General features: G+C 66.9%; 53 protein-coding genes (2 of these 53 only partly in view). 26 read left to right on the top strand and 27 right to left on the bottom strand.

The window, feature by feature from the left end; genetic code table 11:
• From fliP to WI26_RS00260, 7 genes are all read right to left on the bottom strand, one after another.
• A protein-coding gene (fliP, locus tag WI26_RS00230; RefSeq protein ID WP_059465943.1) for a flagellar type III secretion system pore protein FliP crosses the window boundary here: on the bottom strand, positions 1-602 show its 5' portion. It extends 160 nt beyond the left edge of the window; 602 of the gene's 762 nt are visible here — the first part of the coding sequence; it begins with the start codon at positions 600-602; the stop codon falls past the left edge of the window.
• Positions 603-638: 36 nt separating this feature from the next.
• Complete coding sequence (gene fliO, locus WI26_RS00235) at positions 639-1,211, bottom strand: flagellar biosynthetic protein FliO (protein ID WP_069224948.1); 573 nt, start codon at positions 1,209-1,211, stop codon at positions 639-641.
• Positions 1,208-1,699 (bottom strand): flagellar motor switch protein FliN, encoded by a 492-nt coding sequence (gene fliN, locus WI26_RS00240; protein ID WP_059465945.1) that lies wholly within the window; start codon positions 1,697-1,699, stop codon positions 1,208-1,210. Before fliN ends, fliO begins: the two co-directional genes overlap by 4 nt.
• Positions 1,692-2,690, bottom strand: coding sequence for a flagellar motor switch protein FliM (fliM, locus tag WI26_RS00245; RefSeq protein ID WP_059465946.1), 999 nt, complete (start codon positions 2,688-2,690; stop codon positions 1,692-1,694). Before fliM ends, fliN begins: the two co-directional genes overlap by 8 nt.
• Before the next feature lie 22 nt (positions 2,691-2,712).
• Positions 2,713-3,249 (bottom strand): flagellar basal body-associated protein FliL, encoded by a 537-nt coding sequence (gene fliL / locus WI26_RS00250; RefSeq protein WP_059539338.1) that lies wholly within the window; start codon positions 3,247-3,249, stop codon positions 2,713-2,715.
• 217 nt (positions 3,250-3,466) lie between these two features.
• The gene (locus tag WI26_RS00255; RefSeq protein WP_059508286.1) at positions 3,467-4,189 is read right to left on the bottom strand and encodes an LrgB family protein; all 723 of its coding nucleotides are present in this window, start codon (positions 4,187-4,189) and stop codon (positions 3,467-3,469) included.
• Positions 4,190-4,202: 13 nt separating this feature from the next.
• Complete coding sequence (locus WI26_RS00260; RefSeq protein WP_069224949.1) at positions 4,203-4,679, bottom strand: CidA/LrgA family protein; 477 nt, start codon at positions 4,677-4,679, stop codon at positions 4,203-4,205.
• Between the two features lie 139 nt (positions 4,680-4,818).
• Here WI26_RS00260 and WI26_RS00265 point away from each other — a divergent pair, with 139 nt between their 5' ends.
• Positions 4,819-5,745 carry a LysR family transcriptional regulator gene (locus WI26_RS00265; RefSeq protein ID WP_069224950.1) on the top strand — a complete coding sequence of 309 codons (927 nt, stop codon included), beginning with the start codon at positions 4,819-4,821 and terminating at the stop codon, positions 5,743-5,745.
• A gap of 66 nt (positions 5,746-5,811) precedes the next feature.
• On the opposite strand, the gene WI26_RS00270 is transcribed toward WI26_RS00265, so the two are convergent.
• Positions 5,812-7,374, bottom strand: coding sequence for a DHA2 family efflux MFS transporter permease subunit (locus WI26_RS00270; RefSeq protein ID WP_059465950.1), 1,563 nt, complete (start codon positions 7,372-7,374; stop codon positions 5,812-5,814).
• A 174-nt stretch (positions 7,375-7,548) separates the two neighbouring features.
• Positions 7,549-8,037 carry a MarR family winged helix-turn-helix transcriptional regulator gene (locus WI26_RS00275; RefSeq protein WP_069224951.1) on the bottom strand — a complete coding sequence of 163 codons (489 nt, stop codon included), beginning with the start codon at positions 8,035-8,037 and terminating at the stop codon, positions 7,549-7,551.
• A 176-nt stretch (positions 8,038-8,213) separates the two neighbouring features.
• Here WI26_RS00275 and WI26_RS00280 point away from each other — a divergent pair, with 176 nt between their 5' ends.
• Together WI26_RS00280 and WI26_RS00285 are read left to right on the top strand one after the other, a co-directional pair.
• A complete protein-coding gene (locus WI26_RS00280; protein ID WP_081334271.1) occupies positions 8,214-8,498 on the top strand; it encodes a multidrug ABC transporter ATPase in 285 nt (94 codons plus the stop codon).
• A gap of 275 nt (positions 8,499-8,773) precedes the next feature.
• Complete coding sequence (locus tag WI26_RS00285) at positions 8,774-10,330, top strand: efflux transporter outer membrane subunit (protein ID WP_069224953.1); 1,557 nt, start codon at positions 8,774-8,776, stop codon at positions 10,328-10,330.
• Between the two features lie 29 nt (positions 10,331-10,359).
• Here WI26_RS00285 and WI26_RS00290 read toward each other — a convergent pair whose 3' ends face one another.
• From WI26_RS00290 to gspG, 8 genes are all read right to left on the bottom strand, one after another.
• Positions 10,360-11,148 carry a type II secretion system protein N gene (locus WI26_RS00290; protein ID WP_059465954.1) on the bottom strand — a complete coding sequence of 263 codons (789 nt, stop codon included), beginning with the start codon at positions 11,146-11,148 and terminating at the stop codon, positions 10,360-10,362.
• Positions 11,149-11,179: 31 nt separating this feature from the next.
• Positions 11,180-11,686, bottom strand: a complete 507-nt coding sequence (gspM, locus tag WI26_RS00295; RefSeq protein WP_059465991.1) for a type II secretion system protein GspM — start codon at positions 11,684-11,686, stop codon at positions 11,180-11,182.
• On the bottom strand, positions 11,683-13,056 hold the full coding sequence (gspL, locus tag WI26_RS00300) for a type II secretion system protein GspL (RefSeq protein ID WP_069224954.1): 1,374 nt from the start codon (positions 13,054-13,056) through the stop codon (positions 11,683-11,685). Before gspL ends, gspM begins: the two co-directional genes overlap by 4 nt.
• A 24-nt stretch (positions 13,057-13,080) precedes the next feature.
• A complete protein-coding gene (gspK, locus tag WI26_RS00305; protein ID WP_069226320.1) occupies positions 13,081-14,205 on the bottom strand; it encodes a type II secretion system minor pseudopilin GspK in 1,125 nt (374 codons plus the stop codon).
• A gap of 2 nt (positions 14,206-14,207) precedes the next feature.
• Complete coding sequence (locus WI26_RS00310) at positions 14,208-14,912, bottom strand: PulJ/GspJ family protein (RefSeq protein WP_069224955.1); 705 nt, start codon at positions 14,910-14,912, stop codon at positions 14,208-14,210.
• Positions 14,890-15,294, bottom strand: coding sequence for a type II secretion system minor pseudopilin GspI (gspI, locus tag WI26_RS00315; protein ID WP_059508282.1), 405 nt, complete (start codon positions 15,292-15,294; stop codon positions 14,890-14,892). The genes WI26_RS00310 and gspI overlap by 23 nt, the downstream gene beginning before the upstream one ends.
• Entirely contained in the window at positions 15,291-15,770 is a 480-nt protein-coding gene (locus WI26_RS00320) for a GspH/FimT family pseudopilin (RefSeq protein ID WP_230939405.1), read from the bottom strand. Before WI26_RS00320 ends, gspI begins: the two co-directional genes overlap by 4 nt.
• A gap of 105 nt (positions 15,771-15,875) precedes the next feature.
• On the bottom strand, positions 15,876-16,328 hold the full coding sequence (gene gspG, locus WI26_RS00325) for a type II secretion system major pseudopilin GspG (RefSeq protein WP_040142708.1): 453 nt from the start codon (positions 16,326-16,328) through the stop codon (positions 15,876-15,878).
• A 177-nt stretch (positions 16,329-16,505) separates the two neighbouring features.
• Here gspG and WI26_RS00330 point away from each other — a divergent pair, with 177 nt between their 5' ends.
• The gene (locus WI26_RS00330; protein WP_059465959.1) at positions 16,506-16,916 is read left to right on the top strand and encodes a type II secretion system protein N; all 411 of its coding nucleotides are present in this window, start codon (positions 16,506-16,508) and stop codon (positions 16,914-16,916) included.
• Positions 16,917-16,946: 30 nt separating this feature from the next.
• Here the strand turns inward: WI26_RS00330 and gspF are convergent, their stop codons facing one another.
• The 3 genes from gspF to gspD are packed head-to-tail and all read right to left on the bottom strand — an operon-like array spanning position 16,947 to position 21,992.
• On the bottom strand, positions 16,947-18,164 hold the full coding sequence (gspF, locus tag WI26_RS00335) for a type II secretion system inner membrane protein GspF (protein ID WP_059465960.1): 1,218 nt from the start codon (positions 18,162-18,164) through the stop codon (positions 16,947-16,949).
• Positions 18,165-18,168: 4 nt separating this feature from the next.
• On the bottom strand, positions 18,169-19,668 hold the full coding sequence (gspE, locus tag WI26_RS00340) for a type II secretion system ATPase GspE (RefSeq protein WP_069224956.1): 1,500 nt from the start codon (positions 19,666-19,668) through the stop codon (positions 18,169-18,171).
• A complete protein-coding gene (gene gspD / locus WI26_RS00345; protein ID WP_069224957.1) occupies positions 19,665-21,992 on the bottom strand; it encodes a type II secretion system secretin GspD in 2,328 nt (775 codons plus the stop codon). Before gspD ends, gspE begins: the two co-directional genes overlap by 4 nt.
• A 367-nt stretch (positions 21,993-22,359) precedes the next feature.
• Between gspD and WI26_RS00350 the strand changes: the two genes are divergently transcribed.
• Both WI26_RS00350 and WI26_RS00355 read left to right on the top strand, forming a co-directional pair.
• Positions 22,360-22,809: a lytic transglycosylase domain-containing protein gene (locus WI26_RS00350; RefSeq protein ID WP_059465963.1), complete on the top strand. Its 450-nt coding sequence runs from the start codon at positions 22,360-22,362 to the stop codon at positions 22,807-22,809.
• A gap of 174 nt (positions 22,810-22,983) precedes the next feature.
• Positions 22,984-24,279: a GTP-binding protein gene (locus WI26_RS00355; protein WP_069224958.1), complete on the top strand. Its 1,296-nt coding sequence runs from the start codon at positions 22,984-22,986 to the stop codon at positions 24,277-24,279.
• Positions 24,280-24,413: 134 nt separating this feature from the next.
• Here WI26_RS00355 and WI26_RS00360 read toward each other — a convergent pair whose 3' ends face one another.
• Positions 24,414-24,692: an HU family DNA-binding protein gene (locus WI26_RS00360; RefSeq protein ID WP_006401505.1), complete on the bottom strand. Its 279-nt coding sequence runs from the start codon at positions 24,690-24,692 to the stop codon at positions 24,414-24,416.
• 389 nt (positions 24,693-25,081) lie between these two features.
• Between WI26_RS00360 and mnmC the strand changes: the two genes are divergently transcribed.
• The 7 genes from mnmC (at position 25,082) to WI26_RS00395 (ending at position 33,977) form a co-directional block, all read left to right on the top strand.
• Complete coding sequence (gene mnmC / locus WI26_RS00365) at positions 25,082-27,040, top strand: bifunctional tRNA (5-methylaminomethyl-2-thiouridine)(34)-methyltransferase MnmD/FAD-dependent 5-carboxymethylaminomethyl-2-thiouridine(34) oxidoreductase MnmC (protein ID WP_069224959.1); 1,959 nt, start codon at positions 25,082-25,084, stop codon at positions 27,038-27,040.
• Positions 27,041-27,715: 675 nt separating this feature from the next.
• Positions 27,716-28,930: a cation:proton antiporter gene (locus WI26_RS00370; RefSeq protein WP_059452547.1), complete on the top strand. Its 1,215-nt coding sequence runs from the start codon at positions 27,716-27,718 to the stop codon at positions 28,928-28,930.
• 15 nt (positions 28,931-28,945) lie between these two features.
• Entirely contained in the window at positions 28,946-30,061 is a 1,116-nt protein-coding gene (locus tag WI26_RS00375; protein ID WP_006490006.1) for a YbdK family carboxylate-amine ligase, read from the top strand.
• A 505-nt stretch (positions 30,062-30,566) separates the two neighbouring features.
• On the top strand, positions 30,567-31,205 hold the full coding sequence (locus WI26_RS00380; protein ID WP_044845216.1) for a MarR family winged helix-turn-helix transcriptional regulator: 639 nt from the start codon (positions 30,567-30,569) through the stop codon (positions 31,203-31,205).
• Between the two features lie 28 nt (positions 31,206-31,233).
• Positions 31,234-31,944: a glutamine amidotransferase gene (locus WI26_RS00385; protein ID WP_059465993.1), complete on the top strand. Its 711-nt coding sequence runs from the start codon at positions 31,234-31,236 to the stop codon at positions 31,942-31,944.
• 201 nt (positions 31,945-32,145) lie between these two features.
• Positions 32,146-33,258 carry an NADH:flavin oxidoreductase/NADH oxidase gene (locus WI26_RS00390; protein WP_069224960.1) on the top strand — a complete coding sequence of 371 codons (1,113 nt, stop codon included), beginning with the start codon at positions 32,146-32,148 and terminating at the stop codon, positions 33,256-33,258.
• Positions 33,259-33,446: 188 nt separating this feature from the next.
• A complete protein-coding gene (locus WI26_RS00395) occupies positions 33,447-33,977 on the top strand; it encodes an SET domain-containing protein (RefSeq protein ID WP_059465968.1) in 531 nt (176 codons plus the stop codon).
• An 84-nt stretch (positions 33,978-34,061) separates the two neighbouring features.
• On the opposite strand, the gene WI26_RS00400 is transcribed toward WI26_RS00395, so the two are convergent.
• A complete protein-coding gene (locus WI26_RS00400) occupies positions 34,062-35,546 on the bottom strand; it encodes a sensor histidine kinase (protein WP_069224961.1) in 1,485 nt (494 codons plus the stop codon).
• A gap of 116 nt (positions 35,547-35,662) precedes the next feature.
• Entirely contained in the window at positions 35,663-36,355 is a 693-nt protein-coding gene (locus WI26_RS00405) for a response regulator transcription factor (protein WP_006401494.1), read from the bottom strand.
• A 123-nt stretch (positions 36,356-36,478) separates the two neighbouring features.
• Here WI26_RS00405 and WI26_RS00410 point away from each other — a divergent pair, with 123 nt between their 5' ends.
• Positions 36,479-36,709 (top strand): DUF3717 domain-containing protein, encoded by a 231-nt coding sequence (locus WI26_RS00410; RefSeq protein WP_006756491.1) that lies wholly within the window; start codon positions 36,479-36,481, stop codon positions 36,707-36,709.
• Between the two features lie 92 nt (positions 36,710-36,801).
• Here WI26_RS00410 and WI26_RS00415 read toward each other — a convergent pair whose 3' ends face one another.
• Positions 36,802-37,110 carry a 4a-hydroxytetrahydrobiopterin dehydratase gene (locus WI26_RS00415; RefSeq protein ID WP_059452552.1) on the bottom strand — a complete coding sequence of 103 codons (309 nt, stop codon included), beginning with the start codon at positions 37,108-37,110 and terminating at the stop codon, positions 36,802-36,804.
• 116 nt (positions 37,111-37,226) lie between these two features.
• On the bottom strand, positions 37,227-38,153 hold the full coding sequence (gene phhA, locus WI26_RS00420) for a phenylalanine 4-monooxygenase (protein WP_208604126.1): 927 nt from the start codon (positions 38,151-38,153) through the stop codon (positions 37,227-37,229).
• A 106-nt stretch (positions 38,154-38,259) separates the two neighbouring features.
• On the opposite strand from phhA, the gene WI26_RS00425 reads away from it, so the two are divergent.
• Positions 38,260-38,745: an Lrp/AsnC family transcriptional regulator gene (locus tag WI26_RS00425; protein WP_006408082.1), complete on the top strand. Its 486-nt coding sequence runs from the start codon at positions 38,260-38,262 to the stop codon at positions 38,743-38,745.
• Between the two features lie 54 nt (positions 38,746-38,799).
• On the opposite strand, the gene WI26_RS00430 is transcribed toward WI26_RS00425, so the two are convergent.
• Entirely contained in the window at positions 38,800-39,333 is a 534-nt protein-coding gene (locus tag WI26_RS00430; RefSeq protein WP_069224963.1) for a class IV adenylate cyclase, read from the bottom strand.
• 239 nt (positions 39,334-39,572) lie between these two features.
• Positions 39,573-40,472 (bottom strand): LysR family transcriptional regulator, encoded by a 900-nt coding sequence (locus tag WI26_RS00435; RefSeq protein WP_069224964.1) that lies wholly within the window; start codon positions 40,470-40,472, stop codon positions 39,573-39,575.
• 163 nt (positions 40,473-40,635) lie between these two features.
• Here WI26_RS00435 and WI26_RS00440 point away from each other — a divergent pair, with 163 nt between their 5' ends.
• The 11 genes from WI26_RS00440 to mnmG all read left to right on the top strand — a co-directional run.
• Positions 40,636-42,321, top strand: coding sequence for a GMC family oxidoreductase (locus WI26_RS00440; protein ID WP_069226321.1), 1,686 nt, complete (start codon positions 40,636-40,638; stop codon positions 42,319-42,321).
• Between the two features lie 478 nt (positions 42,322-42,799).
• Positions 42,800-43,579: an ABC transporter ATP-binding protein gene (locus WI26_RS00445; RefSeq protein ID WP_040142748.1), complete on the top strand. Its 780-nt coding sequence runs from the start codon at positions 42,800-42,802 to the stop codon at positions 43,577-43,579.
• Positions 43,576-44,331, top strand: coding sequence for an ABC transporter ATP-binding protein (locus WI26_RS00450; RefSeq protein ID WP_059465973.1), 756 nt, complete (start codon positions 43,576-43,578; stop codon positions 44,329-44,331). The genes WI26_RS00445 and WI26_RS00450 overlap by 4 nt, the downstream gene beginning before the upstream one ends.
• A 77-nt stretch (positions 44,332-44,408) precedes the next feature.
• Positions 44,409-45,608 (top strand): ABC transporter substrate-binding protein, encoded by a 1,200-nt coding sequence (locus WI26_RS00455; protein WP_059508274.1) that lies wholly within the window; start codon positions 44,409-44,411, stop codon positions 45,606-45,608.
• A 111-nt stretch (positions 45,609-45,719) separates the two neighbouring features.
• The gene (locus WI26_RS00460; protein ID WP_059465975.1) at positions 45,720-46,604 is read left to right on the top strand and encodes a branched-chain amino acid ABC transporter permease; all 885 of its coding nucleotides are present in this window, start codon (positions 45,720-45,722) and stop codon (positions 46,602-46,604) included.
• Positions 46,604-47,578, top strand: coding sequence for a branched-chain amino acid ABC transporter permease (locus tag WI26_RS00465; protein ID WP_059508303.1), 975 nt, complete (start codon positions 46,604-46,606; stop codon positions 47,576-47,578). The genes WI26_RS00460 and WI26_RS00465 overlap by 1 nt, the downstream gene beginning before the upstream one ends.
• Before the next feature lie 1,115 nt (positions 47,579-48,693).
• A complete protein-coding gene (locus WI26_RS00475) occupies positions 48,694-49,851 on the top strand; it encodes an ABC transporter substrate-binding protein (RefSeq protein ID WP_059465977.1) in 1,158 nt (385 codons plus the stop codon).
• 203 nt (positions 49,852-50,054) lie between these two features.
• Positions 50,055-51,110, top strand: a complete 1,056-nt coding sequence (locus WI26_RS00480; RefSeq protein WP_069224966.1) for a branched-chain amino acid ABC transporter permease — start codon at positions 50,055-50,057, stop codon at positions 51,108-51,110.
• A gap of 4 nt (positions 51,111-51,114) precedes the next feature.
• Positions 51,115-52,899, top strand: a complete 1,785-nt coding sequence (locus WI26_RS00485; RefSeq protein WP_081334204.1) for an ATP-binding cassette domain-containing protein — start codon at positions 51,115-51,117, stop codon at positions 52,897-52,899.
• On the top strand, positions 52,899-53,654 hold the full coding sequence (locus WI26_RS00490) for an ABC transporter ATP-binding protein (RefSeq protein ID WP_069224967.1): 756 nt from the start codon (positions 52,899-52,901) through the stop codon (positions 53,652-53,654). Before WI26_RS00485 ends, WI26_RS00490 begins: the two co-directional genes overlap by 1 nt.
• A 483-nt stretch (positions 53,655-54,137) precedes the next feature.
• A protein-coding gene (gene mnmG / locus WI26_RS00495; RefSeq protein WP_069224968.1) for a tRNA uridine-5-carboxymethylaminomethyl(34) synthesis enzyme MnmG crosses the window boundary here: on the top strand, positions 54,138-56,083 show its 5' portion. Its footprint extends 25 nt past the window's final position; the window shows 1,946 of its 1,971 coding nt (coding positions 1-1,946); it begins with the start codon at positions 54,138-54,140; its stop codon lies beyond the right edge, outside the window.

A 56,083-nucleotide genomic window follows, 5' to 3' on the forward strand; every position in this document is an offset into this window, starting at 1 on the left:
GGGATGAAGATCGTGAAGCCGATCTGGAAACCGGTCTTCAGCTCGCTCGTGACGAACGCGGGGACCAGCAACGACAGCGGCACGTCTTCCGGGCCCTGCATCGGCGCGGCCTTCGAGATCTTCGCGAACAGCGCGAGATCGGTCTCGCGGGTCTGCTTCAGCATGAAGCTCTTGAACGGCGCGACGCCGCGCTGCACGGCCTGCTCCATCGGCATCGCGCCGTCGGAGAACGGCTTGTAGCCGTCGGCATACGCGCGGTCCAGCACCGGCGACATCACGAAGAAGGTGAGGAACATCGCGAGGCCGACCAGCACCTGGTTCGGCGGCGTCGTCGCAGTGCCGAGCGCCTGGCGCAGCAGCGACAGCACGATGATGATGCGCGTGAAGCTCGTCATCATCAGCAGCATCGCCGGCAGGAACGACAGCATCGTGAGCAGCAGCATCGTCTGCACGCTCAGCGAATAGGTGGTGCCGCCGTTCGGGCCCGGGCTCGTGTTGAACGCGGGCAGGCCGGCCGCCTGCGCGCATGCGAGCGCGGGGGCGAGGCCGAGGATCAGCACGGGCGCGAAGCGCGCCGCGTGACGCAGGAATTCGTGTTTCATCGTGAGGCGAATACGGGAAGAAGGCGCGGCGCCATGTCAACGGTCCTTGCCGCGCCCGAAGCGCTTCGCGGCTTCTTCCGCGAGCGCATCGCGAAACCGCGCGCCGAACGTGCCGGGCTGGCCGCCGTCGCCCGCTGCGGCTGCGGCGGGTGCATCGGCCGAAGCCGGCGCCGTCGTCGTGATCGCCGCCGAGCCGGCCGGCAGCGTGTGCAGCAGCCGCACGTTGCCCGGCGCGACGCCGAGCACGAGCCAGGTATCGCCGATCTCGACGATCGTCGCACTTTCCTTCGCGCCGAGCCCGACGCTCGACACGACCTTCAGCGGGCCGCCGCGCCGCACGGGCTGGAATCCGAAGCGGCGCGCAAGCCACGCGCAGCCGAACACGAGGCCGATCACGACCGCGAGCCCGACGAGCGTCTGCAGCACCGCGCCGACGCCGAGCGACGGCACGGCCGAGCCGACCGCCACGCTCGATGCGATGGCGCCGGCGTTGTTCACCGCGTTCATGTCGGCGGCGACGGCCGGCGCGCAGGCGAATGACGCGGCGGCGGCCAGCGCCGCCACGCTGAGCAATAGGCGCGCGTCGCGGCCGGACTTCACACCGTTCACCGATTCAGCTTCCGGATGCGTTCGGCCGGCGTGATGATGTCGGTCAGCCGGATGCCGAACTTGTCGTTGACGACCACGACCTCGCCCTGCGCGATCAGGCAGCCGTTCACGAGCACGTCCATCGGCTCGCCGGCGAGGCCGTCGAGCTCGACGACCGAACCCTGCGCGAGCTGCAGCAGGTTGCGGATCGCGATCTTCGTGCGGCCCAGTTCCACGGTCATCTTGACCGGGATGTCGAGAATCATCTCGATGTCGTTGTGCGTCGAGCTGGCCGCGGCCTTCGACAGCGGCTGGAACACGCCGGCGCCGGTCGCGCCCGCCTGCACGGGCTGCTGGTTCTGTTCGGCGAGCGCGGCAGCCCAGTCGTCCAGGCCCGATTCCTCTTCCGCTGCGGCGGGGGCCGCCGGCACGGCCGCGGCCGATTCCGCGAGCGCTGCGTCGGCGAGCGCCTGCGGGTCGAGTTCGGGCGTCGGGTTCAGCTCACTCATATCCACCTTCCTTCATCGTGTCGCCCGCGCTGATCATCTTCTGCACGCGCAACGCATATTGACCATTGAAAATGCCGTAGCCGCATTCCATCACCGGCACGCCGTCGACCTTCGCGGTGATCGTGTCCTCTATCTCCAGCGGCAGCACGTCGCCCGCACGCAGGTTCAGGATCTTCTCGAAGGTCGACGGGATCTCGGCGAGATCCGCGCTCAGCTCGACCTCGGCCGACTGCACCTGCTGCGACAGCACGCGCACCCAGCGGCGATCGACCTCGAGCGCCTCGCCCTGGATCGGCGACGCGAGCACGTCGCGGATCGGTTCGACCATCGAGTACGGCATGCAGATGTGCAGCGTGCCGCCCGTCGGCCCGAACTCGATCGAGAACTGCGTGACGATCACGATCTCGTTCGGCGTCGCGACGTTCGCGAACTGCGTGTGCATCTCCGAGCGCACGAATTCGAACTGCAGCGGCCGCACGCTCTTCCACGCGGTCGTGTAGTGCTCGAACACCAGGTTCAGCAGCTTGCCGATGATCCGCTGCTCGGTGGCCGTGAAATCGCGGCCCTCGACGCGCGTGTGAAAGCGCCCGTCGCCGCCGAACAGGTTGTCGACGACGAAGAACACGAGGTTCGGGTCGAACACGAACAGCGACGTGCCGCGCAGCGGCTTCACGTGCACCAGGTTCAGGTTCGTCGGGATCGGCAGGTTGCGGGTGAACTCGCTGTACTTCTGCACCTTCACCTGGCTCACGGAGATTTCCGCCGTGCGCCGCATGAAATTGAAGATGCCGATCCGCAAGAGGCGCGCGAAGCGGTCGTTGATGATCTCGAGGCCGGGCATCCGGCCGCGGACGATCCGCTCCTGCGTCGCGATGTTGTAGGGGCGGACGCCCGACGTGTCGCGCTGCTCGTCGACCGAATCGGTTTCGCCCGTGACGCCCTTGAGGAGGGCGTCGACCTCCTCCTGGGACATGAACTCCTGGTGGCCCATGCGCGCTCCTTGTCCGGCCGCGTTACTGGACGACGAATTCGGTGAACAGCACGTCGTCGACCTTCGCGCGCTGGTTGCCCGGCTGAGTCGGCTGTTCGATCAGCTCTCGCAGTTCCGTGGCGAGCGAACGCTTGCCGTCCGGCGTCGCCAGATCCTCGGGATGCTTGTTCGACAGCGCGAGCAGGATCCGGCTGCGGATCTCCGGCATGCGCGCGGTCAGCTGCTCCTGCGCCTTCGGGTCGGTGAGCTTCAGCGACAGGCCGACGCGCAGGTAGTGCTGCATGCCGTCGTCCGACTGCAGGTTCACGGTCAGCGGGTCGAGCGGGAAGAACACCGGCGCGGCAAGCGGCGCGGGTTCGACCGGCGCGCTCGCATGGCCGACGCCTGCCTTGCTCAGGAACACGTACATGCCGCCCGCGGCGGCGGCGGCCGCGCCCAGCGCGATGACGGCGATGAGCGCGATGCGCTTGAACTTGCCGGGCGAAGCCGGCTTGTCGGCGGTCGGGTTTGCAGTCGTGGAGGCCATGTGAATGCGTGCGTGATGTCTCGTAGCATGCATTGTTCGGCATCCGGGCCGAGCCCGATGGGCGGAAAAGAGGGGGGAATTGCGGCTATCTCAGCCGATTGTCGGCCGGGTGTCGGCTCGATGCAGGGAAGGATCGCGACGGAATCCGGCCGCAGCGGGCGCGCCCGGCGGACATCGGGGCGCCGCGGCAAGGGCCCGGACGGCGGGAAGCCGCCGGAAGGGGCGGAGGCGGCAGCCTCCGCGTACAGTGTCAGATCGGCAACAGCGACAGCAACGGCGCGATCAGCACCATCGCGACGCCCGCGATCATCATCGTGAGGCTCGACACAACGCCTTCCTCGCTACCGATCTCGCGCGCCTTCGCGGTGCCCACGCCGTGGGCGGCCGCGCCGAACAGCGCGCCGCGCGCGAGCCGCGTTCGCATCGGCACCAGCGCGAGCACGATTTCGCCGAGCAGCATCCCGCAGATGCCCGTCGCGATCACGAAGAGGGCGGTGAGGTCCTTCGGTGCATGGATCTTGTCGGACACGGCGAGCGCGAACGGAGTCGAGACCGAGCGCGTCATCAGCGAGCGCTGCAGCTCGGGCGACAGGTGCAGCAGCTTCGCGAGCAGCAGCGAACCGCACACGCCCGCGCCGATCCCGACCGCGACGCCGACCGACAGCGACAGCCAGTGGCGGCGGATCAGATCGCGGTACTCGTAGATCGGCACCGCGAACGCGATCGTTGCCGGGCCGAGCAGCCACATCAGCCAGCGCGTGTCGCGGAAGTAGACCGAATACGGGATGCCGGTCAGCAGGACCAGCAGCACGAGCACCCCGGGCACGAACACGAGCGGCGAGAACAGCAGCGTCTTCCTGTATGCGTAGAGCCGCTTCGACGCGAAATACAGGGCGACCGTCAGCACGAAGCAGCCGACGGAGATCGCGGTATTCACGTGGTCGGCGGACAGGTTCGACAGCAGCGCAGGCATCCCGGGCTCCGGTTCAGTGGGCGGACACGGTGGCGAGGCGCGCACGGCGGCGCTCGGCGAACACGCGCTGCGCGGCGAGCCGGCGTTCGAGCTTCGCGGCGAGGTCGACGGCCACCGCCACCGCGACCATCACGAATGCGGTGCCGGCGAGCATGACCAGCGCGATGCGCCAGCCGTCCTCGCGGAACAGCCCGCCGTATTGAACCGCCGCGACGGCGGCGGGCACGAAGAACAGCAGCATGTCGGACAGCAGCCAGTTCGCGCCGTCCTTGACCCACGCCGGCGCGACGCGGCCCGAGAACAGCAGCGCGAGCAGCACCGCGAGGCCGATCACGCCGGACGGCACCGGCAGCCCGACCGCGCGCACGGTCCAGTCGACGGCCATCCACAGCACACCGAGCGCGGTGGCCTGAAGCACGATCCGGCCCGTACGCGCAACGTTGCCGGAAGCGGCGGGGCGGGCGGCGGCAGTGGCGTCTGGCTTGGTCATGGCGGGCTCCATACAGATATTGCGTCGATGGTGTGAGTATAGGGTTTCCCCTAACCATAAATAAAATGACTTGTCTCTATCCTTGTCATTCCAATTCGGAATTCGGTTGTATTCGCTGCACCAACCTGGGGAGTGATCGATGGAATTGCGCGCGTTGCGGTACTTCGTCGAGGTGGTCCGTCAGCAGAGTTTCACGGCGGCCGCCGACCGGCTGTTCGTCACGCAGCCAACCATCAGCAAGATGGTGAAGGCGCTCGAGGATGAGATCGGCTCGCCGCTGCTGCTGCGCGACGGCCGGCAGATGGTGCTGACCGACGCCGGGCGGATCGTGTTCCAGCGCGGCCAGGACGTGCTCGCCGCGCAGGCTCAATTGCAGTCGGAGCTGAAGGATCTCGGCACGCTCGGGCGCGGCGAGCTGACGATCGGCATTCCGCCGCTCGGCGGGTCGCTGTTCACGCCGATCATCGCCGCGTACAAGCAGCGTTATCCGAACATCGAGCTGAAGCTGTTCGAGCAGGGCGCACGGATGATCGAGGCCGCGCTGATGTCGGGCGAGCTCGAGCTGGGCGGGCTGCTGGAGCCGGTCGATCCCGCCACGTTCGACCGGTTGCCGATGGTGCGCGCGCCGCTGTGGCTCGTCGCGCCGCGCGAGTCGCGCTGGGAGCACCATAAGGCGGTGCCGCTCGCCGATCTCGCGCGCGAGTCGTTCGTGTTCTACGCGGAGAGCCTCGCGCTGCACGATGCGGTGCTCGACGCATGCCGGCAGGCCGGCTTCACGCCGTCGATCGTGAGCCGCAGCGGACACTGGGATTTCATGGCGGCCCTCGTGCACGCGGGCGTCGGCATCGCGCTGTTGCCGGAGCCGTACTGCCGGCGGCTCGACGCGCGGCAGTTCACGTGCCGGCCGATCGTCGAGCCGGAAATCACATGGGCGATCGCGCTCGGCTGGCTGAAGAAGGGTTACCTGTCGCACGCGGCGCGTGCGTGGCTCGACGTCGCGCGGGCGACGCTGCCGATCGCGTCAGGCGACGATCTGGCCTTCGGCGGGTTGCGGGCGCGCGAGTGAGGCGCGCGGCGCGGGCGGCGAAACGGTACGGGAAATCGGCGGGTGCCGGCGCGGCCCGCCGTGCGTTCAGTGCCCCATCGCCGGCCCCGCGCCTTTCTTCGGCTTCGTGATCCACACGAGCGCCGCGAGCGCGATGAACACGCCCGCCGACAGGTGGAAGAAGTCGTTGGTCGCCATCATGAAGCCTTGCTGCGTGACGAGCTGGTTGAGCTGCGCGTTGGCCGTCTGCCCGAGGATCCCGAGCTGCGCGAGCGCGCCCTGGTAGTCGGTCGTGTTCTGCGCGTAGATGCTCACCGATTCCGACAGCCGCGCGTGATGGTAGATCGCGTCGTTCTCCCAGAACGTCGAGCTGGCCGCGGTGCCGATCGCGCCAGACAGCGTGCGCAGGAAGTTCGACAGCCCCGACGCGCTTGCAAGCCGCTCGTCGGAGATGCTCGACAGCGTGATGGTCGTCATCGGCACGAAGAAGCACGCGACGCCGATGCCCTGCACGAGCCGGGGCAGGATCACGTGGTTGAACGGCACGTCGAGCGTAAACGTCGAGTTCCAGACCGACACGCCGGCGAACACGATGAACGCGAAGCTCGCGACCATCCGCAGGTCGAGCCGGTGCATGTTGCGCCCGATCAGCGGCGACAGCACCAGCGCAAGCAGCCCGACCGGCGCGGTCGCGAGGCCGGCCTTGCCGGCCGTGTAGCCCATCACGGTCTGCAGCCACAGCGGGAAGATCACGACCGAGCCGAAGAACGCCATGAAGCCGAACGAGATGATCATCGCGCCGAGCGCGAAGTTGCGATCCTTGAACAGGGACAGATCGACCACCGGTTCCTTCTCGGTCGCCTCCCATACGAGCATGAACGCCAGCGACACGACTGCGATCAGCGCGAGCGCGACGATGAAGGTCGAGTTGAACCAGTCGCGGTCCTTGCCGAGGTCGAGCATCATCTGCAGGCACGACACGCCGATCACGAGCAGCGCGAGGCCGACCGCGTCGATCCGCTGCTTCGTCGTCTTCGTCTCGCGGCCGCGCAGCAGGAAGTACGCGCAGGTCGCCGAAAAGATCCCGATCGGCAGGTTGATGTAGAAGATCCACGGCCACGTGTAGTTGTCGCTGATCCAGCCGCCCAGCAACGGGCCGAAGATCGGCGCGACGATCACGGTCATCGCCCATAGCCCGAGCGCGAGCCCGCGTTTCGCGGGCGGATAGCTGCGCATCAGGATCGTCTGCGACAGCGGCACCATCGGCCCCGACACGAGCCCCTGCAGCAGCCGGAACGCAATCAGCGTCTCGAAGTTCTCCGCGAGGCCGCACAGTGCCGACGCGATCGTGAACGCGAGCACCGACAGCGTGAACAGGCGTACTTCACCGACCCGTCGCGCGAGCCAGCCGGTCAGCGGCACAGCGATCGCGGACGCGACCGAATACGACGAGATCACCCACGTGCCTTCGCTCGTTGCGACGCCGAGGCTGCCCGAGATGGTCGGCACCGCGACGTTCGCGATCGACGTGTCGAGCACTTCCATGAAGGTGCCGAGCGCGAGCCCGACGGTGAGGAGCGCGAGCGCGCCGCCGGTCAGCGGCGCGGGTTCGGCGGCACGGGGCGCGGCGGATGCCGTGGTGGCGGACATCGGAATCTCCTAGACGCGGCGCGCGCAACGCGCCGGCACGGCGCACGGGCGCACGATACCGCGCGGCCCGGCTGGTTGGAACGGACGAAGGGAGAGATGGAGCACGTGTCTTGTCATCTTCTGCCCAGACAGAGAAATAAGCGAATGCTTAACCTAGACATCGGGCCTCCGCGCTCAGCAGTCCGGTACGTCGGGCTTCGGGCAGCCGGTGCCGCCGGGCCCGTTGGCGATGAACCGCTGCAGCAGTCCGGTGAGCAGCGCGAGTTCGTCGGCCGAGAAGCCGGCAAGCTGCGCGTTCAGCGCGGTCGCGATCAGCGACGGCAGCGCGCGGGCCGCTTCGGCGCCGCGTTCGGTCAGCGTCAGCTCGATCACCCGGCGGTCCTGTTCGCTGCGCGAGCGTGCGATCAGGCCCTTGCGTTCGAGACGATCGAGCATCCGGGTCATCGAGCCGCTGTCGTACGACATCTTGCGCGACAGCTCGAACGGCGTGCGCGCATAGCCGCGCGACAACAGCAGGATCACGCCGATCTGCTGCGCGGTGAGGTCGTACGGCTCGAGTGCGCGATCCATTCTGTCGACGAGCGCCTGCCGGGCCTTGGTCAGGTAGTAACCGAGGCTCGTTTCCAGCGCGATGGTGTCGGGATCGTAGAGGCCGCCGTTCATGCGAATTGCGCGCGCAGCAATAGTGCGTTTCAGGTCAGAACGCGCCCAGTATCTTGAAAAATGATTGCTTAGTCAATATTATTTCAGGCAACCAGTTACGACGTGCATGTTGCACTGCCGGAGACGATGTTCTGACCGCTTAGCCCGCGCTGCCGGGCACCCCGAGGATGTTTGCGATGCTGTTCCTGAAAAATGCCGCCGGCGCGCTGCGCCGCAACCTGACCGATACCGCTCATCATGTGTTCTCCGGCCCGCACCGCTGCTGGAAGATCGCGCTGTACGTGACGATGCTGGTGGTGCCGGGCGGATCGCTCGCGGCGCTCGGCTTCGCATGGTTCGATCATCGCCGGCAGCGCAATGCGAAGCAGACCGCCCGCCGCGCGAGCCAGCCGGCGGCATCGGAGCCGTCGACATGGCGGTCCGCCGCCGATCCCGCCCCGGTGCCCGTGCATTGCCACTGACGCCGCACCGCCCCCGTCATCCCGACTGAACGCCGCCCGCAACCCCGCGGCCCGGCGCCGTCCGCGGCGCATTCGTTGCCCGTCTCGCGCGCAAGCGATCCGTAATGACCGGTAAACCGGCCGGCCGCGCCGGTAACACATTCGTGCCGGCGCGCACCGTACCCTTAGGGCTGCGCAGCTTCCCCGCCGTCAGTTACCATTTGTCCGCCAGCGGCACGACGACCGCATCGCGCGACGCCGCTCGCCGGCCATCGCGCCCAGACAGGAATACCACGATGCCGTATGCCCCCCTCCCGCGCGCCCTTCGCCCGCTGAGCGCCGCCGTCGCCGTTGCGACGGCCGTGCTGCTCGCCGGCTGCGCCGTCGGGCCCGACTATCACCGGCCCGACACGTCGATCCCCGCCGCCTTCAAGGAAGCGCCGGCCGGCTGGAAGGTCGCGCAGCCTGCCGACCGGACCGACCGCGGCCCATGGTGGACTGTCTACAACGATCCGCAGCTCGACGCGCTGATCGGCAAGCTCAACGCATCGAACCAGACCATCGCGCAATCGGCCGCCGCGTACCGGCAGGCCCGCGCGCTCGTCGCCGAAGCGCGTGCCGCGTACTTTCCGACCGTCGGGCTGACCGCGTCGGGCTCGCGCTCGCGCACCGGGCGCACGTCCACGTCGTCGAGCGCATCGAGCTTCGGCAGCAGCGCGTCGATCGGCAACAGCTACAGCGTCGGTCTCGATGCGAGCTGGGAGCCCGACCTGTGGGGCAAGGTGAGCCGCAGCGTCAGCGCGCAGCGCGCGGGCGAGGCGGCCGCCGCGGCCGATCTAGCGAACGCGCGGCTCTCGCAGCAGGCGCTGCTCGCGCAGACGTACTTTCAGCTGCGCACGTCCGATGCGCTGCAGAAGCTGCTCGACGACACGGTGAAGTCGTACGGCGAGTCGCTGAGGCTCACGCAGAACCAGTACGCGCAGGGCGTCGCCGCGCGCGCGGACGTGATCCAGGCGCAGACGCAGCTGCAGAGCGCGCAAGCCGCGTCGATCGACAATGGCGTCGCGCGCGCGCAGTACGAGCATGCGATCGCGACGCTGATCGGCGAACCCGCATCGACATTCTCGCTGCCACCGAACCCGCTCGCGACGGAACCGCCGATCACGCCGGTCGACGTGCCGTCCGCGCTGCTCGAGCGCCGGCCCGACATCGCGGCGGCCGAGCGCCGCGCGGCGGCCGCGAACGAGCAGATCGGCGTCGCCATCGCCGCGTTCTTCCCGACGCTCACGCTGTCGGCCAGCGGCGGCTTTCAGAGCTCGGTGTGGTCGCAACTGTTCACGCTGCCCGCGCGGTTCTGGACGGTCGGCCCGCAGCTCGCGGCGACGCTGTTCGACGCCGGCCTGCGCGCCGCGCAGACCGATGCCGCACGCGCGACCTACGACCAGGACGTCGCCGCATACCGCCTCGCTGTGCTCACCGCGTTCCAGGACGTCGAGGACAACCTCGCATCGCAGCGCATCCTCGCGCAGGAAGTCGACGTGCAGCGACAGGCCGTCGACAGCGCGGAGCACGCGCTCGCGATCGTCACGAACCAGTACAAAGCCGGCACGGTCGCCTACCTGAACGTGCTGACCGCGCAGACCACTGCGTTCACCGCGCAGCAGAAGCTCGCGACCATCGGCGGGCAGCGGATGGTGTCGTCGGTGGGGCTCGTGAAGGCGCTCGGCGGCGGCTGGAATGCGTCGGACATGGCGCGCGAAACGGGCGACGTGGCGGCGCCGGCGTCGGCATCCGGTGCGGCGGCGCCGGCCGCGACCGCACCGTCGGCCCCCGCACCGCTCGCGCAGAAGTAAGTCGGGAAAAGGCGAGCGCGCCGCGCGCGTCAGCGCGTCGCGTCACCGAAGATCAGCGATACCTGGTTGTTACCGATCGGATGACCGAGCAGGTTCAGGAGCCCCGCGAGGTTCGCCTGCTGCTCGGGCGCCGCATGCGCGGTGCCGCGAAACGAACCCTGGCCGGGGCCGAAGCTGCCGTGCCCGTCGAGGAACAGCGGGCCCTGCGTCGTCGACAGGTCGAGATCGGCGCTCGAGCCCTTGGCCTGCAGCACCGCACGGTACGAGCCGAGCGGCTTCACGCGCGACACGCGCGAACTCATCGAATCGATCGTCACCGTCAGCTGCCCGAACGCGTTGTTGCCGATCACTCGCCAGTCGGTCCAGCCGAGCCGCACGTCGCCCTGCAGGTCGAGCGTGTTGAACGGCGTGCCGAGCCCGGCGAGCAGCGACGCGGGCACGGCCATCGCGCCCGCCGAGAGCACCGCGCCGCGCCACGTCGCATCGAGCGTGACGGGCTCGGGCATCGCCTCGGTCTGCCGCATGCGCATCCGCACGCGCCCGGTCAGTAGCGGCCAGAAGCCCGTGGTCCATTCGACCCGGCCCGGCAGCAGCGTCGCCGCGCTCTGGTCCGCGCCCGGCGCGAGCATCAGCGTGCCCGAACCGTGCCACAGCGATCCGTCCGGATCCACGAGATTCACGTGCCCGCCGGTCGCGCGCGCGAACTGCGGTGCGATCCAGGCGGCCGGCGCGAGCGCGACGAGCGTCAGCGCCGTCGCGAGCGTGCCGGCCACCACCCACGGCAATGCGGCGACGAGCCGCCGGACCCCTGGCCTCATCGGCCGACCGCCGCTTGTTTCATCCACTGCGTCATTTCTGCGTCGAGGGTTGCATCACGGCCGTCAGGTCGACCTGGCCGTCTTCCTTCAGCGCGGTCACGTGCGCTTCGCCGACCTGGACCTTGAACTGCCGGCGCGCGTCGTCGAGCCACTGCGTCCACACCGGGAACGGCACGTTCTTCATCTGGATCTGCACGCCGTTGCCGACGACCTGCGCCTGTGCGCCCTGCAGCCCGTGATCGGACAGCGAAGCGGCGAGCGCGTCCTTCAGGGCAAGACCGGTCGGCGCGACGCCCTGCGCGGCGGCCGTCAGCGACTTCGCCTCGGTGGCCTGCGCGGTCATCTGCGCAAGCTCGCGGCGCATCGTCGGCAGTTCGTGGCGGATCCGCGCGCGGCCTTCCTGCGCGGGCGACCACAGCACCGAATACGCGATCGCGACAGCCAGCACGGCGCCGCCCCAGCCGAGCAGCGTCCGCTCGCGCGGCGTGCGTTCGCCCCAGAACTGGGCCAGCGTCTGGTTCAGTTGTTCGGTCTTCATGAGCGGCTCCGGATCGTCCATTTGCCGGTGCTGCTGTCGACTTCGCCGGCCAGCCCGTTGCGCGCGAGACGCTGCGGGAAATCGGGGTCGACCTTGACCTCCGGCTTGAAGCCGACGTCGAGCCGCCGGTCGTGATAATCGAGCGACGCGATTCCGTTCAGCGGCAGCGCGCCCATCGAACGCGACAGCCCGCTCGCCAGCGCGAGGAAATCGTTCGGCGACAGCTCGCCCGCCGCCAGGCGCAGCTGATCGAGCTGGCGCTGCATCTGCGCGGGCGGATCGAGCACCGTCGTCGTCTTCGGGAAAGCCGACAGCAGCGTCTCGGTGATCTGCGCGGACAGCGCGTCACGCTCGCGCGACAACTTCCACCAGTGCAGGTTCATCCCGATCACCGCGACGCCGAGCGTGGCCGCGACAAGTGCGATCGGCACGCGCAGGCGTTTCACCGTCGCGCGGTCGAAGCGCCACGGCTGCGACTCGAATTCGAACTGGCACAGATCGAAGCGCTCGGCGAGCGCTCGCCGCGCGAATGCGTCGAACGACAGCGGTTGCGCGCCCGGCAGCAGCGGGGCATCTGCGTGCCCGACAGATGCGAGGCGCGGTTCCGCGCCCGGTTCACCGAGCTCGTAGAGTTCGATTTCGGCGCCACCCGAGAGCGCGGCGAGCGTGCCGCCGGCCCGCGACGCGGGCGCCGCGAAACCTTCGCCGAGCGCACCGCGCGCGATCGCCAGTTCGAGGCGCGGCGCACCGGCCATTGCCGGCTGCGCGCCGGCTTCGACGAGCGCCGGCTCGACCGCTGTCGCGAGTCCGAGCACCGCGGCGACCGCAGTGGGCCGCGCGACGGGTTCGGTCGCATCCGCGATCGCCCCGGCTTGCGTGGCCTCACCGTCGGCCGGCGCACCGGGCGCCGTGTCCGCCGCCGGCGCCCGCGGCGCGGGCAGGCAGCGCGTCGCGGGCACCGCGCTCAGGTGCCGGTGGCCGGCCGCGGTGAATGCGTCGCAGATCGCGCGGAACCACGCGCGATCGACGACGGCCAGCACGCGGCGGCCATCGGGCAGCGCGACCGGATCGAGCGCGATATGGCAGCCGAGCGGATCCTGGATCAGCTGATCCTCGACGATGTTGGGCAATGCCTGGCGCAGCTTCGGCCCCTTGAGCGGCGGCACGGTCGCGGCCAGCAGCAGCACGTCGCGCGCGGCGACGATCAGCACCGTCGCGTTCGCGCGCGGCAGCAGCGCGAGCGCGGCGCGGCCCGCGCGCTGCACCTGGCCGGCCTTGTCCACGAGCGTGAACGGCAGCTCGGGCCACTGCCATTCCTGCAACGGCACGGCCGGCTCGCGCGGCGGCAAAGAAACAATCAGCGTGCTCAAGAGCTCCTCTCCCGAATGGCGTCGTTATAGCTGGTCGCGGATGCGCACGACCCGCGTCGAGTGCGTGGTCGAATCACGATACACGAGCGAGGTGCGATCGACCTCCGCGCGATCGTGCTGAATCCGGCCATGCACGATGAAATAACTCGAATTGACGTCGACGAGGCTCGAGTCGATCGTCACGTTCGGCGCGCCGGCGCCGCGCAGCGCGAGCTGCACGTCGCCGGTGTTGCGGAAAAACACGGTCTCGCGGCGCGACACGAGCGCCTGCGCGGACGACACGCTCATTCCCGGCACCAGCGCCGCGATCACCTCGGCCGGCGCGGTGTTCATGTTCACCGGCGTGGTGGTCGGCAGCACGGTGACGAACGGGCGCAGTCGCGCGACCATCTCGGGCGTCACGCCGTCGACGTCGAGCAGGCTGTCGACGCCCGTCATCACGAGCGGCGCGGGCCCGCGGTCGCCGTCGGACATCCCCGGTTCGTCGGTGATGTTGCCGGTCATGTCGCCGCCTGGCACCGGCGCGGTCGCGGCCGTCCCGGCGCCGGGCAGCGTCGGCGTCTGGAAGCGCGTCGCCGAGTGCATCAGGCCCGCGCGCATCTGCAGCGCGATCCGCTTCGCGAACGCGCCGTCGTAGCCGAGCGTCGTCAGCAGCCGCTGGAACGCCTGGAGCTGTATCACGTTCAACTGCAGCACGCCCGGCGCCGGCGACGACACGAGGTTGCGCAGGTTGTACTTCGCCTGCGCGTCCTCGATCGATCCGGAGATGTAGGTGTCTTCGCCGCCGTTGTCGTTCGGCGCGCCGATCCGGCCGAGGAAGTCCGACAGCTTGGTCTTCGCGATCGGTACGGCCCAGATCCCGCCGAGATAGGTGATGCCGGGCGCCGTGTCGCCCTCGGAGCGCAGGATCATGCGCGTCCAGTCGAGCGCGCCGCGCGCGACCCACTGCGCCTGCGCGATCACGCGCTGGTTCTCGATGCGGCGAATCTGCACCTGCTGGCGCCACAGCATCCCGGATACGAGGATTGCCGACAGCGCGACGACGAGCAGCGCGGTGATGATCGCCGCGCCGCGCTCGCGGCGGATGGATGCATGCGCGCGTGCGCCGCGGCGAGCGGCGAACCGGGAACGGCGAGGGCGCGCGCGCATCGTCATTCCCCGACGAGGAAGATGCGCGTGACGGGCACGCGCAGCGACGTCGCGCCGATGCGGACCTGCAGCCCCGTCACCGCGCGTGTCGGCGGCGCGTTGCCGATCTGCGGCACTTTCAGCGCATCGTTGTTCTGCGACAGCGCGTCGTTGGCCGTCTGCAGGTTGGTGGTCCAGCCGACGCGCGGCACGTACAGCTTCGCGTCGATCGCACCGACGCCGCCCATCAGCGCGACCCAGCTCCAGCCGTCGACGCTGCTGTCCTTCAGCACGTCGCGCAAGCGGTTCGCGTCGTCGAGTGGCGGCGACGCATAGCGCACGACGCGCCCGCCGGCGATCCGGTAGCGGACCACCTGCAGCCGCGGCGCGGCGCCCGGCACATCGAGTTCGCGGACGATCTGCAGCGTGTTGCCGGCGACGCCGATCGCCGGTTGGCCGGCTTCGTCGTCGGTGGCGGCGAGCCGCGCGTCAATGCGCATCTGGTCGAACATCTGCGCGAAGATGCGCTCGTCCTCCATCGCGGACGCGACCTTGTCGCGCCCGCGCATGATCTGGTCGAGCCCGCGCCACGAGAGGATCGCGACCACCGCGAGGATCGCGATCGCGATCATCAGTTCGATCAGCGTGAAGCCGCGCACGCGGCGCGCGTCGGCGCGATGCACGGGCCGGCGCCGCATCGGCGCGTCAGAGCGGACGGCTGGTTTCATTCGCGACCACCGTCACCATTTGCGCGAGCACGCCGGCGTGCCCCGGCATGCTCACCGACATCTGCACGCGCCGGAACACCGGATTCGGCGTCGTGCTCACGCGCTGCGTGCAGACCAGCTGCACGTTGCCTTGCGAGCAGTCGAAACTCTGCTCGCCGACCTCCGGCCACGCGTGCGTGAGGCGCAGCTGCGCGAGCGCGTTGTCGGCACTCCAGCCGGCGAGCAACCGGCGATGGAGATCGGACGCATTGGTCGCCATCGTGCCGACCGCGCGGATCGACGCGGCGAGCGCGACCGCGATGATCGCGAGCGCGACCAGCACCTCGATCATCGTGAAGCCTCGGGAAGCAATCGGGAAGGGCAGGCGACGACGCATCGTCATTGCACCTCGTAGCGGCCGTTGCCGGTGCCGACGATCGTCGCGCTGCCGACTGCCGAATGCAGCGTCACGCGCACCGGCGTGTCGATGCTTTCGATGCCGAACACGACACGGCTCGCGCGCGTGTCGGATCCCGGATAGTCGATATCGGCGCCGGTGACGCCGCCGTCCCAGTCGCGCGGGCGCAGCACGTCGTCGCGCAGCGTGCGCCAGCCGTCGGGCGAGCTCACGTCGAAACGGAAGCCGTGCGCGGTCGGCTGCCACGCAATCGGGCGCGCGCGCACCTGCGCTTCGTCGCCGGCCGTCTCGAACAGCAGCGCGACGCGCTGCGCTTCCTCGCGCAGGTCGGTGCGCGGATTGCGCGTGAGCGACAGCGACGCGAGCGATACCAGCAGGCCCGCGATCACGAGCACGACCAGCATCTCGAGCAGCGTGAAGCCGCGCGTGTGCGCCGCAGTCACGGCCGCGCCGCGACGCATGCGGCCGTCGCGGGCATCGCGGCGAGCGCGAGCGGAGCGCAAGGGCGTGCGAAGGGCGGGCATGAAGTGAGAACGGGTAAAAACGTCGTGCCGGTCAGCGCGGGCTTACTGCCACGAACCGATGTCGGTGTCGTTGCCTTCGCCGCCTTCCTTGCCGTCGGCACCGTAGCTGAACACGTCGATCTCGCCGTGCACGCCCGGGTTCAGGTACTTGTACCCGTTGCCCCACGGATCGTTCGGCAAGCGCTCGAGATAGCCGCCGTCCTTCCAGTTGTTCGGGATCGGATCGGTGGTCGGCTTCTGGATCAGCGCGTTCAGGCCCTGTTCCTGGGTCGGATAGCGGCCGTTGTCGAGACGGTACAGCTTGAGCGCCTGCATGATCGTGCCGATGTCCTGCTTCGCGGCGATACGGCGCGCCTCGTCGGGACGGCTCATGATTTTCGGCACGATCAGTGCCGCCAGGATCCCGAGGATCGCGACCACCACCATGATCTCGATCAGCGTGAAACCGCGCTGACGGCGCACGGCCGCATTACGGCGAGTGATCCACGTTTGCATGACTGACTACCTCTTTCCAAAAAATGTCGTCGATTGAGTGACGCACCCGCGGCATTCCGGACGCTTGCCTGACGGCTGGCTTCCGTTTCCCCGGGCACGGAGCACGCATTGTAAGGCGCGCATTGCCGAGGGCTTTCACCCAACGCAAATTTCATATACATCCGTACAATAGCGCGCATGAACGCGCTCTCGATCCGGATCCTCTCCCTAGCCCTCTTCGCGGGTTTGTGCGCGACGGCCACCTACTGGGTCGTCACGCTGTCGGCCCGCGAAGCGCCGCTGCCCGCCGCCGCCGCGCGGTTGCCGATCCGCACCGAGGACGCCGCCGCGCTCTTCGGCGGACAGCTCGACAAGAATCCCGTGCAGGACATCCATCTGTTCGGCATTCTCGCGCTCGAGCATGGCGGCGCCGCGATCGTCGGCGTCGGCGGCGAACCGCCGCGTGCCGTGTCGCTCGGCGCGGAAGTCACGCCCGGCGCGAAGCTCGCCGAAGTCCGCAGCCGCTCGATCATCGTCGACCGCAACGGCGCCCGCGCCGAAATCCAGCTCCCCGCGAACACGCCGTCCCCCGCGATCTACATGCGTTGAACGGCGGCGGCCCGGCCGATGCCCGGGCCGTCACTGCACCATGTTGTTCAGCTCGATGATCGGCAGCATCACGGCCAGCACGATCACGAGCACGATGCCGCCCATCGCGAGAATCAGGAGCGGCTCGAGCAGGCTCGTCAGAAACATCGTGCGCCGCTCGAGTTCGCGCGCCTCGCCTTCCGCCGCGCGGTCGAGCATCGTCGTCACGTCGCCCGTCGCCTCGCCGGAACGGATCAGGTGCACGAGCACCGGCGGAAACGTCTTCACGTTGTTCAGCGCGCGCGACAGCGCGGAGCCTTCGCGCACGCGCACGATCGCGTCGTCGATGTTCGCGCGCATCGCGCGGTTCGACAGCGTCTCGCCGGCCGCCTGCAACGCGCGCAGGATCGGCACGCCGGCCGCGGTCAGGATGCCGAGCGTGCTCGCGAAGCGCACCGTGTTGTACCCGCGCACGAGCTTGCCCGCGAGCGGCGCGGTCAGCACCCAGCGGTCGAACGCGAGCCTGGGCCCGTCGCGCGACAGCGTCGCCTTCACGAACCACACGACGAGCGCGACCGCGATCAGGATCGCCCACCACCAGTGGCGAACGAAATCCGACAGCGCCATCATCACGATCGTCAGCACCGGCAACTGCTGCTTCGTGCTCGCGAACACGTTGACGACCTGCGGCACGACGTAGCTCAGCAGGAACGTGACGATGCCGAACGCGATCAGCGTGACGATTCCCGGATACGTGAACGCCAGCAGGATCTTCTGCTTCAGCGCATTGCTCTGTTCGATGTAGTCGGCGAGGCGCGACAGCACGATGCCGAGCTTGCCGGTGTGCTCGCCCGCCGCGACGAGCGCGCGGTAGATTTCCGGGAAATCGCGCGGATGCTGGCCCAGCGCATTCGCGAGCGAATGGCCGCCGAGCACTTCCGCGCGGATCGCGGCCATCAGTTCGCGAATGTAGTCGCGCTCGGCCTGCTCGGTGAGCACGCCGAGCGCCTCGTCGAGCGGCAGCCCGGCAATCAGCAGGCTCGCAAGCTGGCGCGTGAGGATCGCCTGCTCGCGCTGCGACAGCTTGCGGCCGAACGCGAGACGCTGCGAGCGCGCGCCTCGCGTCGCGCTGGCGGCCGGCTCGACGACGAGCGGCGTGAGCCCCTGCGTGCGCAGCTGGCCGCGCGCGGACCGCGCGCTGTCGGCATCGATCACGCCCTTCTGCGCGCGCCCCGCCGAATCGATTGCTTCGAAACGGAATGCCGGCATCGCGCTATGCGCCTCCCGTCACGCGCAGCACTTCCTCGAGCGACGTCGCGCCGGCGGCGAGCCAGCGCTCGGCGTCGTCGCGCAGCGTGCGCATCCCTTCCGCGCGGCCGGCGGCCAGGATCTCGGCATCGGCCGCGTTGCGGTGAATCAGCGAGCGGATCGAATCGTCGACCACCAGCAGTTCGTACACGCCGCGCCGGCCCGTATAGCCCGAATGCCCGCACTTGTCGCAGCCGACCGGATGCCACACGGTGCGGCCTTCCTCGTGCCGCTCCTCCTTGCAGACCGGGCAGAGCTGGCGCACGAGGCGCTGCGCGAGCACGCCGAGCAGCGACGACGCGAGCAGGTAAGGCTCGACGCCCATGTCGGTCAGGCGCGTGACGGCCGAGGCCGCGTCGTTCGTGTGCAGCGTCGCGAGCACGAGGTGGCCCGTCAGCGACGCCTGCACCGCGATCTGCGCGGTTTCGAGGTCGCGGATTTCGCCGATCATGATCACGTCCGGATCCTGCCGCAGGATCGAGCGCAGCGCACGCGCAAAGGTCATCCCGATCCGCTCGTTCACCTGCGTCTGGCCGATGCCGGACAGGTCGTATTCGATCGGATCCTCGACCGTCATGATGTTGGTCGTCGCCGTTTCGAGCCGCGACATCGACGCATACAGCGTCGTCGTCTTGCCCGAGCCGGTGGGACCCGTCACCAGCACGATCCCGTGCGGGCGGCCGATCAGCTTGTCGAACTGCACGAGCGTGTCGCGGCCCATCCCGAGCGCTTCGAGGTTCAGGCGTTGCGCATCCTTTTCCAGCAGACGCAGCACCGCGCGCTCGCCGTGCCCGGTCGGCAGCGTCGACACGCGCACGTCGACCGGCCGGCCGCCGACGCGCAGCGTGATGCGGCCGTCCTGCGGCAGGCGCTTCTCGGCGATGTCGAGCTGCGCCATGATCTTGATCCGCGAGATCAGCGCGCCGTGCAGCGCCTTCTTCGGGCGCACGACGTCGCGCAGCGTGCCGTCGACGCGAAACCGCACGACCGACGCATTCTCGAACGGCTCGATGTGAATGTCCGATGCCTGTTCGCGCGCCGCTTGCGTGAGCAGCGCGTTGATCATCCGGATGATCGGCGCGTCGTCTTCCGATTCGAGCAGATCCTCGACCTCGGGGATGTCCTGCATCAGCCGGGACAGGTCGACTTCGCCTTCGACCTCGCCGACGATCTGCGCCGCGCTGCCGTCCTGGCGCGCGTAGGCCTGGTTGATCGCCTGCGCGAGCTCGTCGGCCGGCACGCGATGCACGGAGATCGAGCCGAAGTTGCGCGCGATCTCGGCGAGCGCCGCATCGCTCGTACGCTCGCTGATCCACACCTCGAGCGTGTCGTCGAGCTGATGCGCGATCAGCACCTGGCCGCTCTTCGCGAAGCCGTACGGCAGCAGGCGGGCGGCGAGCGGCGACGGCGGCTGCCGTTCGCCCGGCGCGCCGTCGTGGGTGGAGGACGCGAGCACGTCGGTCACTGCGACGCTCCCGGCGCGGTGGTCAGCGGCTGTTGCGGCACCGCCTGCTGCGGCACGCCCTGCGGCTGCGCGGGCGTCGCTTCCGGCAACGGCTGGGCCGGCACGGGCGCGACCTGGCGCTGCAGCTGCTGGCGCCGCATCTTGTCGAGGTCGAACAGGTTCCCGGCGGCCGTGCCGCCCTGGCTCGGACCCAGCGGCATCGGCGGGACAACCGGATCGTCCTTGTCGCGGATCACGTTGTTGTCCGACTTGTACGCGCCCGTCACGCCCTGGATGTAGTCGTAGCGATTGGCCGTGACTTCCTGCGCGGTGCCGCGATCGGAGATGATCACGGGACGCAGGAACACCATCAGGTTCGTCTTCTGCCGCTGCTTCGATTCCGAACGGAACAGCTGCCCGATCCACGGAATGTCGCCGAGCAGCGGCACCTTGCTGTTCGACACCTGGTAGTTGTCCTGCATCAGGCCGCCGAGCACGATGATCTCGCCGTTGTCGGCCAGGATCGTCGACTGGATCGAGCGCTTCGTGAAGGTCGGGCCGGTCTGCGAGTTTGTCGTGCCGCTGACGACCGCCGAGTCTTCCGTATAGAGCTGCAGCTTCAGGATCCCGCCATCGGTGATCTGCGGCTTCACGTGCAGCGTCAGGCCGACGTCGCGACGGTCGTACGTGTTGAACGCATTGCTCGTGGTGCCGCTCGTCAGGTTCGAGTACGAACCGGTCGCGATCGGCACGTTCTGGCCGACGACGATCTTCGCTTCCTCGTTGTCGAGCGTGATCAGGTTCGGCGTCGACAGCACGTTCGCGTCGCTCACGCCCGAGAAATACTGCAGCAGCGCGCCGAGGCCCTGCACGCCGAACATGTTGTGCAGCCAGCCGATGTTGAGGCCCTGGTTCAGGTTCGAGAGATTGGCGGCCAGCCCGGTGCTGGCCGCGGTGCCGCCGGTCGTCAGGTTGATGATGCTGTTGCCCGCGACGTTGCCGGCCGCGGCGGCCAGGTTCGTGCCGCCGAGGAACTGGCCGCTCGCGACCTGCCACTGGATGCCGAGTTGTCCCTGCGTCGTCGAGTTCAGCTCGACGATCAGCGCTTCGATATAGACCTGCGCTCGCCGTGCGTCGAGCTGGTCGATCACCGAGCGCAGGTTCCGGTAGACCGGATCGGACGCGGTGATGATCAGCGAGTTGGTGGCCGCATCGGCCTGGATCATCCCGCCCGGCTGGTTGTCGTCGCCCTTGTCCTTGTCGCCGCCGAGCAGGCCGCCGCTGCCGATGCCGCCGCTGCCCGACGCGCCGCTGCCGTACGACGAGGAGGAGGAACCGCCGAGGCCGCCCGACGGCAGCGGCGGGGTGCCCGACGTGCCGGTCGAGAAATTGCCGCTCGACGACGAGCCGCCGTTCTGGTTGAAGCTGTTCGCATCGTTGGACGACGCCGACGAACCGCTGTCGTTGCTGCTCTTGCCGAGCATCCCGCGCAGTGTCTTCGCGAGCTTCACCGCGTCGGCATTGCGCAGCGGCACGACGTGCATGTTGCCCGGCACCGCGCTCGGCGCATCGAGCTGCTGCACGAGGCGCTTCGCCGCCGCGAGGCGCGATGCGCTCGATGCGCGCAGCATGAGCGAGTTGGTGCGCGGGTCGGCCGTGACCGACACCTTCAGCGTCGCGTCGCTGTTGCCGATCGCGCCGGGGTCGAGCATCTTCTGCAGCTGCGCGGCAAGGTCGATCGCATTCGCGTTGCGCAGCGGCACGACCTGGACCTGCGCGCCCGCGGCGCTGTCGACACCCGAGATGATCTGCGCGATGCGGCGCACGTTGTCGGCGTAGTCGGTGACGACGATCGTGTTGTTCGCCGGGTAGGCGGTGACCGTGTTGTTCGGCGAGATCAGCGGCCGCAGCACCGGCAGCAGGTTGTTCGCCGATTCGTTGTGCAGCTCGAACACCTGCGTGATGACCTGGTCGCCGCGCGCCTGCGGCGCATTGCCGACATAGGTCGGCACGCCCTGCAGCTTCGCGTCGGCCTCCGGCACGACCTTCAGCACCCCGTGATCCTGCACGAGCGCGAAGCCCTGCATGCGCAGCGCCGACTGCAGCGTCTTCAGCGCCTGGTCTTCCGGCACCGGCCGTTCGGCCACGAGATTGAGCTGCCCCTTCACGCGGGGGTCGACGATGATCGTCTTGCCGGTTGCGGCGCCGATCGCCTTGGCGACCTGGTCGATATCCGCATTCACGAAATTGAGCGTGACCTGAGCGTAGGCGGCCTGCGAGACGATGATGCCGGCGACCATCAGAGTCGTGGCGATGCGCCGCATAACGAAGCGATTTCTTGTCATGGATGAATGGGTCGATGCCGGCTCAGGCCACTTCCGGCGGTAGTGCTGGGATCCAGGTCCTAAAGGCGCGACATTAGCAGTTTTTCATGTCCGAAATATCACATTGATCCGAGGACTGTCTCACATACGACATGTATTCGGCGCACCGTATGCAATATGTAAGATTTCGGCAATGCCCCGGCATTCTGGCCATCGCCGCCTTTTTACGATGAATCGACACGAAAATGCGGTATAAACGGGCTGCCGCCTTTCGCCTCTCGCCACGTGACGGACTGTCTGTATGATACGGGCGGCGCGTTTCCAGTCGTACGAATTAGAAACACGGGTTTTCCCGATCCTTGCGTCATTTCCTTTTCGTTTCCGCAACATGAGCAGACGGTTCGCTTCGATCGCGTTGATCGCCGCCGGCGCGTGGTTCGCCTGCGGAAACGCTCGCGCGGATTGTTTCGACGAGGCCGCGCGGTACCAGAAGGTCAATCCGCTGATCCTGCGCGCGATCGCGTGGCAGGAGTCGCGCAACCGGCCCGACGCGCTGAACAAGAATACGAACGGCTCGGTCGACTACGGCCTGATGCAGATCAATTCGATCCACCTGCCGACGCTGTCGCGCTACGGCATTGGCCGCGACACGCTGATGCAGCCGTGCAAGAACGTGTACATCGCCGCGTGGCATCTGCGCCAGAAGATGAATCGCTACGGCAACACATGGCAGGCCGTCGGCGCTTACCATTCCGAAACGCCGTCGCTGCGCGACAAGTACGCGCGGCAGATTGCGGCAATCCTGGCCCAGTGGAAGCTGCTGCCGCCCGAGCAGTGACGCGGCGCCGCAGCGCACGGCCGACGCCGCGCTGCTCGGCCGGCGCGCGTTTGATGCACAATGCGAGTCTCACGCCGCGATTTCGACCGGCCCCGGGCGACCGGCTCCGGGCCGATCGCGCCCCGCCAGGGCGCCGCGGCCGCGTTTCCCTCTTTTCCGTTGGTGCAAATCGCTATGAATCCGGCAATGAACCAGCCGTTGCCCGTCACCGTGCTGTCCGGTTTCCTCGGCGCCGGCAAGACCACGCTGCTTAATCACATCCTCGCGAACCGCGCGGGCCTGAAAGTCGCCGTGATCGTCAATGATCTCGCGGCGGTCAACATCGACGCGTCGCTCGTGCGCGATGCGCAGGCGCTGTCGCATGTCGAGGAGCGTCTCGTCGAGATGTCGAACGGCTGCATCTGCTGCACGCTGCGCGACGACCTGCTCGTCGAGATCCGCAATCTCGCGGCGGAGGGCCGCTTCGATGCGATCGTGATCGAATCGACCGGCATCGCGGAGCCGATGCCGATCGCCGAAACCTTCACGTTCGTCGACGACGACGGCGCGTCGCTGTCGAGCGTCGCGCGGCTAGACACGCTCGTCACCGTGGTCGACGCCTACAATTTCCTGCGCGACTACGGCTCCGACGACGCGCTCGCGGCGCGCGGCATCGCCGCATCGGACGAAGACGATCGCACGCTCGTCGAGTTGCTGATCGAGCAGATCGAATTCTGCGACGTGCTGGTCATCAACAAGGCCGACCTCGTCGGCGCGGACGAACTCGCGCGCCTGCAGCGCATTCTTGCGCGGCTCAACCCGCGCGCGCACCAGGTCGTGTCGACGTTCGGCAACGTGCCGCTCGTCGAAGTGCTGAACACCGCCCGCTTCGATTTCGACGAAGCCGCGAATGCGCCGGGCTGGCTCGCATCGCTCGATCACGATCACACGCACGGCGACGATCCGCATCACGCGCACGTGCATGGCGAGGCCGACGAATTCGGCATCGGCAATTTTGTTTACCGCGCGCGCCGGCCGTTTCATCCGGCACGGCTCTGGGCGCTGCTGCATCAGGAGTGGCCGGGCGTGCTGCGCAGCAAGGGCTTCTTCTGGCTCGCGACGCGCAACGACATCGCGGGTTCGCTGTCGCAGGCGGGCGGTGTGTGCCGGCATGGCCCCGCAGGCCTCTGGTGGGCCGCACAGGATCGCGCGGAATGGCCGGACGACGACGAGCTGCTCGCCGAAATTCGCGCGGAGTGGCAGGGCGACCTCGACGACCGCTCGGTCGGTGATCGCCGTCAGGAGCTCGTGCTGATCGGCATCGGGCTCGATGCCGACGCATGGCGCGCGAAACTCGACGCATGCCTGCTCACCGATGCGGAATTCGCGCTCGGCGCAACTCAATGGAGCGCATTCGACGATCCGTTCCCGGCATGGGATGTCGATGCGCACGACGACGACGATCCCGACGCGCAGATCGTGCATGCGTAACGCACGGTAAAAAACGCGCGGCGAAAGGCAACCGTTAAATCTTGCAAGAGTGGCGCGAACTGTGGCGAAAATGCCGCGCGCGCCCAACAAAAAACCCGCCTGAAGGCGGGTTTTTTTCTGGAACAGGCGCTGGATTAACGCTTGTTGACGGCGTCCTTGAACGCCTTGCCAGCCGTGAACTTGACCGTCTTGGCTGCCGGGATCTTGATGGTTTCGCCCGTCTTCGGGTTGCGGCCCGTACGTGCTGCGCGCTTGCCCGAACCGAAGCTGCCGAAGCCGATCAGCTGAACCGCATCACCCTTCGACACGGCCTTCTTGATGACTTCGAGCAGCGTGTCCAGCGTTTCGCCGGTTTGAGCCTTGCTGGCGCCCGTTTGGGCGGCGACGGCGTCGATCAGTTCCTGTTTGTTCATTAAGGTTCCTTTTTCAGGTTAGGTTTGACACGAACAGCGCGAACGCGCCGATTATACGTGCGCGAACCGTGCCGTCGAGAGTCAGACTCCGACGACACAGCGCCGAATCCTGGCCCGCGCGACGTGCCGTCCGGCTTGCCGGCGGCCACCCCGCGGTACGGCGTTGCTATGATAGCGCAGCGCAAACCCAATAACGACAAGGGTTTCAAAGATTTTCATCGGTATTTCGCCGAATGAATCGTCGATTGCCCGTTTTTTGACCTGCGCCAACCGGACAGGATACGCAGCCGGGTCCGCCGTCGCGCAACGCCGTTGGTTTTTGCCAACGGCCGACCGGACGCCTCCGCGCAATCCCTTGCCAGGCTTGGCTGCCACGTTTTTTGTTTCGCATGCCCGACCGACTCGTTCCCGCCACGCTCGTCCGCCGTGACGACGGCATTCTCGTCTCGCCCGAGTATGGCGAGCTCCCTCGCGACGCGTCGCGCGCACGCGCGCACGCCGGCCGGATGCTCGCCGGCAACGGGCTGCCGGCCCGCTGGCAGGGCCGCCGGACGTTCACGATCGTCGAGACGGGTTTCGGTGCAGGCGGCCGGTTTCTCGCGACGTGGGCCGCGTGGCGCGACGATCCCGCACGCTGCGAGCGGCTGCATTTCGTCGCAATCGAACCGCATCCATTCTCGCGTGAGGACCTGCGGCGAGCCGCTTCATATATCGTTGCGAACACAACCATTTCCGAAAGTGTCGATGCACTGGTCGCTGCGTGGCCGATGCACGTACCCGGCCTGCACCGTCTCGAATTCGACAAAGGCCGCGTGGTGCTCACGCTCGCGTTCGGCGATGCGCACGGCATGTTGCAACAGCTCGTCGCCCGCGCGGATGCGTTCTATCTCGGCAATGCGGTGCAGGCCGCGCACGGCGATCTGCTGTCGCCCGACATGACGCGCGCACTCGCGCGCATCGCAGGCGATGGGGCGACCTATGCGACGCATTCTCGCGACGACGCGTTGAAACAAGCGCTCGAAGAAGCAGGTTTCACGAGTCGCGACGTCGACGATTGCGCAGGTGAGCCCGCGTTACGCGTCGGCGAATACGCACCGCGCTGGCGGATGCGCCGGCACGAACCACCGCGCGCATTGCCGGTTGCCGCGCGCGATGCGATCGTGATCGGCGCAGGTCTGGCGGGCTGTGCGGTCGTCGAACGGCTCGCCGCTCGTGGCTGGAACGTCACGCTGATCGAGCGGCACGCGCGGATCGCCAGCGATGCATCGGGCAATCCGGCCGGCGTATTCCATCCGCTGATGACGCGCGACGACAACGTCGCGAGCCGGCTCACGCGCAGCGGTTTCATGCATGCGCTCGCACGCTGGCGCGCGCTCGAGCGTGCGGGCCACGCGTTCGCGCGCAGCACACGCGGGATGATCCATCTCGCGGAATCGGCCGACGATTTCGTGCGGATGCGCGATGCGTTCGACGCGCTCGGCGCGCCGTCCGACTACGTATCGTTGCTCGACACCGACGCCGCGCGCGCGCATCTGAACCTGCCTGTCGCACATGGCGGCCTGCTGTTTCCGCACGGCGGCGCCGTATGGCCGGCAGCGCTCTGCGCTGCGCAGGTCGCGGCGTCCGGCGAGCGCGTGAAGCTGCTGGCCGGCACTGAAGTCGCTCGACTCGAGCGTGATGGCGACACGTGGCGCGCTGTCGATGCGGCAGGTGCGACGCTTGCGGAAGCACCGGTCGTCGTGCTCGCGAACGCGGGCGATGCCGTGCGTCTCGCCGGCCTCCGGCATGTGTCGCTGCAACCGGTGCGCGGCCAGCTCACGCTGCTGCCACCCGGCAGCACGGCGCCGCTGCCGTGCCCGGCGATTGGCGACGGCTACGCGGTGCCGCTCGACGACGGCACGCTGCTGATCGGTGCGACGTTCGAACCCGACGACCTCGATCCAGCGCTTCGCACCGCCGGACATGTCGAAAATATCGCGCGCGTGCGGCATTTGCTGCCCGGCCTGATCGGCGAGTTGCCGGACGTCGGGACGCTGCGCGGGCGCGTCGCGTTTCGCTGGGTCGTCGCGGACCGTGTGCCGGTGATCGGCCCGCTTGCCGATGAAGCGCTGACCGTCGCGAACGCACGCGCGCTAAGCGGTGCGAAGGCGCGCGACCTGCCACGCACCGCGGGCCTCTACGGCGCATTCGGCTACGGCTCGCGCGGCCTGGTGTGGGCGGCGCTCGGCGCCGAGCTGATCGCGTCGCAACTCGAAGGCGAGCCGCTGCCGCTCGAGCGCGAACTCGCCGATGCCGTCGACCCGGCCCGGTTCCTGATCCGCGCGCTGCGCGGCCGCCAGATAGGCTGATCTCGCTGGTCGAATCCTCACAGTGCTTCGATTTTTTCGCGCAAGGTTATCCACTCGACGCTGTGGATAACCGCGCGAATTCCGCACGCAGTTCGTGTGCAATCACAGTGGACGTAAACTGGGCAACTCGGCACAGTCATCGGGCGGCCCGAAAGTTGCTCAACTCAAACCTCTGTGAGCAAACAGCCTGTGCAACGGGTTATGGCTGTGCCAACACCTTGATCTTGTTGCGTAAACCGAAGTTATCCACAGAACTGTGCGCGCCTTGTTAACTTCTACTACGTATATATACAAGTAAACCATTGAAACCAAAGACCTGTGACGCCTCACAGGCCCGCGAGTCGATTCGGTCGGTTCCGGAGCGAAAAAGCTGTGGCACAATCGGTTTCCTTCGCGTTCGTTCGGCCAGGCGCCGGACATGCTTCAATGGAACGGTCGGCACGTTTTCGAATCTGAATCTTCGAGACTGCGCAGTCCGTTCACACACCAGGCCGACAATCCAGATCGGCAGCCTGAACGACAGTTCCGCCGGACGGCGGAAAAAGGCGGATCCCATGTCCCGCCGTCGTCGACCACAACAATCACATTCGGGGCGATACCCAGCCGGCGCGCATCTCATTTCTGACGCTTGAACCCGCGCCGCTGGCGATTGCTTCCAAAGGAGAAGTCACCACGATGAAGTCGGCGTTCTCATTCCTGCCCAACTGGCCGCTCGCGCCGGATGCCGTGTTCTGGGCCGGGCTCGCGTTGTTCGCGGCCGGTCTGTGCGGCGAGCTGTGCTACCGCGCATGGCGGTTGCCGCGCATCACCGGCTATGCGGTGATCGGCCTCATCGCCGGTTCGTTCGGATTCGGCGTGATCGACGCGAGCACCGACGAAACCTCGCGGCTGCTGATCGACGTCGCGCTCGGCCTGCTGCTGTTCGAACTCGGCAGTCGCCTCGACCTGAAATGGATTCGCCGCAATCCGTGGCTCATTGCGTCGAGCCTTGCCGAGGCGACGCTGACGTTCGTGCTCGTGCTGTTCGTGATGCTCGCGCTCGGCGTGTCGGGCATGGTCGCGCTCGTGCTGTCGGCGATCGCGATCGCGACATCGCCGTCGATGGTGATCCAGCTCAAGACCGAATTGCGCGCGGAAGGGCAGGTGTCGCAGCGCCTCATCACGCTGACCGCGCTGAACAGCGTGTACGCGATCGTGCTGACCAAGCTCGTTACGAGCTGGCTCCATCAGGAGGCGTACGGGAACGTTTTCGCGACGATCCTGCAACCCGTCTACCTGATCGCCGGTTCGTTCATCGTCGCGTACCTCGTCGCGCGTGCATGCAATTACCTGTTCCGTCACATGACCTCGACGATGCGCGACGAGCATTCGTTCGTCGCGCTGTTCGGGCTCGTGATGCTCGCGATCGCGGTGGCGCAGGCGCTGAAGCTGTCGACGCTGCTCACGCTGCTGCTCGCCGGCATCATCGTGAAGAACCTCGAAGCGCGGCCGCAGCTGTGGCCCGAGCATTTCGGCACGGCCGGCTGGCTGCTGACGGTGGTCCTGTTCGTGCTGACGCTCACGTCGTTCACGTGGGGCGACATCGCACTCGGCGGGCTGCTCGCGATCGTGCTGATCGTCACGCGACTCGTCGCGAAGCTGGCCGGCGTCGTCGCGTTCGCCAAGCCGAGCGGTATCGGGATGAAGCAGGGCATCGCGCTCGGCATCGCGCTCACGCCGATGTCCGCGCTGTCGTATCTGCTCGTCGACGACACCTACCAGCTCTATCCGAATTTCGACCCGCACCTGCGCGCGATCGTGATGTGCACGATCGTGATTTTGCAGCTCGTCAGCCCGTTCGTCGTCTACCGCTGCCTGTCGGCGGTCAGCGAACGCAGCGACGGCAACTGATTTCCGGAACCTGCCATGGCACTCGAAACTTTCGTCAATTCCGAACCGTTTACGTTCGGCGTCGAACTGGAGATCCAGGTCGTCAACACGCACAACTACGACCTGACCAAAGCGGCATCCGACCTGATGCGCCTGATCCAGGGCGAGACCTTCCCCGGCAACATCACGCCCGAAATCACCGAGAGCATGATCGAGCTGTCGACCGGCATCTGCCATTCGCACGAGCAGGCGGTCAGCGAGCTTCATGCGATTCGCGACGTGCTCGTGAAGGCGGCCGACCAGCTCAACGTCGGGCTCGCCGGCGGCGGCACGCACGCGTTCCAGCAGTGGAGCGACCGGCAGATCTACGACGCGCCGCGCTTCCAGTACATCTCCGAGCTGTACGGCTATCTCGCGAAGCAGTTCACCGTGTTCGGCCAGCACGTGCACATCGGCTGTCCCGATCCGGACAGCGCGCTGTTCCTGCTGCACTCGATGTCGCGCTTCATTCCGCACTTCATCGCGCTGTCCGCGTCGTCGCCGTTCGTGCAGAACGTCGACACCGGTTTTCATTCGGCGCGCCTGAATTCGGTGTTCGCGTTCCCGCTGTCGGGCCGCGCGCCGTTCGTGCTGACCTGGGACAGCTTCGAGGAGTACTTCACGAAGATGGTCAACACGGGCGTCGTCAACTCGATGAAGGACTTTTACTGGGACATCCGGCCGAAGCCCGGCTACGGGACCATCGAGGTGCGCGTGATGGACACGCCGCTGTCAGTCGACCGCGCGGCCGCGATCGCCTGCTACATCCAGACGCTCGCGCGTTACCTGTTGACCGATCGGCCGCTGAAGCTGTCGGAGGACGACTATCTCGTCTACACATTCAACCGTTTCGAAGCGTGCCGCTTCGGGCTCGAGGGCACCTGCGTCAATCCTCAGACAGGTGAGCGCCGCACGATCGCGGAAGACATCCTCGACACGCTCGACCGGATCGCGCCGCATGCGGCCGCGCTCGGCTCGCGCGCGGCGCTCGACGAGATCGGCGCGCTCGCGAAGGCGCGCGTGAATGACGCATCGTGGTTGAGAACCGTTTTCAAACAGGAAAAATCGCTGAACGAGACGGTTCGCCAGCAGTGCCTGCGCTGGCGTGAATGAAAAAATGTTTTGCAGATTACAGGCTCGACCGCGCGGCGATTCGCTGAACGCCATTCGACGCCGATTCGTGCGTGGCGCGTCGCCAGTCGTCCTGAGAATCTGTGGATAACCCGATATTCCGCTTCAAAGTCAACGCTCTGCGGGATGGACAACCCGGTGGATCGGTGCGCTCGGCGCGATGGCCGATTCGAACAGGAAAATGTTTGCGCGTTCCGTCGCGGGGCCGGCAGGGATTGCCGGCACAACGAAAAAATCCGGTTATCCAGCGATTTTCCACAGAATGAAGGGGATAACTTAGCTGTGCGATTTTCCGCTCTCGCTTAGAATGTCGGCTTTGCGGACACCGGAACGACCTGTGTCTCACCGGTCGCCGCGAACGCGACCGCCGCGTGTGCCTCGCGACGGCCGTGTCGACGCTCTTCAACGAGCGTCTGTTTTGAGATAGACATTCGATCTCCACACTACGGCTGCTCGGCGATCCGGGCGGCGGCAAAGCGAAAAGACTATGAGCGAAGGCGTTTACGGGAATCAGGCTTCGGGACGTGTGACCCACAGCTTGCTGCGGTTGAGTACGGCCATGCGAAGCCAGGCATGGGATTGGGCGGAAGGTGCAGGCCTCACGCCGACGCAGGGCGAGATCCTCGTGCTGCTGCTGCAACGCAAGGGCCCGATGCGGCTCGGCGAAATCGCGCGCGAGACGCAGCTCACGGCTGCGACCACCAGCGATGCGGTCAGTACGCTCGAGACGAAGGGACTCGTCGAGAAGCGTCGCGCACTGGACGACGGCCGTGCGCTCGCCGTGCGCCTGTCGGCCCGCGGCCGTACCGCGGCGAAGAAGGCGCTGCAATGGCCTGAATTCCTGACGAAAGCGGTCGGCAAGCTCGGCGCGGACGAACAGGGCGCGCTGTACCGCGCGTTGCTGAAGACGCTGCGCGAACTGCAGGTGGCCGGTGCGACGCCGCCGCAGCGCATGTGCCTCACGTGCACGCATTTCCAGCCGGGCAAGCAGTCGAAGAAGACGGTGCATCACTGCGCGGCGCTCGATCTGTCGATGGCCGACAGCGACCTGCGTCTCGACTGTTCGGTGCACGAAGAAGCCGACGCGGCGACGCAAAAGAAGACCTGGAAGGTGTTCGCCGGCTGACGTCCGTCGATCGACCGGGAGGCCGATGATGAACGCGGAAGTGGTGGCGATCCGCCACGTGCATTTCGAGGACCTCGGCAGCTTCGAGCAGGTGCTCGGGGCGCGCGGGCGGCGGGTACGCTACGTCGACGTCGGATCGTCGCGCGTCGAGGCGCTCGACGCGCTCAAGCCGGCGCTGCTCGTGATGCTCGGCGGGCCGCTCAGCGTGTACGAGGATGCGCAGTATCCGTCGATCGCGCCGCTCGCGGCACTCGTGCGCCAGCGCATCGACGCCGGACTGCCGATTATCGGTGTCTGCCTCGGCGCGCAGTTCATCGCACGCGCGCTCGGTGCGCGCGTCTATCCGGCCGCGCAGAAGGAACTCGGCTGGGCGCCGCTGACGCTCACCGACGCCGGCCGCGCATCGCCGCTGCGCCATCTCGACGGCGCGGCAACCTCGATGCTGCACTGGCATGGCGATACGTTCGATCTGCCGGGCGGCGCGATTCATCTCGCATCGACACCCGCGTGCCGCCACCAGGCGTTCACGTGGGGGCAACACGTGCTCGCGTTGCAATGTCATCCTGAAATCCGCACCGACCGTTTCGAACCCTGGCTGATCGGCAACGCAGGTGAAATCGCGTCGACGCCCGGCATCGACGCGCGCCAGTTGCGCGCGGATACCGTTCAGCACGGTCCGGTGCTGGAGACGGCCGCGCGGCGCATGTTCGGCGAGTGGCTCGACAGCGTCGGGCTTTGATTCCGGGCGAGCGGCACCGCGCGTGACCGGCCCGTGGGCATGGCCGGCCGGCGCACGGCCGCACGCCGCGTGCGCGCTGCCTCGATGCCGGTGCGCGCCGGTCCAGCCTGACCATCCGCTTACGGCCGAACCGGCCGCCAGCAGGCTTCGAGCCCGCATGCTACGCTCATCCGCTCATTCCTTTCCTGGCGAGCGGTATCCATGACTGCGCTGTTTTCTCCGTTCACGCTGCGCGGCGTGACCCTTCCGAACCGGATCGTGATCTCTCCGATGTGCCAGTACTCGGCCGAGCGCGGCGAGGCGACCGACTGGCACATGATTCACCTCGGCCATCTCGCGCTGTCCGGCGCGGGCCTGCTCTGCATCGAAGCGACCGCCGTCGAACCCGACGGGCGCATCACGGCCGGCGACCTCGGCCTGTGGGACGACGTGACCGAAGCGGCGCTCGAGCCCGTGTTGGCAGCGATCCGCAAGCATTCGCCGATCCGCGTCGCGATGCAGCTCTCGCATGCGGGGCGCAAGGCGTCGAGCGAGGTGCCGTGGAAGGGCGGCCAGCTCGTGCCCGTCGCCGATGGCGGCTGGTTGCCGCATGCGCCGTCGGCCATTCCACACAAGGACGGCGAGACGCCACCGCTCGCGCTCGACGCGGCCGGCCTGAACCGGATCCGCGACGCGTTCGCGGCCGCCGCGAAGCGTGCCGCGCGCCTCGGCATCGATGCGGTCGAGGTGCACGCGGCGCATGGCTACCTGCTGCATCAATTCCTGTCGCCGCTTTCGAACCAGCGCACCGACGAATACGGCGGCTCGCGCGAAAACCGGATGCGCTTTCCGCTCGAGATCTTCGAGACCGTGCGCGCGGCGTTTCCGGCGGACCGCCCGGTCGGCGTGCGCGTGTCGGCGACCGACTGGGTCGAGGGCGGCTGGGAACTCGACGATACGATCGCGTTCGCGCACGAATTGAAGCAGCGCGGCTGCGACTGGATCGACGTGTCGTCCGGCGGCGTGTCGCCGCTGCAGAAGATTCCGCTGTCGCCCGGTTACCAGGTGCCGTTTGCGCAGGCGGTGAAGCGCGCGGTCGGGATGCCGACGATCGCGGTCGGCCTCATCAACGAGCCCGCGCATGCGAACCGCCTGATCGAGGCGGGCGACGCCGATTTCGTCGCGATGGCGCGCGCGATGCTGTACGACCCGCGCTGGCCGTGGCACGCGGCCGCCGAGCTCGGCGCGCAGGTTTCGGCGCCGCCGCAGTACTGGCGTTCGCAGCCTCGCGAGCACAAGGCGTTGTTCGGCGACATCGCATTCGGCCAGCGTTGAGCGTCATGCGCGCGATATTGCGCGCGATGTTGAACGAAGCAATCTTGAACGTGTAGGATGCGGGTGATTCGCCGCATGCCCCGACGCGGCACCGACCGGTGCCGCGTTTTCGTTTCGCGCGACGCAGGGCCGCGCAACACGCAAATGCGGTCGTCTTCCATTCAAGTCGTCTTCAAAGGATTCGTTCGATGAGTTCACGCAGGATCGCGGTACGCCGCTCGGGAGTACACGGCAAGGGCGTGTTCGCGGTGGAGCCGATCAAGGCCGGCGAGCGCGTAGTGGAATACAAGGGCGAGCGAATTTCGTGGAAGGAAGCGCTGCGCCGCCATCCGCACGACCCGAACGAGCCGAACCATACGTTCTACTTCGCACTGGAAGAGGGCGGCGTGATCGACGGCAAGATCGACGGCAACAGCGCGCGCTGGATCAACCATTCGTGCGCGCCGAACTGCGAGGCCGAGGAGATCAAGGGCCGCGTGTTCATCCACGCGCTGCGCGATATCGGGCCGGAAGAAGAGCTGTTCTACGACTATGGCCTCGTGATCGACGAGAAGCTGACGAAGAAGCTCAAGCGCGAATACGCGTGCCATTGCGGCGCGGCAGCGTGCCGCGGCACGCTGCTCGCCACGCCGGACGACGACGGCAAGAAGAAAAAGAAGAAGGACAAGAAGGAAGGCAAGTCCGAGTCCGGCGTGAAGGACAAGAAAAAGAAGAAGTGACGGCAGGGGCCGCGCATCACGCGCGGCCGCTTCACCGGCCCGCCGCGGCGCGCCGGTCCTTCCTTTCCGGCGTGCGTATGCGATTCAGTGCGTCGGCGTCGCAGCCGGCGTCTCGTTTGCCGGCTTCGCGGTGCGCTCGGCGAGCGGCACCCGCACGACGAAACGCGAACCGCCCTCCGATGCATCCTCGTACGACACCGTGCCGCCGTGCATCGCGATGATGTCGTGCACGATCGCGAGCCCGAGCCCGGCGCCCGTCTCGACGCCGTTGCCGCTCTGCGCATCGCCGCGGAAGAAGCGCTTGAACAGGTCGGCCTGTTGGCCGGCCGGTACGCCCGGGCCGTTGTCCTCGACGACGATCTCCGCGGCCGGCTGGCCGTCGTCGAGCTTGCCGCGCGCGACGTTCACCGTGATGCGCGCGCCAACCGGCCGTGCGAGCGGCACGTATTTCAGCGCATTGTCGAGCAGGTTCGCGATTACCTCGCGCAGCAGCACGGGGTTGCCGCGCACGTTCAGCGTTTCGTCTTCGCCGGGATCGTCGCTGCGCTGGAAGCCAAGATCGACATGCGATGCGAGTGCGCGCGGCACCCACTCGGCGCCCGTCTCGAACGCCATCGCGGCCAGGTCGACGTCGACGAAACGCGCGGCCTGTTCGCCCGGCTCCGCGCGCGCGAGCGACAGCAGCTGGTTCGACAGCCGCACCGCGCGGTCGGCGGCCGCGCGCAGTTCGCGCACCGCGGCGTAGGTCTGCTGCGGGTCGCGCGCGACAGCGGCCTGCTCGGCATGCAGCTTCACGGCCGTGAGCGGCGTGCGCAACTGGTGCGCGGCATCGGCGATGAACTTGCGCTGCGCGTCGAGCGCGGTCTTCAGGCGGCCAAGCAGCGCGTTCATCGCGCTCGTCAGCGGCCGGATCTCGAGCGGGACGTCGGTTTCGTCGACGGGCTCCAGCGACGTGTGGGTCTGCCGGTTCAGCGAATCGGCGAGATGCGTGAGCGGGCCGAGCTGCTGGTTCACGACGCGCCACACGATGCCCCAGCCCGCGAGCAGCAGCAGCAGCAGCGGCATCATGATCGCGACGAGGAATTCGGCCGCGATCCGGTAGCGGTGCCGCACCGGCTGCGCGACCTCGACCACCATCGGCTTGCCGCCCTCGACATCGTCGACGCGCACCTGTGCGACGCGCACCGCGCGATTGTCGTACTCGGCCTCGAACACGTACGCATGATGCATGCGGCGCACATTGATGCCGCGCAACGGCAGCTTCGGATCGCCGGCGAGTTCCTGTTCGCCGTCGCTGATCCGGTAGATCAGGGCCTCTGCAGGATCGGAGAACATCGCTTGCGCGAGCGGCGGCACCGTGAACGGCGCGTCGGGGCCGGCGATCTGGATCTGTTTCGAGATGGCGGTGGCGAGATCGGCGAGCGAGCGGTCGATCACGTGTTGCGTGTATTGCCACGCGAGCCAGTAGGCAATCAGGCCGCTCATCAGCGCGAGCATCGACAGCGGCGCGGCGAGGCGCCTAAGCAGCGAGCGGCGCAGGCTGGTGGTGACAGCCGGATCAGAAGACATTTCGACGGGCAAATGGATAAGCGCCGCTCACGGGGAGCGGCGCGAACGTGCGTCGGACGGCGACGCGGGCAGGGCGGCTCGCCGGCGGCACGCGGCCGGCCGGCGTGCGGCGCCGCTCAGACGCTCGCGGTCTGGCGGATTTCCTGCAGCAGGTAGCCGAAGCCGCGCACCGTGACGATTTCGACACGGCACTGCTCGAGTTTCTTGCGCACCCGGTGCACGTAGACTTCGATCGCGGTGTCGCCGAGATCGCCGCCGAAGTGCGTGAGGTGATCCTGCAGCTGGGCCTTGCTGACCACGCGGCCGTGGCGCAGCAGCAGCATTTCGAGCACGGCGAATTCGCGCGGCGACAGTTCCAGCGGCTTGTCGTCGTTGAAGATGCGGCGATCGACGCCCGACAGGCGCACGCCGCCGAGCGACACTTCCGGACGCGGCATGTCGCTATGCGGGCCGCTGCGGCGCATCACCGCGCGGATGCGGGCTTCGAGTTCGGCCGGCTCGAACGGCTTGAGCATGTAATCGTCGGCGCCGGAGTTCAGGCCCTGAATCCGGTCGTTCAGTTCGTCGCGCGCGGTCAGCACGATAACCGGCGTGTGGCGATTGGTCTGGCGGAAACGCGTGAGCAGCGTCATGCCGTCGATGCCCGGCAGGCCGAGGTCGAGGATCACGAGTTCGTGGCGGTTTTGTGCCAGCGCCTGTTCGGCAAAGATGCCGTCATGCACCATGTCGACGGTGAAGCCAGCCTGCTCGAGGCTGCTCTGGATACCGCGTGCGATGGGGCGGTCGTCTTCGATCAGAAGGAGTCGCATGAAGTTCGCTCAAGTACAATGGGTTGGCGGTTCAGGCACGCGGACAGCACGACGCCGTTTCCACAGGGGCGCCGCATCGCCTGACAATCAAGCATGGCGGCCAGCGAACGATTAAATCCAATCATGTCCGATATTTCGATTCACGACCTCGAAGCCGCGATCAATTTCTGGCGCGCCCGCTCGCCGTCGAGCGGCGACGAACTCAAACTCTGCGAAGAGGCCAGCGCGCTCTCCAAGCCGTATGCGCTGCTGATTGTACAGCGCGAAGGCGCGCTGCAACTGGAAGGTTTGGACCCCAAGGCGCGGAAAGCGTACGAGACTTACGTGCGCCTTAAGGATGGCTTGGAAAGCTGAAGGCTTTCGCTGAGTACATCCTAGAAAACGTTCATCGAAATGAAAAGTTGACGCGCCGCGCGTCGAAAGATGCGCGGCGGTAGAGGAATGTGTCAGGCAGCCGGATCGGTGTGTGCACACACCTGGTCGATGAATGTCGCGAGCGCGATGTCGCGTTCGGTCAGGCCGTCGGCATCGTGGGTCGACAGCGTCACGTCGACGCGGTTGTACACGTTGAACCATTCCGGATGGTGGTTCATTTCCTGTGCCTTGATCGCGACACGCGTCATGAAGCCGAAAGCCTCGTTGAAATCGGCGAAGCGCAGGCTGCGCTGGATGGCGTCGCGGCCCGGCACGGCCGTCCAGTGCGGCAGGCCCTCGAGCCGGGTCTTGCGTTCTTCTGATGTGAGCTTGTGGATCATGTTGCACCTCGTTCGGTAGCGGCGCCTGCGCGCGGGCAAAGGCCACGCGGCAAAGCCGGTACCGGTCATTGTTTCATAGTTGCGGGAAGGGCATCCGGAGACGGCCGCTTGCCGCCTCATGCGTCGGCGTCGTCCGGCCAGCCTTCGCCCGTGCCGCGATGCAGCACAAGGTCGCCGTCGACCACCGCGCCGGCAGGAAATTCGGGCAGCTCGGCCAGCCGGTCGGCCAGCGCACGGCCATCGACGTCGGCCAGCGCGAACAACTGCGAGAAGTCGTCGATCACGAAGTAGGTTTTCTGAAACGTGTCGATCCGGTAGCGCGTGCGCATCACGCGCTCGAGGTCGAAACCGAGCCGGTTCGGGGCCGCGCTTTCAAGGCTGTACAGGCTCTCGCCCTTGCTCGACACGATCCCGGCGCCATAAATCGACAGCCCGTTCGTGCCGTGCGGGTCGCGGATCAGGCCGAATTCCACCGTATACCAATAGAGACGCGCCAGCCGCGCGAGCGCCGCGTCGTCGTCCGCGACCGCAAGCGCGGTGCGGCCGTATGCCTGCATGTAGTCGGCGAACACCGGCTCGATCAGGAGCGGCACATGGCCAAACAGGTCGTGGAAGCAGTCGGGTTCCTGCAGATAGTCGAGCTGATCGGGGCGGCGCATCCACCAGGTCACTGGAAACCGCCGGTTCGCGAGGTGCTCGAAGAACACGCGATCGGGCACGAGGCCCGGCACCGCGACGATCTCCCAGCCGGTGGCCGGCTTCAGCTGGCGATTCACGTCGGCGAACGACGGCACGCGATCGGCGGGCAGCTCAATCTTCCCGAGCCCCGCGACGAACGCGTCGCACGCGCGTCCGCGCAGCAGGGCCGACTGGCGCGCATAGAGCTGTTGCCACACCGCGTGGTCGACCTGGCCGTAGCGGCCGAGCGGCTGGTCGATGGTGAAATCGGCGCGGGTTTCGAGGCCCGCGTCGAACTGCTCCTGCAGTTTCGCGGTGACGACGGTGGACATGGTGCGGCTCTGAATGCAGTGGTTGGGAACCATGCAAGTGTAGAGCGGGCGACGTGCGGAATGGGCGCAAAGATGGCGTAGATTCGCCACTTGATGCGATAATCGCGCATCAAAACGGGAATCAATGCGGAGAACGCTCATGCTGGAACTCGATCACTTCGATCTCGCGCTTCTCGACGTGCTGCAGCGCTTCGGCCGTGCGACGCACCAGCAACTCGGCGAGGAGGTGCCGTTGTCGCCGTCGCAGATCGGCCGGCGGCTGCAGCGGCTCGAGGCGGCCGGCGTGATCGAAGGCTACCGCGTGATGCTGCGCCCCGAAAAGCTCGGGCTCGGCGTCACCGCGTTCACGAGCCTGAAGCTCAAGCACCACGGCGATTCGATCATCGAGCAGTTCCAGCAGCAGATCGACGTGCTGCCCGAGGTGCTCGAATGCCACGCCGTGGTCGGCGACGCCGACTATCTGCTGCGGATCGTCGCGCCCGATCTCAACGCGCTGTCGCAGTTCGTGATGAAGAAGCTGATGCGCGTGCCGGGCGTCGACAGCGTGCGCTCGAACATCGTGCTGACGACCTTCAAGCGCAACGGCGCGCTGCCGCTCGCGCACCTGGCGCCCGGGGCCGCCTGACACGGCGGCCGGGCCGGCGGCGCGGCGCAAGGCGCCGCAGCGCGCAGCGCGGGGTCAGGCCGCTTCGGATCGTGCGGCGGCGTTCAGCAGGTCGACGTACGCGACCGCGACGAGATCCTCCTGCGCCACGCCCAGTTTCGCGAACACGTCATGCGCCTCGGCTTCGCCGCCGGCTTCGTCGTCGTCGGGGCCGAGCACCACTTCCAGTTCGATGAAGTCGCCGAGGCCGTCGACGCGGTCGAGGTGGATCCGCGTGCGGCCGACAAGGTATACGTGCCGCTCCTTCGTCACGATTCCGCGCGTGGTCAGCGCGGTCGCGAGCAGCGCGTGCATCGCGTCCGGGTTCGTGACCGGGCTGCGCGTGTAGTACGACGCCTTCGGGCCATCACGGTCGTCTCGCTGGTAGAAGATCAGCTCGGCCGGCGTGCCGTCCTCGAAGCGGCGCAGCTTGAGCCGGCCGCGCGGCACGTCGTAGAAGAAATCCTGCTGGCGGTAGAAGAGCGGCGCTTCGGCGGCGAGCGTGGCCGCCTGTTCGCGCAGCCGGTCGAATTCGCGGGCGCGGGCTTTGATCTCGATGTTGCGGGCCATGCGGGTCTCCTTCAATCAGGGGTCTCGCGGTGTGCGAACGCACAATCTAGCAAAAAGCCTGCGATGGTGGCGTGACGGGAAGACGGGACGCGACGACGCGCCACGGGTGGGGCGGAGGGATTCGGGCCCGCTCGCGATAACAGAGCTCACGTGCGAGCGCCGGTTGGGCATCCGCCGCGCGTCGCATGCCGAAACCCGAAAACGCGGAGCGCGGCCGGCCGCATCGGCATCAGCAGCACTCATATCGCCCATTGGGTCTCGATCAGTCGCAGCGCGGCCGCGATCGCCGGTTCGGCGCGCCGCTCCGCGAGCGTCACGAAAGTCAGCTCGGTCGGCACCGTCACGCGCTCGACGATCGTCAGCGCATGCGCGTGCGCTTCGGCCAGCGCCGTCGAGTCGCGTGCGAGCGTCAGCCCGATTCCCGATTTCACGAGATCGAGCATCGATTGCTCCTGGTCCACCTCGGCGACCTTGACCGGCTGCGCGCCGGCCGCCGCGAACAGCCGCGACAGCAGCCGGTGATGGGCGGACGCCGGCGGCGTCCAGATCCACGGCAGCGCGGCGAGCGCGCGCCAGTCGTGCGCGCGCTGCACGCGCTCCTTCCAGCCGGCCGGCGCGAGCACGCGGTACTCGAAATGGGTGAGCGTGGCCGTGTGGAACATCGCGTCGTCGCGCGGATCGTCCTCGTCGGGCCGGCCGATGTAGTAGCCGACGTCGAGCGCCTGCGCACGCACCTGTTCGAGCACCCAGCCGGACATCCCGTGCCGCAGCGCGGTTTCTATCTGCGGATGGGTTTCGACCAGCGCGCGCAGGAAGCCGCCGAGCCGCAGGAAGCCGGGATCGAGGATCGTGCCGATCCGCAGCCGGCCGCGCACCTCATGACGCAGCGCGGCAGCGGCGCGCTGCACGTCGGCGGCCGCCGCCAGCGCGCGCTCCGCATGCGGCAGCAGGGTCTGGCCGTCGCGCGTGAGCGCAAGCCCGCGCGACGTGCGCGTAAACAGCGTGACGCCGAGCGTTTCCTGCAGATGCTTGATCTGCAGACTGACGGCCGGCTGCGTCAGGTGCAACTGCACGGCGGCGCGCGTCAGGTTCCCTTCGCGGGCGACCGTCGCGAACGCGCGGAGCAGGGTGAGATCCATCGTCGTGATATGAGCGCGGCTTATAACGCGCTTGAGCATAACTCATTGGATCGGCGCCCGGCGGCCGGAGTACGCTTCATCGACCGCGTCGCCCGCGACGCACTATGCTGGAAACGACGCGCGGAATCGCACGCGCGCCGCACAACAATTGATGGAGACACTCGTGAGTACTCAACGCGCGCTCGAGGGCGAATTCGATTACGTGATCGTCGGCGCGGGCACCGCGGGCTGCGTGCTGGCGAACCGCCTGACCGAGGATCCCGAGATCCGCGTGCTGCTGCTCGAAGCAGGCGGCAAGGACGACTATCACTGGATTCACATCCCGGTCGGCTATCTGTACTGCATCGGCAATCCGCGCACCGACTGGCTATACAAGACACAGCCCGAGGCGGCGCTCAACGGCCGCGCGCTGTCGTATCCGCGCGGCCGCGTGCTCGGCGGCTGCTCGTCGATCAACGGGATGATCTACATGCGCGGCCAGCGCGAGGATTACGACAGCTGGGCGCAGGAAACCGGCGACGCCGGCTGGTCGTGGGACAGCGTGCTGCCGATCTTCAAGCGCAGCGAGGACCACCACGCGGGCGCGAGCGATGCGCACGGCGCGGGCGGCTACTGGCGCGTCGAGAAGCAGCGGCTGCGCTGGGAGATCCTCGAATCGTTCGCGCAGGCCGCGCAGCAGACGGGCATCCCGGCGACCGACGATTTCAACCGCGGCGACAACACCGGAGTCGGTTATTTCGAAGTGAACCAGAAGCGCGGCGTGCGCTGGAACACGTCGAAGGCGTTTCTGCGGCCCGCGATGGCGCGCCCGAACCTGACCGTGATCACCGGTGCGCATGCGCAACGCGTGATCTTCGACGGGCGGCGCGCGGTCGGCGTCGAGTATCGCGGCGGCGGCACCGACTACGTTGCGCGCGCGCGCGCCGAAGTGCTGCTGACCTCCGGCGCGGTGAATTCGCCGCAGCTGCTCGAGCTGTCGGGCATCGGCGCGGGCGCGCGCTTGCAGGCGCTCGGCATCGACGTCGTGCAGGATCTGCCGGGCGTCGGCGAAAACCTGCAGGATCACCTGCAATTGCGGATGGCGTTTCGCGTCGAAGGCGTGCGCACGTTGAACACGCTGTCCGCGCATTGGTGGGGCAAGCTGATGATCGGCGCCGAATATGCGCTGCTGCAGCGCGGGCCGATGTCGATGGCGCCGTCGCAGCTCGGCGCGTTCGCGAAGTCTGATCCGGACGATCCCGCGCTCACGCGCCCCGATCTCGAATATCACGTACAGCCGCTGTCGCTCGAGCGCTTCGGCGAACCGCTGCACAGCTTCAACGCCTTCACGGCGTCCGTCTGCCATCTGCGGCCGAGCTCGCGCGGCAGCGTGCATATCGCGAGCCCCGATGCGCACGTGGCGCCGTCGATCGCACCGAACTACCTGTCGACCGACCACGATCGCCATGTCGCGGCGAATGCGCTGCGCCTCACGCGCCGGATCGCGTCCGCGCCCGCGCTGGCGCGCTACCGGCCCGAGGAGATCCTGCCGGGCACGCGGTACCAGACCGAAGCCGAACTGATCGAAGCGGCGGGTGCGGTCGGCACGACGATCTTCCATCCGGCCGGCACATGCCGGATGGGACGCGCGGACGACGAGCGTGCCGTCGTCGACAGCCGGCTGCGTGTGCGTGGCATCGCCGGGCTGCGGATCGTCGATGCATCGGTGATGCCGTTCATCACGTCGGGCAACACGAATTCACCGACGCTGATGATCGCCGAGCGCGCGAGCGACATGATCCGCGCGGATCGACGTGCTGCGCGCGACGCGACGCAGGTGCGAACGGAAGCGGCGATGACGGCTGCATGACGCCGCACTGACACGCGCGACAGCGGGCCGTCATCGCGGTGCCAGCTGATTCGCGATGCGAAACAAGCCGACGCGTGCGGATCGCAACGGATCCACGATACGCACGGCGACTGCGCCGCAACCCGAGCATCCTTCATGTTGGGCGACGACGTGACGCGTGGCGTAACGTACCCGCGTTCGCGCAGGCATGCGCCGTGCGACCGAGGGACCGTCGACGATGTGCGCGTCAAAAAAAACGTGTCGAAATACGTGCTCAGCCGCGTCCTATATGGCGGGCAGCCCTATAAGTGCAAATCCCGATGATTGCACTGCACCAACGGCGCGACAATGTTGCGCAGTGTGCATACGCGTCGGCGCGGGAGACCACCCTCGAGGCGTAATACGGCGCCCCGGGGGCAGCCCGCTGATCCGCGGACCTGTTCGCGGTCGCTTGCGCGAATCTTCCCGGTGCTTCGCCTGACTTCGTACGGAAGGGAACATGATTCTCGGCGACACGATTCTCGAAACACGCGGACTGACGAAGGAATTCAGGGGCTTCACCGCCGTGAACGGCGTCAACCTGCGTGTGCGCCGCGGTGCGATCCATGCGTTGATCGGACCGAACGGCGCGGGCAAGACCACCTGCTTCAACCTGCTCACCAAATTCCTGACACCGACGGCCGGCCAGATCGTCTTCAACGGAATCGACATCACCGACGAGCGGCCCGCGCAAGTCGCGCGTCGCGGCATCATCCGTTCCTTCCAGATCTCGGCGGTATTCCCGCACCTCACCGCACTGCAGAACGTGCGAATCGGCCTGCAGCGCGCGCTCGGCACCGAATTCCACTTCTGGCGCAGCGAGCGCACGTTGCGGCGCCTCGACGATCGCGCGATGGACCTGCTCACGCAGGTCGGCCTCACCGATTTCGCGCACGTGCCGACGGTCGAGCTCGCGTACGGCCGCAAGCGCGCGCTCGAGATCGCGACGACGCTCGCGATGGAACCCGAACTGATGCTGCTCGACGAGCCCACGCAAGGGATGGGCCACGAGGACGTCGACCGTGTGACCGCGCTGATCAAGAAGGTCGCGAGCGGCCGCACGATCCTGATGGTCGAGCACAACATGAACGTGATCGCGGGCATCTCCGACACGATCACCGTTCTGCAGCGCGGCGAGGTGCTGGCCGAAGGGTCGTATGCGGAAGTGTCGAAGAATCCGCTGGTGATCGAGGCCTACATGGGCAGCGCCGATGCGGCACTCGCGGGGGCGCATGCATGAAGCACAGCGAACGGGAGGAACGCGAATTGAGCGGCGTCGAAAGCGGCACGCCCGCGCTGGAGATTACGGGCCTCGAGGCCTGGTACGGGGAATCCCACATATTGCACGGTGTCGACCTGAGCGTTCATCGCGGCGAGGTCGTCACGCTGCTCGGCCGCAACGGCGCGGGCCGTACCACGACGCTGCGCGCGATCATGGGGCTCACCGGCCGGCGCAGCGGCTCGATCAAGGTCGCGGGCAACGAGACGATCGGCCTCGCGACGCATCGCATCGCGCATTTCGGCGTCGGCTATTGCCCGGAGGAGCGCGGCATCTTCTCGAGCCTGTCGTGCGAGGAGAACCTGATGCTGCCGCCGCCGATCGGGCCGCGCGAGCATGCGATGTCGCTCGACGAGATCTACGCGATGTTCCCGAATCTCGCATCGCGCCGGCAGAGCCAGGGCACGCGCCTGTCCGGCGGCGAGCAGCAGATGCTCGCGGTGGCGCGGATCCTGCGCACCGGCGCCAACCTGCTGTTGCTCGACGAGATTTCCGAAGGCCTCGCGCCGGTGATCGTGCAGGCGCTGGCGCGAATGATCGTCGCACTGAAGGCGCGCGGCTACACGGTCGTGATGGTCGAACAGAATTTCCGCTTCGCCGCGCCGCTCGCCGACCGCTTCTACGTGATGGAACATGGCCGCATCGTCGAGCATTTCCGCTCATCCGAACTGGAAGGCAAGATGCCGATCCTTCACGACCTGCTCGGGGTGTGACGCTACCCCATTCCCCTTGCCGCTAGCCGTGGCGGCCTTCGAACAACCACAACGCATCAGAACAACAGGAGACGTCAATGAAAATGAAGACCCTCGCACACGCGTGTCTCGCGGTCGCGACCGCAGCGTTCACCGCAGGCGCCGCACACGCCGCGGATAGCGTGAAGATCGGCTTCATCACGGACATGTCGGGGCTGTACGCGGACATCGACGGGCAGGGCGGCCTCGAGGCGATCCGGATGGCGGTCGCCGACTTCGGCGGCAAGGTGCTCGGCAAGCCGATCGAGGTCGTGTATGCCGACCACCAGAACAAGGCGGACATCGCCGCGTCGAAGGCGCGCGAGTGGATGGATCGCGGCGGGCTCGACCTGCTGGTCGGCGGCACGAACTCCGCGACCGCGCTGTCGATGAACCAGGTCGCGGCCGAGAAGAAGAAGGTCTACATCAACATCGGCGCGGGCGCCGACACGCTGACCAACGAGCAGTGCACGCCGTACACGGTGCACTACGCATACGACACGATGGCGCTCGCGAAGGGCACCGGCTCGGCGGTGGTGAAGCAGGGCGGCAAGAGCTGGTTCTTCCTGACCGCCGACTACGCGTTCGGCAAGGCGCTCGAGAAGAACACGTCGGACGTCGTGAAGGCGAACGGCGGCCAGGTGCTGGGCGCGGTGCGGCACCCGTTGTCGGCGTCGGACTTCTCGTCGTTCCTGCTGCAGGCGCAGTCGTCGAAGGCGCAGATCCTCGGCCTCGCGAACGCGGGCGGCGACACGATCAACTCGATCAAGGCCGCGAAGGAATTCGGCATCACGAAGACGATGAAGATCGCCGCGCTGCTGATGTTCATCGACGACGTGCACAGCCTGGGCCTCGAGACGACGCAGGGCCTCGTGCTGACCGACAGCTGGTACTGGAACCGCGACGCCGCCTCGCGCCAGTGGGCGCAGCGCTACTTCGGCAAGATGAAGAAGATGCCGTCGAGCCTGCAGGCGGCCGACTACTCGTCGGTGACGACGTACCTGAAGGCCGTGCAGGCGGCCGGCACGACCGACTCCGACAAGGTGATGGCCGAGCTGAAGAAGATGAAGATCAACGACTTCTACGCGAAGGGCTTCATTCGCCAGGACGGCAGCATGATTCACGACATGTACCTGATGGAAGTGAAGAAGCCGTCGGAATCGAAGGAGCCGTGGGACTACTACAAGGTGCTCGCGACGATTCCGGGCGACCAGGCATTCGGCACCAAGCAGGAATCGCGCTGCGCGATGTGGAAGTAAGCGCGACATGGCGGCGCGCGGCGGCCGCAGCGATGTGCCCGCTGCGCCGCCCGTGCGCGCGACGGCTTTGAGGTTGCGCGCGCAACGAAACTCATACTGACGGCTAAGTCGATGGAAATCTTTGGCATTCCGTTGCCGGCGATGCTGAGCCAGTTGCTGCTCGGGCTCGTCAACGGCTCGTTCTACGCGATCCTGAGCCTCGGGCTCGCGGTGATCTTCGGGCTGCTCAACGTGATCAACTTCGCGCACGGCGCGCTGTTCATGCTGGGCGCGATGCTCGCGTGGATGGGGCTGTCGTATTTCGCGTTGCCGTACTGGGCGATGCTCGTGCTCGCGCCGCTGATCGTCGGTGCGTTCGGAATCCTGATCGAGCGTTCGATGCTGCGCTGGTTGTACAAGCTCGATCACCTGTACGGGCTGCTGCTCACGTTCGGCCTCACGCTCGTCGTCGAAGGCGTGTTCCGCTCGATCTACGGATCGTCCGGGCAGCCGTACGACGTGCCGTCGCAGCTCGCCGGCGCGACCAATCTCGGCTTCATGTTCCTGCCGAACTACCGCGCGTGGGTGGTCGTCGCGTCGCTCGCGGTGTGTCTCGCGACCTGGTTCGTGATCGAGAAGACGCGGCTGGGCGCCTATCTGCGCGCCGGCACCGAGAACCCGAAGCTCGTCGAGGCGTTCGGCGTGAACGTGCCGATGATGATCACGCTCACCTACGGCTTCGGCGTCGCGCTCGCCGCGTTCGCGGGCGTGCTCGCGGCGCCGGTGATCCAGGTGTCGCCGCTGATGGGCCAGCCGATGATCATCACCGTGTTCGCGGTGGTCGTGATCGGCGGGATGGGCTCGATCCTCGGCTCGATCATCACGGGGCTGCTGCTCGGCGTGATCGAGGGCTTCACCCGCGTGTTCTATCCGGAAGCATCGGCCACGGTCGTGTTCGTGATCATGGCGATCGTGCTGCTGATCCGCCCGGCGGGCCTGTTCGGCAAGGAAAAATGATGCAGAGAAAAGTGCTCTACGGCGTGCTGCTCGCCGCACTGCTCGTCGCGCCGTTCATCGGCGCGTATCCGGTGTTCGTGATGAAGGTGCTCACGTTCGCGTTGTTCGCGGCCGCGTTCAACCTGCTGATCGGCTATACGGGGCTGCTGTCGTTCGGCCATGCGATGTTCCTCGCGACCGCCGGCTATGCGACCGGCTATGCGATCCAGACGCTCGGTTTCACGCCGGAGCTCGGCGTGCTCGTGGGCACGTTCGCCGCGACGCTGCTCGGGCTCGTCGTGGGCCTGTTCGCGATCCGCCGGCAGGGCATCTACTTCGCGATGATCACGCTCGCGTTCGCGCAGATGGTTTACTTCATCTACCTGCAGGCGCCGTTCACGCATGGCGAGGATGGGCTGCAGGGCGTGCCGCGCGGGCACCTGTTCGGACTCGTCGACCTGTCGAACGACGTCGCGCTCTACTACGTCGTGCTCGCGGTGATCGTCGCGGCGTGCGCGTTCATCGTGCGGATCGTGCACTCGCCGTTCGGCCAGGTGCTCGTCGCGATCAAGGAGAACGAGGCGCGCGCGATCTCGCTCGGCTACGACACCGACCGCTTCAAGCTGCTCGCGTTCATCCTGTCGGCCGGGCTCGCGGGCCTGGCCGGTTCGCTGAAGGTGCTGGTGCTCGGTTTCGAGACGCTGTCCGACGCGTACTGGACGATGTCGGGCCTCGTCGTGCTGATGACGCTCGTCGGCGGGATGGGCACGCTGTTCGGGCCGTTGCTCGGCGCGGCGCTGATCGTCGCGCTGGAGGACCGCCTCGGCGACATCGGCGAGTGGCTCGCGTCGGCGACAGGCATCGGCTGGTTCCATTCGCTGGGCGAGTCGGCGACGATCGTCACGGGGCTGATCTTCATCGCATGCGTGCTTGCGTTCCGGCGCGGGATCGTCGGCGAGATGGTCGCACGCGTCAAGACGCTCAGGCCGTCCTGATTGCAGCGCAGCGGCCGTTGCGGCGCGTTGATGCGAAGCACCATCCGGCGCGGCCGGGAAGGGCGTTTCGGCGGCCTCCGGCCGATGCCGCGCGGCAAGACTGGTGCCCCATTTTCGTGCGGCGATGCACCATAGGGGTAAATGCTAAGTTGTCGCACGGTGAAAGGTCCTTTAATCTTCGTTTCAGTTCTGATGCACCGCGAAACGAATTTGCAGGTGGAGAACGAGGAGACAATCGAGGCACAAAGTGCCCGGACCCCAAAGCGCTGTTGGACGGAATCCAACAGCGCTTTTTCATTTGGTGCGCGAATTTCCGTTGCTGGTGCAACGAGTGGCGCCGGATTTTCGCCACCTCGCTCGCACCTCATCCCGTCTTCCCCGTTTTCGTCTTTCCTGTCGATCGATCGCCGCTGGCGCGCAGCCGCGTGCATTGCCGTCCGGGCTTACCCGGTTGGCGTGCGCAAAAAGCGTCCGTTACACTCAGCTTTCGCCGACCGTGCGGTCGGGAAAACGGTCGGCAGTTCTCCTACAAGCAAAATGCAGAAGAGGGAGTGCGGTTGGATGAGATGCGCAGGACGATGGATCGGGGTGCGAGGGGCGGCTGGCGCAGCGCGTTCGGGGTCGGAGGGATGCGGGTATGCGCCGGCGCTCACGAGCCGTTCAGCGGCCGGCATGTGCATTCCGGTGCGATTTGCCGGCACGACGATCCCCGAGGTCGCTGCGTTCGCATCCGACGTGTCGTTCACGTTCGCATGAACGGCCGATTTTCCGATCCCGCACCGCCTGCTTGTGGAGCCGAACCCGCCCCGGCCGGCCGATTTTCCGTCGATCGTTGCGTCCGCATCGATCGCGTCCCGCGCATCGTCGCATTTCTCCGTTCTGTTCATCCTGACGACATTGCTGCCGCGCATCGTGGCGGTCGCGCGACCGTTTCGGCACGCGCCGCGGCGCGTCCGCGCGCGGTGTCGCCAGGGCTTGATGGCGATGCGGGCGTTTCACGGGAAAACGAGCGTAGGCGCGGTACGGCGAGATAGTTAAATTATTAACTTGTTTGAGGACCGGGAGCCGTCCGAGCGACCCGCGGATTTTTCGAGCAGCGTTTGGAGACAACGTAAATGAAGATGAATCGATGGATGGAGGTTCTGCTTGCCGCAGGCCTCGTGTGCGCGGCGGCCACGGCGTCGGCGCAGGTGAAGATCGGTGTGACGCTGTCGGCCACCGGGCCGGCCGCATCGCTCGGAATTCCGGAAAAGAACACGATCGCGCTGCTGCCGAAGGAAATCGCAGGCAAGAGCGTCCAGTACATCGTGCTCGACGATGCGTCCGACACGAGCCGCGCGGTGCAGAACGTGCGCAAGCTGATCGACGAGGATCACGTGGACGCGATCATCGGTTCGTCCGTCACGCCGAACTCGCTCGCGATGCTCGATCCGGTGTCGCAGGGCAAGACGCCGACGATCTCGCTCGCGGCGAGCGCGCAGATCATCTCGCCGATGGACGCGAAGCGCGCGTGGATGTTCAAGGTGCCGCAGAACGACCAGCTGATGGCCGATGCGATCGCCGGCTACATGGCGAAGCACGGCGTGAAGACGGTCGGCTTCATCGGCTTCGCCGATGCGTATGGCGACAGCTGGTACAAGACGTTCAGCGCGGCGGCGGAGAAGAACGGGCTGAAGCTCGTGTCGAACGAGCGCTACAACCGCACCGACGCGTCCGTGATGGGGCAGGTGTTGAAGCTGATGGGCTCGAATCCCGACGCGGTGCTGATCGCCGGGTCCGGCACGCCGGCCGCGCTGCCCGCGAAGACGCTGAAGGAGCGGGGCTACAAGGGCAAGGTGTATCAGACGCACGGCGTCGCGAACAACGACTTCCTGCGCGTGTGCGGCAAGGATTGCGAAGGCGAGATCCTGCCGGCCGGCCCGGTGCTCGTGACCGATCAGCTGCCCGATTCGAATCCGGTGAAGAAGCCGGCGCTCGGCTACAAGGCCGCATACGAGAAGGCGTACGGCGCGGGTTCGCTGTCGACCTTCGGCGGTCACGCATGGGATGCGGGGTTGTTGCTGCAGCGGGCGATTCCCGAGGCGCTGAAGAAGGGCCAGCCGGGCACCGAGGCGTTCCGCGAGGCGCTTCGCGCGTCGCTCGAGAGCGTGAAGGACCTCCCCGTGTCGCACGGCGTGATCAACACGACGCCGACCGATCACAACGGCTTCGACACGCGTGCGCGCGTGATGGTGCAGATCGTCGACGGCAAGTGGAAGCTGCAGGCCGAGTAAGCACCACGTGAAACCGGCTGGCGCGGCGCGAACGGCGTCGTGCCGGCCGTGGACAGCGGCGCGGGCCTGACGGGCCGTTTCGCTGCCGCATGGAATCATCGGGGCCCGCCGCGTGGCGCCCGACGCACCGATCTTGCCGTTCGTGCGCCGCGGCCATTCCCCCGTTTTTCGTTTCTCCGCAGCATTCTCGATACACGAAACGTATGGATCTCTCGATCGCGGCGATCCTCGCGCAAGACGGCATCACGACCGGCGCCATTTATGCATTGCTGTCGCTGGCGCTCGTGCTGGTATTTTCCGTCACGCGGGTGATCTTCATTCCCCAGGGCGAATTCGTCGCCTATGGTGCGCTCACGCTTGCGGCGTTGCAGGCGCAGAAATTTCCCGCCACCTGCTGGCTGCTGTTCGTGATGGGTATCGCATGCTTCCTGCTGGAAGTCGGCGGCCTGATCCGCCATCGCGAACGCCGTCATCAGCTCGGCCGCACGCTCGCGACGCTCGGCAGCCGCTATGTGCTGCTGCCGCTCGCGGTGTTCGCGATCACGCGCAGCTTTGCCGCGCAGCCGATGCCGATGTTCGCGCAGATCGCGCTGACGCTGGCGATCGTCGTGCCGATGGGGCCGTTCGTCTACCGGCTCGTCTACCAGCCGATCGCCGAAGGCACGACGCTGCTGCTGCTGATCGTATCGGTCGCCGTCCATTTCGCGATGGTCGGCCTCGGGCTCGTGATGTTCGGCGCCGAAGGCTCGCGCACCAACGGCTTCGCGGATGCGTCGCTGTCGGTCGGCAGCATGAGCGTGTCGGTACAAAGCATCCTCGTGGTCGTGACCGCGCTCGTGCTGATCGGTGCGCTGTACGTGTACTTCGGCCGCACGATCGCCGGCAAGGCGCTGCGTGCGACGTCGGTGAACCGGCTCGGCGCGCGGCTCGTCGGCATCGGCACGACCGAAGCAGGGCGCCTGGCGTTCACGCTGGCGGCCGGGCTCGGTGTGCTGTCCGGCATCCTCGTCGGTCCGCTGACGACGATCTATTACGACTCCGGCTTCCTGATCGGCCTGAAGGGCTTCGTCGGCGCGATCATCGGAGGGCTGGTCAGCTATCCGCTCGCGGCCGCCGGCTCGCTGCTGGTCGGCGTGCTCGAATCGTATTCGTCGTTCTGGGCGAGCGCGTACAAGGAAGTGATCGTGTTCACGCTGATCATTCCGGTGCTGCTGTGGCGCAGTTTCGCGACGCCGCACGCGGAAGAGGAAGAGGAGTAACACGATGAAGACGATGGTACGCAACAAGACCTTCTGGCTGTTTCTCGTGGCGTTGTTCGCGCTGCCGGTGCTGCCCGGCGCGCTGCAGGTGCCCGAATACTGGATCACGCTGCTGAACTACATCGGCCTCTACGCGATCGTCGCGATCGGGCTCGTGTTGCTGACGGGCGTCGGCGGGATGACGAGCTTCGGACAGGCCGCGTTCGTCGGCATCGGCGCGTACGCGACCGCATTCCTGACGACGCGCTACGGCGTGTCTCCGTGGCTCGCGCTGATCGTCGGCGTCGTGCTGACGGCGCTCGTCGCGCTCGTGCTCGGCGCGGTCACGATGCGCCTGTCCGGGCACTTCCTGCCGCTCGGCACGATCGCATGGGGCCTCGCGCTGTTCTACCTGTTCGGCAACCTCGAACTGCTCGGCAAGTACGACGGGATCAACGGGATTCCGGCACTGAACCTGTTCGGCATCGAGCTCGGAAGCGGCCGAAGCCTGTACTTCCTGATCTGGGCCGTCGTGCTGGCCGCGATCGTGTCGGTGCAGAACCTGCTCAACAGCCGGCCAGGCCGCGCGATCCGCGCATTGCGCGGCGGCGGCGTGATGGCGGAGGCGATGGGCGTGAATACCGCGTGGATGCGTGTCGTGATCTTCATCTACGCGGCCGTGCTCGCGGCGGTTTCGGGTTTCTTGTACGCGCACCTGCAGCGCGCGGTGAACCCGACCCCCTTCGGCCTGAATCATGGGATCGAATTCCTGTTCATGGCCGTGGTCGGCGGTGTATCGCACGTGTGGGGCGCGGTGCTCGGTGCGGCGATCCTCACCGTGCTGCAGGACTATCTGCAGACGCTGTTGCCGAAGCTGCTTGGCTCGGAGGGCAACTTCGAGATCATCGTGTTCGGCGTGCTGATGGTGCTGCTGCTGCAGTACGCGCGTCAAGGCGTGTGGCCGTTCGTCGCGAAGCTGTTCCCGCGCGGGCCACGCGCCCATGTGCCTGACCATGCCGACCCGCTGCCGCAGCGCGCGAAGCCGGTGGCGGGCGAGCCGCTGCTCGTCGTCGACAACGCGCGCAAGCAGTTCGGCGGGCTGGTGGCCGTCAACGATGTCAGCTTCGACGTGAAAGCGGGGCAGATCGTCGGGCTGATTGGCCCGAATGGCGCCGGCAAGTCGACCACGTTCAACCTCGTTACCGGTGTGCTGCAACCGACCCGTGGCACGATCACGTTCCGCGGCGAGCGAATCGACGGGCTTACGTCGCGCCAGATCGTCCGGCGCGGAATCGGCCGGACGTTCCAGCACGTGAAGCTGTTGCCGACGATGACGGTGCTCGAGAACGTCGCGATCGGCGCGCACCTGCGCGGCCATACGGGCGTGTGGCGCAGCATCGCGCGGCTCAACGCGCATGAGGAAGCGCAGTTGCTGGCCGAGGCGGCACGACAGATCCGCCGCGTCGGGCTGGAGAGGCACATGTACGACGAAGCGGGCAGCCTCGCGCTTGGCCAGCAGCGAATTCTCGAAATCGCGCGCGCGTTGTGCTGCGATCCGACGTTGCTGCTGCTCGACGAGCCGGCCGCCGGCCTGCGCTACCAGGAGAAGCAGCAGCTCGCTGACCTGCTGCTGCGCCTGAAGACGGAAGGGATGAGCGTGTTGCTCGTGGAACATGACATGGATTTCGTGATGAACCTCACCGACCGGCTGGTGGTGATGGAGTTCGGCACGCGGATCGCGGAAGGGCTGCCGCAGGACGTGCAGCAGGATCCGGCGGTGCTCGAAGCGTATCTGGGCGGGGTGGAATGATGGCGGAGACGACGATGCCGATTCTCGACGTGCGCGGCCTAGCGGTGCGGTACGGGAAGGTGGAGGCGCTGCACGGAGCGGCGATCAAGGTCGGTGCCGGACAGATCGTCAGCGTGATCGGTCCGAACGGGGCCGGCAAGTCGACGCTGCTGAACGCAATCATGGGCGCGTTGCCGATGACCGGGCATGCATCCGGGGCGGTTGTGTACCGCGGCAAGGACGTGGGCGCACTGCCGGTCGAACAGCGTGTCGCGCGTGGAATGTGCCTCGTGCCGGAAAAGCGCGAGCTGTTCAGCACGATGACGGTCGAGGATAACCTCGTGCTGGGCGCGTATCGCCGCAAGCTCGCAGGCGAGCCGAACTTCCTCGACCAGCTCGATCATGTGTTTGCGTTGTTTCCGCGGCTCAGGGAGCGGCGCAAGCAGGCAGCCGGGACGCTGTCGGGTGGTGAGCGGCAGATGCTCGCGGTGGGCCGCGCATTGATGGGCAAACCTGATCTACTGATGCTCGACGAGCCGAGCCTCGGGCTGGCGCCGCTGATCGTGAAGGAGATTTTTCATATCATCAGCGCGTTACGCGGCACAGGCGTCGCGACACTGCTGATCGAGCAGAATGCTCGCGCTGCGCTCCAGATCTCGGACTACGGCTATGTGCTGGAGACGGGCGAGTTTGCGCTGGAAGGACCAGCGGCCGAGCTGGCACAGAATCCGCGCGTGATCGAAACATACCTCGGGTTGGCAAAAAAAACGACTTGATGAGTGCGGCGTTGGCAGGAAACGGGCGGCGTGTTTCACGTGAAACACGCCGTTTTTGTTTTTCTGGAAGACGGCGGCGCGTCCGGTAATCAGGCGTGGGGATAAGTGCCGGAGCAACAAGCGGAAGCCCTGTGATGAGAGCGCGGATAGGCGTCAGTGTTCTCCTATCGACAGTAGCCAAACGGCACAGGGGATAAGCACAGGAAGGTCGATCGGAAATGCTGTGATCGTGCAAACGATGGTTGGGTTCGGAAACCCCGGTCGGCCGAGCTATTTTGCGCACTCTGGCAATGTGAACTGAGGTCGCGGCAGCGTCGCCGAAGCTGGCCTCACGGCGCACATCGGCCGATCGAGCGAAGAAAAACGAGCCAATGAACCGGCCCTACCATTCGGACGGTCTTCGGGTGAAAAGCGAACCCGCTATAATTCGGCCCATACATTTCTCAGATAGGTTCGTGCGTAGTCCTGCGCACGGAATCCACCATGCTTTTTCCCACAGAATTTGACGTCATCGTCGTCGGTGGCGGGCACGCCGGCACGGAAGCCGCGTTGGCATCGGCCCGTATGGGTGCGAAGACGCTGCTGCTGACCCATAACATCGAAACGCTCGGCCAGATGAGCTGCAATCCGTCGATCGGCGGCATTGGCAAGGGCCATCTGGTCAAGGAAGTCGATGCGCTCGGCGGCGCGATGGCTGCCGCGACGGACGAGAGCGGTATTCAGTTCCGCATCCTCAATTCGTCGAAGGGCCCGGCCGTGCGCGCGACGCGCGCGCAGGCCGACCGCATCCTGTACAAGGCTGCGATCCGCCATCGGCTCGAGAACCAGCCGAACCTGTGGCTGTTCCAGCAGGCTGTCGACGACCTGATGGTCGAAGGCGACCGCGTGGTCGGCGCCGTCACGCAGATCGGCATCCGCTTCCGTGCACGCGCGGTTGTGCTGACGGCCGGTACGTTCCTCGACGGCAAGATCCACGTTGGCCTGAACAACTATACGGGCGGCCGCGCGGGCGATCCGGCGGCTGTGTCGCTGTCGGCTCGCCTGAAGGAGCTGAAGCTGCCGCAGGGCCGCCTGAAGACCGGTACCCCGCCGCGCATCGATGGCCGCTCGATCGACTTTTCGAAGCTGGACGAGCAACCTGGCGACCTCGATCCGATCCCCGTGTTCTCGTTCCTGGGCCGTGCGGAGCAGCATCCGCAGCAGTTGCCGTGCTGGGTTACGCACACGAACGAGCGCACGCACGACATCATCCGTGGCGGCCTTGACCGTTCGCCTATGTATACAGGCGTGATCGAAGGTGTCGGCCCGCGCTATTGCCCGTCGATCGAGGACAAGATCCACCGATTCGCATCGAAGGAATCGCACCAGATCTTCCTCGAGCCGGAAGGGCTGACGACCAACGAGTTCTATCCGAACGGGATTTCGACGAGCCTGCCATTCGACGTGCAGCTCGAGCTCGTGCACTCGATGCGTGGCCTCGAGAACGCGCACATCCTGCGCCCCGGCTACGCGATCGAATACGACTACTTCGACCCGCGCGCGCTGAAGGCTTCGCTTGAGACAAAGGCGATCAACGGGCTGTTCTTTGCGGGCCAGATCAACGGCACGACCGGGTACGAAGAAGCGGCCGCGCAAGGGCTGCTGGCCGGACTGAATGCAGGCCGCTACGTGCAGGAGAAGGACGCATGGTGCCCGCGTCGCGACCAGGCCTATCTTGGCGTGCTGGTCGACGACCTCGTCACGCGTGGCGTGGCCGAGCCGTACCGGATGTTTACGAGCCGTGCCGAGTACCGCCTGAGCCTGCGTGAAGACAATGCGGATATGCGCCTGACCGAGATCGGCCGCGAGCTGGGCCTCGTCGACGACGTACGCTGGGATGCGTTCAGTCGGAAGCGCGACGCTGTTTCACGTGAAACCGAACGACTGAAGTCGACATGGGTCACGCCTAAGACGCTGCCGCCGGAAGAGGCGACCGCGTTGCTCGGCAAGGCGATCGATCACGAGTACAGCCTCGCCGAGCTGCTTCGCCGCCCGGGGATCAGCTACGACGGTGTGTGCAGCCTGAAGGGCGGCGAATGCGCGCCGGCAGAGCCGCTGGCCGACGATCCGGTGCTGCTAGAGCAGATCAAGGAACAGGTCGAGATCGGCATCAAATATCAGGGCTATATCGAGCGTCAGGCCAGCGAGATCGAACGGAACGATGCGAACGAGAACACGCGTCTGCCGGACGGTATCGACTATCGCGAGGTGCGTGGCCTCTCGTTCGAGGTGAGTCAGAAGCTCAACGAGTTCCGGCCGGAAACGATCGGCCAGGCATCGCGGATCTCGGGCATCACGCCGGCTGCGATCTCGCTGTTGATGGTGCACCTGAAGCGCCGTGGCCTTGGTCGCCGTAACGGCACCGCAGCAGAGATGACGGAACAGGGGGA

Source organism: Burkholderia diffusa, assembly GCF_001718315.1.
In the GTDB taxonomy this organism is placed as follows: domain Bacteria; phylum Pseudomonadota; class Gammaproteobacteria; order Burkholderiales; family Burkholderiaceae; genus Burkholderia; species Burkholderia diffusa_B.

Bases quoted from the DNA above. Each gene is read 5' to 3' on its own strand.
- fliN (WP_059465945.1), bottom strand. From the start codon at position 1,699: ATGAGTGAGCTGAACCCGACGCCCGAACTCGACCCGCAGGCGCTCGCC.
- fliM (WP_059465946.1), bottom strand. From the start codon at position 2,690: ATGGGCCACCAGGAGTTCATGTCCCAGGAGGAGGTCGACGCCCTCCTC.
- fliL (WP_059539338.1), bottom strand. From the start codon at position 3,249: ATGCATGCTACGAGACATCACGCACGCATTCACATGGCCTCCACGACT.
- WI26_RS00255 (WP_059508286.1), bottom strand. From the start codon at position 4,189: ATGCCTGCGCTGCTGTCGAACCTGTCCGCCGACCACGTGAATACCGCG.
- WI26_RS00260 (WP_069224949.1), bottom strand. From the start codon at position 4,679: ATGACCAAGCCAGACGCCACTGCCGCCGCCCGCCCCGCCGCTTCCGGC.
- WI26_RS00265 (WP_069224950.1), top strand. From the start codon at position 4,819: ATGGAATTGCGCGCGTTGCGGTACTTCGTCGAGGTGGTCCGTCAGCAG.
- WI26_RS00270 (WP_059465950.1), bottom strand. From the start codon at position 7,374: ATGTCCGCCACCACGGCATCCGCCGCGCCCCGTGCCGCCGAACCCGCG.
- WI26_RS00275 (WP_069224951.1), bottom strand. From the start codon at position 8,037: ATGAACGGCGGCCTCTACGATCCCGACACCATCGCGCTGGAAACGAGC.
- WI26_RS00280 (WP_081334271.1), top strand. From the start codon at position 8,214: ATGCTGTTCCTGAAAAATGCCGCCGGCGCGCTGCGCCGCAACCTGACC.
- WI26_RS00285 (WP_069224953.1), top strand. From the start codon at position 8,774: ATGCCGTATGCCCCCCTCCCGCGCGCCCTTCGCCCGCTGAGCGCCGCC.
- WI26_RS00290 (WP_059465954.1), bottom strand. From the start codon at position 11,148: ATGAGGCCAGGGGTCCGGCGGCTCGTCGCCGCATTGCCGTGGGTGGTG.
- gspM (WP_059465991.1), bottom strand. From the start codon at position 11,686: ATGAAGACCGAACAACTGAACCAGACGCTGGCCCAGTTCTGGGGCGAA.
- gspK (WP_069226320.1), bottom strand. From the start codon at position 14,205: ATGCGCGCGCGCCCTCGCCGTTCCCGGTTCGCCGCTCGCCGCGGCGCA.
- WI26_RS00310 (WP_069224955.1), bottom strand. From the start codon at position 14,912: ATGAAACCAGCCGTCCGCTCTGACGCGCCGATGCGGCGCCGGCCCGTG.
- gspI (WP_059508282.1), bottom strand. From the start codon at position 15,294: ATGACGATGCGTCGTCGCCTGCCCTTCCCGATTGCTTCCCGAGGCTTC.
- WI26_RS00320 (WP_230939405.1), bottom strand. From the start codon at position 15,770: ATGCGTCGCGGCGCGGCCGTGACTGCGGCGCACACGCGCGGCTTCACG.
- gspG (WP_040142708.1), bottom strand. From the start codon at position 16,328: ATGCAAACGTGGATCACTCGCCGTAATGCGGCCGTGCGCCGTCAGCGC.
- WI26_RS00330 (WP_059465959.1), top strand. From the start codon at position 16,506: ATGAACGCGCTCTCGATCCGGATCCTCTCCCTAGCCCTCTTCGCGGGT.
- gspF (WP_059465960.1), bottom strand. From the start codon at position 18,164: ATGCCGGCATTCCGTTTCGAAGCAATCGATTCGGCGGGGCGCGCGCAG.
- gspD (WP_069224957.1), bottom strand. From the start codon at position 21,992: ATGACAAGAAATCGCTTCGTTATGCGGCGCATCGCCACGACTCTGATG.
- WI26_RS00350 (WP_059465963.1), top strand. From the start codon at position 22,360: ATGAGCAGACGGTTCGCTTCGATCGCGTTGATCGCCGCCGGCGCGTGG.
- WI26_RS00355 (WP_069224958.1), top strand. From the start codon at position 22,984: ATGAATCCGGCAATGAACCAGCCGTTGCCCGTCACCGTGCTGTCCGGT.
- WI26_RS00360 (WP_006401505.1), bottom strand. From the start codon at position 24,692: ATGAACAAACAGGAACTGATCGACGCCGTCGCCGCCCAAACGGGCGCC.
- mnmC (WP_069224959.1), top strand. From the start codon at position 25,082: ATGCCCGACCGACTCGTTCCCGCCACGCTCGTCCGCCGTGACGACGGC.
- WI26_RS00370 (WP_059452547.1), top strand. From the start codon at position 27,716: ATGAAGTCGGCGTTCTCATTCCTGCCCAACTGGCCGCTCGCGCCGGAT.
- WI26_RS00375 (WP_006490006.1), top strand. From the start codon at position 28,946: ATGGCACTCGAAACTTTCGTCAATTCCGAACCGTTTACGTTCGGCGTC.
- WI26_RS00380 (WP_044845216.1), top strand. From the start codon at position 30,567: ATGAGCGAAGGCGTTTACGGGAATCAGGCTTCGGGACGTGTGACCCAC.
- WI26_RS00385 (WP_059465993.1), top strand. From the start codon at position 31,234: ATGAACGCGGAAGTGGTGGCGATCCGCCACGTGCATTTCGAGGACCTC.
- WI26_RS00390 (WP_069224960.1), top strand. From the start codon at position 32,146: ATGACTGCGCTGTTTTCTCCGTTCACGCTGCGCGGCGTGACCCTTCCG.
- WI26_RS00395 (WP_059465968.1), top strand. From the start codon at position 33,447: ATGAGTTCACGCAGGATCGCGGTACGCCGCTCGGGAGTACACGGCAAG.
- WI26_RS00400 (WP_069224961.1), bottom strand. From the start codon at position 35,546: ATGTCTTCTGATCCGGCTGTCACCACCAGCCTGCGCCGCTCGCTGCTT.
- WI26_RS00405 (WP_006401494.1), bottom strand. From the start codon at position 36,355: ATGCGACTCCTTCTGATCGAAGACGACCGCCCCATCGCACGCGGTATC.
- WI26_RS00410 (WP_006756491.1), top strand. From the start codon at position 36,479: ATGTCCGATATTTCGATTCACGACCTCGAAGCCGCGATCAATTTCTGG.
- WI26_RS00415 (WP_059452552.1), bottom strand. From the start codon at position 37,110: ATGATCCACAAGCTCACATCAGAAGAACGCAAGACCCGGCTCGAGGGC.
- phhA (WP_208604126.1), bottom strand. From the start codon at position 38,153: ATGGTTCCCAACCACTGCATTCAGAGCCGCACCATGTCCACCGTCGTC.
- WI26_RS00425 (WP_006408082.1), top strand. From the start codon at position 38,260: ATGCTGGAACTCGATCACTTCGATCTCGCGCTTCTCGACGTGCTGCAG.
- WI26_RS00430 (WP_069224963.1), bottom strand. From the start codon at position 39,333: ATGGCCCGCAACATCGAGATCAAAGCCCGCGCCCGCGAATTCGACCGG.
- WI26_RS00435 (WP_069224964.1), bottom strand. From the start codon at position 40,472: ATGGATCTCACCCTGCTCCGCGCGTTCGCGACGGTCGCCCGCGAAGGG.
- WI26_RS00445 (WP_040142748.1), top strand. From the start codon at position 42,800: ATGATTCTCGGCGACACGATTCTCGAAACACGCGGACTGACGAAGGAA.
- WI26_RS00450 (WP_059465973.1), top strand. From the start codon at position 43,576: ATGAAGCACAGCGAACGGGAGGAACGCGAATTGAGCGGCGTCGAAAGC.
- WI26_RS00455 (WP_059508274.1), top strand. From the start codon at position 44,409: ATGAAAATGAAGACCCTCGCACACGCGTGTCTCGCGGTCGCGACCGCA.
- WI26_RS00460 (WP_059465975.1), top strand. From the start codon at position 45,720: ATGGAAATCTTTGGCATTCCGTTGCCGGCGATGCTGAGCCAGTTGCTG.
- WI26_RS00465 (WP_059508303.1), top strand. From the start codon at position 46,604: ATGCAGAGAAAAGTGCTCTACGGCGTGCTGCTCGCCGCACTGCTCGTC.
- WI26_RS00475 (WP_059465977.1), top strand. From the start codon at position 48,694: ATGAAGATGAATCGATGGATGGAGGTTCTGCTTGCCGCAGGCCTCGTG.
- WI26_RS00480 (WP_069224966.1), top strand. From the start codon at position 50,055: ATGGATCTCTCGATCGCGGCGATCCTCGCGCAAGACGGCATCACGACC.
- WI26_RS00485 (WP_081334204.1), top strand. From the start codon at position 51,115: ATGAAGACGATGGTACGCAACAAGACCTTCTGGCTGTTTCTCGTGGCG.
- WI26_RS00490 (WP_069224967.1), top strand. From the start codon at position 52,899: ATGGCGGAGACGACGATGCCGATTCTCGACGTGCGCGGCCTAGCGGTG.